At 44.7% G+C, this 57,671-nt stretch carries 42 protein-coding genes and 1 pseudogene (2 of these 43 running past the window's edge); 28 read left to right on the top strand and 15 right to left on the bottom strand.

What is annotated here, in order from left to right:
* The 3 genes from NQ518_RS13265 to NQ518_RS13255 form a co-directional block, all read right to left on the bottom strand.
* A protein-coding gene (locus NQ518_RS13265; RefSeq protein ID WP_374211150.1) for a glycoside hydrolase family 43 protein crosses the window boundary here: on the bottom strand, positions 1–265 show its 5' portion. 725 nt of this gene lie to the left of the window's left edge; 265 of the gene's 990 nt are visible here — the first part of the coding sequence; it begins with the start codon at positions 263–265; its stop codon lies beyond the left edge, outside the window.
* A gap of 63 nt (positions 266–328) precedes the next feature.
* Positions 329–1,885, bottom strand: a complete 1,557-nt coding sequence (locus NQ518_RS13260) for a RagB/SusD family nutrient uptake outer membrane protein (RefSeq protein WP_227207402.1) — start codon at positions 1,883–1,885, stop codon at positions 329–331.
* Between the two features lie 22 nt (positions 1,886–1,907).
* Positions 1,908–4,904: a SusC/RagA family TonB-linked outer membrane protein gene (locus NQ518_RS13255; protein ID WP_227207404.1), complete on the bottom strand. Its 2,997-nt coding sequence runs from the start codon at positions 4,902–4,904 to the stop codon at positions 1,908–1,910.
* A gap of 499 nt (positions 4,905–5,403) precedes the next feature.
* Between NQ518_RS13255 and NQ518_RS13250 the strand changes: the two genes are divergently transcribed.
* From NQ518_RS13250 to aspA, 17 genes are all read left to right on the top strand, one after another.
* Positions 5,404–6,609 (top strand): purple acid phosphatase family protein, encoded by a 1,206-nt coding sequence (locus tag NQ518_RS13250; RefSeq protein WP_227961483.1) that lies wholly within the window; start codon positions 5,404–5,406, stop codon positions 6,607–6,609.
* A 244-nt stretch (positions 6,610–6,853) separates the two neighbouring features.
* A complete protein-coding gene (locus NQ518_RS13245) occupies positions 6,854–7,981 on the top strand; it encodes a hypothetical protein (protein ID WP_227961485.1) in 1,128 nt (375 codons plus the stop codon).
* A gap of 977 nt (positions 7,982–8,958) precedes the next feature.
* Positions 8,959–11,571, top strand: coding sequence for an SLBB domain-containing protein (locus NQ518_RS13240; RefSeq protein ID WP_227961486.1), 2,613 nt, complete (start codon positions 8,959–8,961; stop codon positions 11,569–11,571).
* Positions 11,572–11,598: 27 nt separating this feature from the next.
* Positions 11,599–12,648 carry a chain-length determining protein gene (locus NQ518_RS13235; RefSeq protein WP_227961488.1) on the top strand — a complete coding sequence of 350 codons (1,050 nt, stop codon included), beginning with the start codon at positions 11,599–11,601 and terminating at the stop codon, positions 12,646–12,648.
* Positions 12,649–12,650: 2 nt separating this feature from the next.
* A complete protein-coding gene (locus NQ518_RS13230) occupies positions 12,651–14,201 on the top strand; it encodes a lipopolysaccharide biosynthesis protein (RefSeq protein WP_227961490.1) in 1,551 nt (516 codons plus the stop codon).
* A gap of 2 nt (positions 14,202–14,203) precedes the next feature.
* On the top strand, positions 14,204–15,265 hold the full coding sequence (locus NQ518_RS13225; protein ID WP_227961492.1) for an EpsG family protein: 1,062 nt from the start codon (positions 14,204–14,206) through the stop codon (positions 15,263–15,265).
* Between the two features lie 16 nt (positions 15,266–15,281).
* Positions 15,282–15,896, top strand: a complete 615-nt coding sequence (locus NQ518_RS13220) for an acyltransferase (protein WP_227961493.1) — start codon at positions 15,282–15,284, stop codon at positions 15,894–15,896.
* Between the two features lies 1 nt (position 15,897).
* The gene (locus tag NQ518_RS13215; protein WP_227961495.1) at positions 15,898–16,707 is read left to right on the top strand and encodes an O-fucosyltransferase family protein; all 810 of its coding nucleotides are present in this window, start codon (positions 15,898–15,900) and stop codon (positions 16,705–16,707) included.
* Between the two features lie 22 nt (positions 16,708–16,729).
* Positions 16,730–17,875, top strand: coding sequence for a glycosyltransferase WbsX family protein (locus tag NQ518_RS13210; protein WP_227961497.1), 1,146 nt, complete (start codon positions 16,730–16,732; stop codon positions 17,873–17,875).
* 217 nt (positions 17,876–18,092) lie between these two features.
* Positions 18,093–18,908, top strand: coding sequence for a glycosyltransferase family 2 protein (locus tag NQ518_RS13205; protein WP_227961499.1), 816 nt, complete (start codon positions 18,093–18,095; stop codon positions 18,906–18,908).
* A gap of 73 nt (positions 18,909–18,981) precedes the next feature.
* Positions 18,982–19,737 (top strand): glycosyltransferase family 2 protein, encoded by a 756-nt coding sequence (locus NQ518_RS13200; RefSeq protein ID WP_227961501.1) that lies wholly within the window; start codon positions 18,982–18,984, stop codon positions 19,735–19,737.
* A gap of 18 nt (positions 19,738–19,755) precedes the next feature.
* Positions 19,756–20,619, top strand: coding sequence for a LicD family protein (locus tag NQ518_RS13195; protein WP_227961502.1), 864 nt, complete (start codon positions 19,756–19,758; stop codon positions 20,617–20,619).
* A gap of 219 nt (positions 20,620–20,838) precedes the next feature.
* A complete protein-coding gene (locus NQ518_RS13190) occupies positions 20,839–21,504 on the top strand; it encodes a sugar transferase (RefSeq protein WP_227962342.1) in 666 nt (221 codons plus the stop codon).
* A 327-nt stretch (positions 21,505–21,831) separates the two neighbouring features.
* The gene (locus NQ518_RS13185) at positions 21,832–23,178 is read left to right on the top strand and encodes an anaerobic C4-dicarboxylate transporter family protein (RefSeq protein WP_227961504.1); all 1,347 of its coding nucleotides are present in this window, start codon (positions 21,832–21,834) and stop codon (positions 23,176–23,178) included.
* A gap of 32 nt (positions 23,179–23,210) precedes the next feature.
* On the top strand, positions 23,211–24,263 hold the full coding sequence (gene ansB / locus NQ518_RS13180) for an L-asparaginase 2 (RefSeq protein WP_004347353.1): 1,053 nt from the start codon (positions 23,211–23,213) through the stop codon (positions 24,261–24,263).
* A 36-nt stretch (positions 24,264–24,299) separates the two neighbouring features.
* Complete coding sequence (locus NQ518_RS13175; RefSeq protein WP_227961506.1) at positions 24,300–25,493, top strand: porin; 1,194 nt, start codon at positions 24,300–24,302, stop codon at positions 25,491–25,493.
* Positions 25,494–25,609: 116 nt separating this feature from the next.
* Positions 25,610–27,019 (top strand): aspartate ammonia-lyase, encoded by a 1,410-nt coding sequence (gene aspA, locus NQ518_RS13170; RefSeq protein ID WP_227961508.1) that lies wholly within the window; start codon positions 25,610–25,612, stop codon positions 27,017–27,019.
* Positions 27,020–27,709: 690 nt separating this feature from the next.
* Here aspA and NQ518_RS13165 read toward each other — a convergent pair.
* Positions 27,710–27,946 carry a hypothetical protein gene (locus NQ518_RS13165; RefSeq protein ID WP_227961510.1) on the bottom strand — a complete coding sequence of 79 codons (237 nt, stop codon included), beginning with the start codon at positions 27,944–27,946 and terminating at the stop codon, positions 27,710–27,712.
* A 2-nt stretch (positions 27,947–27,948) separates the two neighbouring features.
* The gene (locus NQ518_RS13160) at positions 27,949–29,637 is read right to left on the bottom strand and encodes a leucine-rich repeat protein (protein ID WP_227961512.1); all 1,689 of its coding nucleotides are present in this window, start codon (positions 29,635–29,637) and stop codon (positions 27,949–27,951) included.
* Between the two features lie 285 nt (positions 29,638–29,922).
* Here NQ518_RS13160 and NQ518_RS13155 point away from each other — a divergent pair, with 285 nt between their 5' ends.
* Positions 29,923–31,158 (top strand): transposase, encoded by a 1,236-nt coding sequence (locus tag NQ518_RS13155; RefSeq protein ID WP_459554050.1) that lies wholly within the window; start codon positions 29,923–29,925, stop codon positions 31,156–31,158.
* Here NQ518_RS13155 and NQ518_RS13150 read toward each other — a convergent pair.
* The 3 genes from NQ518_RS13150 to NQ518_RS13140 all read right to left on the bottom strand — a co-directional run bounded on the left by NQ518_RS13150 (position 31,145) and on the right by NQ518_RS13140 (position 34,286).
* Complete coding sequence (locus NQ518_RS13150; protein ID WP_227961514.1) at positions 31,145–31,789, bottom strand: leucine-rich repeat domain-containing protein; 645 nt, start codon at positions 31,787–31,789, stop codon at positions 31,145–31,147. The genes NQ518_RS13155 and NQ518_RS13150 overlap by 14 nt on opposite strands.
* 474 nt (positions 31,790–32,263) lie before the next feature.
* Positions 32,264–32,704: a lipocalin-like domain-containing protein gene (locus NQ518_RS13145; protein ID WP_227961515.1), complete on the bottom strand. Its 441-nt coding sequence runs from the start codon at positions 32,702–32,704 to the stop codon at positions 32,264–32,266.
* Positions 32,705–32,717: 13 nt separating this feature from the next.
* On the bottom strand, positions 32,718–34,286 hold the full coding sequence (locus NQ518_RS13140; RefSeq protein ID WP_227961517.1) for a capsule assembly Wzi family protein: 1,569 nt from the start codon (positions 34,284–34,286) through the stop codon (positions 32,718–32,720).
* 1,603 nt (positions 34,287–35,889) lie between these two features.
* On the opposite strand from NQ518_RS13140, the gene NQ518_RS13135 reads away from it, so the two are divergent.
* On the top strand, positions 35,890–37,182 hold the full coding sequence (locus tag NQ518_RS13135) for an ATP-binding protein (RefSeq protein WP_227961519.1): 1,293 nt from the start codon (positions 35,890–35,892) through the stop codon (positions 37,180–37,182).
* Between the two features lie 485 nt (positions 37,183–37,667).
* Positions 37,668–38,804 carry a hypothetical protein gene (locus NQ518_RS13130; protein WP_227962345.1) on the top strand — a complete coding sequence of 379 codons (1,137 nt, stop codon included), beginning with the start codon at positions 37,668–37,670 and terminating at the stop codon, positions 38,802–38,804.
* Positions 38,805–38,848: 44 nt separating this feature from the next.
* Here the strand turns inward: NQ518_RS13130 and NQ518_RS13125 are convergent, their stop codons facing one another.
* Positions 38,849–39,358, bottom strand: a complete 510-nt coding sequence (locus NQ518_RS13125; RefSeq protein WP_227961521.1) for a histidine phosphatase family protein — start codon at positions 39,356–39,358, stop codon at positions 38,849–38,851.
* Between the two features lie 86 nt (positions 39,359–39,444).
* On the opposite strand from NQ518_RS13125, the gene NQ518_RS13120 reads away from it, so the two are divergent.
* The 3 genes from NQ518_RS13120 to NQ518_RS13110 all read left to right on the top strand — a co-directional run bounded on the left by NQ518_RS13120 (position 39,445) and on the right by NQ518_RS13110 (position 42,711).
* Positions 39,445–40,155, top strand: coding sequence for an HdeD family acid-resistance protein (locus NQ518_RS13120; protein WP_227961523.1), 711 nt, complete (start codon positions 39,445–39,447; stop codon positions 40,153–40,155).
* Between the two features lie 62 nt (positions 40,156–40,217).
* A complete protein-coding gene (locus NQ518_RS13115; protein ID WP_227961525.1) occupies positions 40,218–41,537 on the top strand; it encodes an MFS transporter in 1,320 nt (439 codons plus the stop codon).
* A 175-nt stretch (positions 41,538–41,712) separates the two neighbouring features.
* Complete coding sequence (locus NQ518_RS13110; protein WP_227961527.1) at positions 41,713–42,711, top strand: glycoside hydrolase family 130 protein; 999 nt, start codon at positions 41,713–41,715, stop codon at positions 42,709–42,711.
* Between the two features lie 262 nt (positions 42,712–42,973).
* On the opposite strand, the gene NQ518_RS13105 is transcribed toward NQ518_RS13110, so the two are convergent.
* The gene (locus NQ518_RS13105) at positions 42,974–44,146 is read right to left on the bottom strand and encodes an IS4 family transposase (protein WP_227208630.1); all 1,173 of its coding nucleotides are present in this window, start codon (positions 44,144–44,146) and stop codon (positions 42,974–42,976) included.
* 146 nt (positions 44,147–44,292) lie between these two features.
* Between NQ518_RS13105 and NQ518_RS13100 the strand changes: the two are divergent.
* Positions 44,293–44,784: pseudogene (locus NQ518_RS13100) on the top strand (RNA polymerase sigma factor); the annotation flags it as partial.
* Positions 44,785–44,851: 67 nt separating this feature from the next.
* Positions 44,852–45,838, top strand: a complete 987-nt coding sequence (locus NQ518_RS13095) for a FecR family protein (RefSeq protein ID WP_227961528.1) — start codon at positions 44,852–44,854, stop codon at positions 45,836–45,838.
* 100 nt (positions 45,839–45,938) lie between these two features.
* Here the strand turns inward: NQ518_RS13095 and NQ518_RS13090 are convergent, their stop codons facing one another.
* The 5 genes from NQ518_RS13090 to NQ518_RS13070 all read right to left on the bottom strand — a co-directional run bounded on the left by NQ518_RS13090 (position 45,939) and on the right by NQ518_RS13070 (position 55,729).
* Positions 45,939–47,273, bottom strand: a complete 1,335-nt coding sequence (locus NQ518_RS13090; RefSeq protein WP_227961530.1) for an endo-1,4-beta-xylanase — start codon at positions 47,271–47,273, stop codon at positions 45,939–45,941.
* A gap of 186 nt (positions 47,274–47,459) precedes the next feature.
* A complete protein-coding gene (locus NQ518_RS13085) occupies positions 47,460–49,019 on the bottom strand; it encodes a RagB/SusD family nutrient uptake outer membrane protein (RefSeq protein ID WP_374211123.1) in 1,560 nt (519 codons plus the stop codon).
* Positions 49,020–49,037: 18 nt separating this feature from the next.
* Positions 49,038–52,478 (bottom strand): SusC/RagA family TonB-linked outer membrane protein, encoded by a 3,441-nt coding sequence (locus NQ518_RS13080; RefSeq protein ID WP_227961532.1) that lies wholly within the window; start codon positions 52,476–52,478, stop codon positions 49,038–49,040.
* Positions 52,479–52,502: 24 nt separating this feature from the next.
* The gene (locus NQ518_RS13075; protein ID WP_227961534.1) at positions 52,503–54,038 is read right to left on the bottom strand and encodes a Gfo/Idh/MocA family protein; all 1,536 of its coding nucleotides are present in this window, start codon (positions 54,036–54,038) and stop codon (positions 52,503–52,505) included.
* A gap of 605 nt (positions 54,039–54,643) precedes the next feature.
* Positions 54,644–55,729, bottom strand: a complete 1,086-nt coding sequence (locus tag NQ518_RS13070) for a TlpA disulfide reductase family protein (protein ID WP_227961536.1) — start codon at positions 55,727–55,729, stop codon at positions 54,644–54,646.
* A gap of 228 nt (positions 55,730–55,957) precedes the next feature.
* Between NQ518_RS13070 and NQ518_RS13065 the strand changes: the two genes are divergently transcribed.
* The 3 genes in view from NQ518_RS13065 to NQ518_RS13055 are tightly spaced (at most 22 nt apart) and all read left to right on the top strand, a layout consistent with a single transcriptional unit that may run on beyond the window.
* On the top strand, positions 55,958–56,647 hold the full coding sequence (locus NQ518_RS13065; protein ID WP_102697394.1) for a queuosine precursor transporter: 690 nt from the start codon (positions 55,958–55,960) through the stop codon (positions 56,645–56,647).
* A gap of 20 nt (positions 56,648–56,667) precedes the next feature.
* Complete coding sequence (queF, locus tag NQ518_RS13060; RefSeq protein WP_227207681.1) at positions 56,668–57,126, top strand: preQ(1) synthase; 459 nt, start codon at positions 56,668–56,670, stop codon at positions 57,124–57,126.
* A gap of 22 nt (positions 57,127–57,148) precedes the next feature.
* Positions 57,149–57,671 carry the 5' portion of a patatin-like phospholipase family protein gene (locus NQ518_RS13055; RefSeq protein WP_374211122.1) on the top strand. 1,700 nt of this gene lie beyond the right edge of the window, so 523 of the gene's 2,223 nt are visible here — the first part of the coding sequence; the start codon lies at positions 57,149–57,151; its stop codon lies beyond the right edge, outside the window.

Below are 57,671 nucleotides of genomic sequence, written 5' to 3'. Positions count from 1 at the left end.
TCCATTGCTTCAAATCAGCAGAGGTATACACCTCAATACCTTCATCCGCATGCGTTCCGTAGGCATAATATGTCCCATCATGCAACAATATATACGGATCGGCCAGTGGAACGATATCATTCTTTTGCATCGTTTCATGTTGTTGATTGTGCGAAGCATGGTTGACTGTAGGTGTATCAGGCTCTCCAGAACAACCTATAAAAGCAAAACATAATAAAAATATTGAAGCAAATCGATTGCTGTACTTCATAAAATCTCTTTTAATAGAAACAGAAAATCCTACCACAGATTTACTTTTTCACTGTGGTAGGATTCTATGTAAGGGGGATTAATACTTCGGATTCTGCGTCAACTGTCCGTTACTGTTGTCAATTTCATATTGTGGTATTGGCAAGCGGCGATGCTTTCCAAGCACAAAGTTATTGAAATCACGGTCACGAGACTTCAGTTTATCGATGCCTGCTTGGGTATCTAACAATCCCCAACGTTTCAAATCGGCCCATCTCCATCCTTCAAAACAGAGCTCTAAGGTGCGTTCAATCTGCAAACGTTTCATGAAAGCATCTTTAGACGACAGACAGTCTTTCCACTTGCTGTCAGCCAATTTTGACAATCCTGCACGCTGACGAACCTTATCTACATATTTAGCAGCCTCGGTAATCGAGCCACCTGTCTCGGCAATACACTCAGCATAATTGAGCAGTACGTCAGCATAACGGATGACACGGTAATTGTTTCGAGCAAAATAGTCTTCACGATCTCTATAATAAGAGGTGTTGTACTTCTTGATGTAGCAATCTTCCACATCATTTCCCCAACCTGAATTCCAGTCAGCATTATCAAAGTAATAGTACTTGGTTGGCTCTTCTGGGAAATCTTTTGAGAATCCCTTATACAAAATACTGTTGTACAGACGAGTGTCGTTCTTGCCATCTATGCGTTTTTCTTTCAAGAACTCGTCAACCAACCAGCGGCGCGCTTTACCATCACCCCATCCTATACCACTTGGTGCAAAGAACTGAGTGCGCTGGAAACCAAATGCCATGTCGGCAGAATTGCCTGTACCTCCCTTATTGAGGTCAGCAAACTGTATTTCAAAAACACCCTCTTCGTTGTTTTCATTCAAGTCGGTAAAGTTGTCTTGCCTGTTCTTCATCAAGCCATATATGGTACCTTCACGGTCAATAAGCCATTTGAGTTGATCTTTAGCTTCCTGATACTTGTGTTGCTGCATGTATGCCTTAGCCAAGAAAGCTTTTGCTGCTCCCTTGGTTACACGACCCTTATCATCGCCTTGCCATACTTCAGGCAGTCCCTCAATTGCTTTCTTGAAATCGCTTTCTATTTGTGCCCACATTTCCTGTTCAGAGGCATCTTTCGGTACAAAGTTTGCGTCCTCGGGTTGCAAAATAATAGCACCTTTATCCCAAAGCAGATTCACTTGCATAAACCACATGCCTCGAAGGAAGTAAGCTTGCGCTACCGTTTTGGTCTTTTCTGCCGCATCCATTTCTATTTTATCGGCCGCAGTAATGACTTGGTTACAACGGAAAATGCCACGATAGAAATTCTCCCAGTGGCCATTGTTTCCTTCATAAAAGTTGTAGTTGTTGTATACAAAGCGCGTCCAGTCACCCAATTCAATCCATGGTGACGAGCTCCAGCCCTCATCAGACGTCAGATCGTATCTGAAGGAGAGCCATCTCATCCACCCCGACTCTTTATACAAGTTGCTGTAGCAGCCGTTAACGCCCGCCTTTAGGTCATCGGGTGTTTTCCAGAATGTACTGTTCGTTGATTCATTGGGGTTGAGAATGTCAATGTCACATCCTGTCGTACTCAGTAAAAGAGCACCCGCAAACATTAAACTATATATCTTTTTCATCTTGTATTCTCGTATTAATCAATTAAAAAGTAACGTCCAATCCAAACAGCACGGAACGTGTGTTAGGATATTCAAAACCGTTCGTTCCGGGATTCCAGATGTTACCATTGGCAAAATCTGGATCGATTCCTCGATATGCTGTTATCGTCAAAAGGTTGTTTCCAGTGACATAGAAACGAAGTTTGTCTAAACCAAAGGTGTTCAACAGTTGAGAGTCAAAGGTATAACCCAATGACACCGTCTTCATGCGGAAGTAGGAACCGTTCTCCAAGAAACGATCTGCTGCCTTGTTATTGCGAGCGTCTCCATAGATGATACGCGGTGTATTCGACTTTGGATTAACCTGATAAGGTTCTTCACCTTTCTTGAAATTCAAATAGTTGGAGTTGTCTGAGAAGAGTCTACCCTGCCACTCAGAGATGTTATATATTTTATTTCCGAACTGTCCGTACCACATCATGCTGAAATCAAAGTTCTTCCAAGAAGCATTAAACAGCAATGAAGTTTGCAGTTTAGCCCACGGACTGCCCACCACTTGTTTATCTTCGTCGGTGATGTGGCCGTTATCATCGGTGTCGATATATCTCACATCACCGATTTGCGGGCGATTACCATCAATCTGAATAGGTGTTCCCTTTGACGTCACATAATTGTCAATGTCTTCTTGTGTGCGGAATAAGCCATCGGTTTTGAACAGATAGAACATTCCCAATGCACTTCCCGCTTCAGTATATCCTTCGCCATTGATGACACGAGGAGTTGCCAAAGGAAGTGAGATAACCTTGTTGCTCAAGGTCGTCAGGTTAAGGGACGCACTATATTTAAAATCATCTATCTGATCTCTCCACGAAGCAGTCAACTCAAAACCGGTATTTCTAAGACTGGCAGCATTGGCTCTTGGACGGCCACCATCATTACCGGTAGTCATCGGGATATTGATGGTAGCCAGTACGTCTTTTGTTTTTGAATAATAATATTCTGCTGACAAACCTAAACGATTGTTGAGCATGAAGGCATCAAAACCGATATTTGTCGTTTCCTTGGTTTCCCATTTCAGTCCTTCGTTGACGATACGAATCTGACTGGCACCTGGCACAATCTTGTTATTAAATACAGTTACCAAACTTTGGTTCACGGTTCCAAGATAATCCCAGTTACCAATGCTTGAGTTACCCAAACGTCCCCAGTTGGCTCTCAGCTTCAAATCATCAATCCAAGGCACATCAAAGAAGCGCTCTTTAGAGATACGCCAAGCAGCCGAGAATGATGGGAAAGTTCCCCAACGATAGTCCTTGTGCAACCGTGAGGTACCGTCATGACGGAAGGTTGCTGAGAAGTAATAAGTGTTATCGTAATTGTAATTCAAACGTCCCAGATAAGACATCATGGCACTTTCGCGAATGCTGTTGGCATTGGTCATATTGCTTTGCCCGGCATCTAACACCATCAAGTAATCTCCATTGACAAAAGGAAAGTTAAGACGAGAGCCTGACAGTCCTTGCCATTTATCATGCTGATAGGTCATACCCAAGACAGCATCCACATGATGCTTATCAAAATCTTTATTAAAATTCAAGGTATGCTCTATCAAGGTGTTGTAAGTATTGTCACGAGCCTTGCTTCCTTCTGGGTCGCGGTGCTCTTGATTCTGCGTCCAATTGCCTTCCCGGCGGAACCAAGTATGCTCCCAAAAGTAGAAATCGATACCAGCATTGAGCTTATAAGACAACCAAGATAGCGGTTTAAACTCTAACCAGATGGCCCCATTAGCTCTGCTTTGGCGATTTCTCCTATACTCTAAGTTTTCACGAGCGATAGGATTGACACCAAACGTGTTATATTTTGCAGCATCTCCATAGCCATAACCACCAGGATTATTCTCATCGTAAACAGGAATGGTAGGCAGCATGCGCAGCAAGTCATTATAAGTGTTGGTTTGGTTAGGATCTGCATTAAACATGGAAAGGGATAAATTCTCGCCAAAAGAGAACATACCTTTGCGTCCCTCAGTGTTTACACGAATGTTAAAACGTTCGAAAGTGTTGCCATAAGAAACACCATCATTATTGAGGTATCCACCTGAAACATAATAGCTTCCGCCTTCGCCTCCACCCGAGAGAGATACGTTGTAATCTTGTACCAGGGCAGTCTTCAACACTTCACGTTGCCAATCGGTATCAAAATCAGAATGCAGTTGCTTGGTTTTAACGGCTCCAATTTCGTTTTTGATGGCCTCCTCATAAGCAATGTCATTATAATATTTATAATTCTCTGCATTCATTAAATCATACTTTGGACTCCACTCAATGGTTTCTTTCACCGAAACATTGACTTTCATCGGGCCTTTTTTACCTTTCTTGGTGGTAACAATAATCACACCGTTGGCAGCTCGAGAACCATAGATGGCGGCTGCTGATGCATCTTTTAAAATCTGTATAGACTCGATGTCGGCAGGGTTGAAATCGTTAGACGGATTGGTAATCATGCCGTCTACCACCCAAAGCGGACTGTTATTGCTCAACGAACCGACACCACGAATCTGGATAATGGCATCGCCATCGGCACGACCGGTGTTCCGAACGTTTACACCTGTGGCCAATCCTTGCAATTGTCCAGTGAGTGTGTTTGAGCCACCTTTACCCATATCTTCTGATTTTACAACAGAAACAGCGCCTGTCAAGTCGGCTTTCTTCACCGTCTGATAACCAATGACTACCACGTCCTCAATCATCTTGGCATCATCTTCCAAAACCACCTTCAACGGTGTTCCGGTAAAAGTAACCTCCTTAGAGGTCATACCTATATAAGAAAACGAAAGCACAGAGCCCTCTTTTCCTTGTAAACTAAAATTGCCATCAAGGTCTGTTGATACTCCAGTTGTAGTACCTTTAATGACCACGCTAACACCGATAAGTGGTTCCTGATCCTGATCGACCACTTTACCGGTAATCGTTACATTTTGCGCACTCACCTGAAGGGATAAAAACGCAAAAAGCATTACCAATAGTTGCTTCATCATCTTTGTTCTAAAGTTAATTACTATTTATAGTTATTAAAAATTTCTGTATCTCTCTTAAGTAAAAGTTATTAGGTTTTTACGTTACGCATTATACCTTGTTCCGAAACATTTCTATTTCGAAACTCCTGTTTACCTTTATTTATGAAAAATTCACTTGTACATCTAAGGTTTTCAAGACAACATCAAGTCATCGGGCTAAGAACATAACAGCCATGTCATTAAACATGTCTTCTCCCAAAAAACCATGAGTTAATCATCTAGTTTAGTATCTTCAAACAGATATTATTCTTATCATGCGTGGTTGCAAAAATACGATTAATTCTCTACGCTACCAAACATTTTGGTCGTTTCCTTCCGAGTTCAACATAACTATTCCATTTAAGAATATTCTGAAGTTTCAGCCGTGCAGTTTAAAAAAATGTGACTGACGCTCACGTTTTTTACCTTTGATGCAGATGGATTGAGAAGGATTTTCTACCTTTGCAAAAAGTTCATTCAAATGAGAAATACAAACATCATCATGACAAAACATATCATTCATCCAGCCATCCTTTTCATGACACTCATGCTCTGTCCAACGCTTGGTTGGGCTGAAGGCATCAAACTCCTACATGGTCCCTATCTGGACATGGTGCAGGAAGACAACGCCACCATTGTTTGGGTGGCAGACAAACCCTCTGTAGGATGGGTAGAAGTGGCACCCGACGACGGCACTGACTTCTATTCGGTGGCACGTCCCAGGTTCCACGACACAAACATCGGCATCAAACGCACAAGTCTAATCCATTCTGTGAAGTTGACCAACCTAAAGCCAGGCACTCGATACCGCTACCGCGTATACGCCCAAGAAGTGCTGAGCCACAAGGGAGCGGAAGTACGATACGGCGATGTTGTGGCGACCGACGTGTTCAACAAGAAGCCGCTGTGCTTCCAGACCAACGACAGACGACAGACGGAAACATCGTTTTTGGTACTCAACGACATTCACGAACGCAACGACGTCTTGGAAAAATTGTTAAAAAACAGTTCGTATAAAGACAAAGACATGATTTTCTATGTGGGCGACATGATTTCGCACTTCACCCATGACACCACGGTCTTCAAGGGGTTCATGGACACGAGCATCAAACTTTTCGCGCAACAAAAGTCATGGTACTATGTACGCGGAAACCACGAAACGCGTGGCGAATGGGCCAACCGATTCCATGAATACTTCTGCACTCAACAACCGCATCTGTACTTCACCGTGCGTCAGGGGCCGATACTTTTCATCTGTTTGGACACAGGGGAGGATAAAGCTGATACTGATATCGAATATGCGGGCATCACCGATTATGACAATTATCGAACAGAACAAGCGAGATGGCTCAAAGAGATAGTGGCATCCAACGAGTTCAAGGAAGCGAAATACCGAGTGGTGATTGCCCACATGCCTCCCGCTGACACCCAGGACGCATGGCATGGGCAGCGAGAGGTAACGAAAAAGTTGTTGCCTCCTTTGAACAAGGCTGGCATCAACCTGATGATTTGCGGACACATGCACGAACACCAATACATTGAACCCAATGACAGCCACGACTACCCCATTCTCGTCAATTCAAACAACAGCAGCGTGACAGCCCAAACAAAGAATGGACAACTGGATGTCAAGGTTCTTGACTTGAACGGAAACACCACTTTCCACAAAACCTATTCAGCACGCTGAAATAGGTGGTTCCTGCGATGATGTCGTGACTTATTTCACATCATCACGGAATAAAGAATCACAAAGAAGGCAAGCATATTAAACCATACTATATTAAACCGCTTGTAGCGACCTGCTTCAAAACATACTTTTTGCCATTTTTGAACATCAACATTTTCACATTATAGTTTATATCAATATTTTCACTTATTAATTTTATTACATCATGATTTTAAAATTACGAACTTGGACATTGTTGTTTTTTATGTTATTTGCTCACATTACTTGGGCAGACGAGGTTGTCTTCGACCTTTCCAACTACCTGAGCTGTAAACTTTTTGGCTTTACTGAACCCTCAAGTAATTCTTCTCACGGTGGTGACATCACCGAGGAGAAGACAGCAAAGATAAACGATGTTTCTATCACGGTTCTACCCAATCTGAACAAAGATTTTCCAAACAAGATGTGGACCAACTCATTGAGACTTTTTGGTGGCAAGCTCATTGTAAAAGCCCCCAAACCCATCAAGGAGCTGGTTATGGAGTTGAATCATGACAAATGGGGGGATCGCAATACGGCTAACAACGGCAAATTGACCAGAGGACATTGGGTTGGCGATAACAAAACCGTAGAAATCAGCATCGCCTCTAACACAAGAATTCAGAAGCTCACGGTGAAATATGGCGACGTCGAAAACACACCTGGTGAACAAAAGGTTTATACCCTTCACGATTTGTGCCAAACTAAAGAAGAGCTGACTGATGTAGAGATTAAACTCACCGATGCGAAAGTGCTCTATTGTTTCTATACGAATGCTTGGATACGTCAAGGAGAAGATGCCATTATGTTGTACCTCACAGGAATAGACTATCAGACAAATGACGTGGTGAATGGCACATTCAGAGCCGATTTTCAAAACTACAAAGGTACTCCGGAAATCAAAGGAAACTTTATGACGACCAAGGCAGATAAGTTACAAATCGAACATAGTGAAGAGGCTGCACAGCCGATCAAGATAACCTTTGACGAATTGTTAACCAAAAAATACCTCTCTAATTTAGTTGAACTAAAAGACATGAACGTAGTAGTGGAAGATAACAATTTCTTCATCGTGAACAATGGTCGGCGAATACAGCTATACAACAAGCTGCAATTGGACATGGAGGCTATTGAGGATGGAACGTACACCGTGCGTGGAATCGTAACACTGCACGATTACAAAGTACAACTCTACCCCACAGAGTTAATACCTTCAACAACAAGTGGCATTTATGGCATGAAAGGCAACGATAAACAGACAAATCATTATCTATACAACTTAGCTGGTCAGCGAGTGGGTAAAGATTATAAGGGAATTGTTATCTCGAACGGAAAGACTATGGTGAAGCCATGAGCCATATAGACTGATTCTTATCATCCCAATGCTATTTCAGGATAGTGTTGGGATGTTTTTTATACAGGATGGTGCCAGCACTATCGAAGTCAAATTGAGCATCACCTTTCCTGTTACTGCTAACGATAACAGCACAAAGACATGAGCAAGCCAGCATGGGCGGAATAGGAACCACAAGACCTCATGCATCGCTACCTCGCTGCATGAATCTTACAACTCTGTTCTTACATTGAAGAAAGGTTGTTCGTTGTAAATGAAACTATCATATCCATCTATATTAACAACGAGCGTAATGAATGCAACTACCACTTACAACACGATGCATAAATCGTGTTGAATGACAACAACGTTATTAGAGCTTGTTAACAAACCTTTCATTTGTTAAATCGATTCGTTTTCTTTGACAAAATAAAATCGAGAAATAGACAAAACAGAGGGAATATTTTAGGTGTTCAAAGCCATCAAATCATCATCTTGTACGCAATTAACATGGAGTTAAGGTGCAATTAGCAAGCTTTTACAGTCCAATGTACATGCCTTTACCGCTCTATTTACATCATATTGAAGGTGATTTTGCACCAAAAAAGGGGATTTTCAGCCCCAAACACATTGTTTTTGATTTCTCCTTTCTCTTTAAAATCTCATAAGTCATTAATAAACAAACAGATAACAAACCCCTCTCATAACGAGCATATTTACGACGCATGAACAAGTTGGTTGAAAAAACGTCCAGCATTTGTGTTAAAAAGATGTTGCGACAGAAGATATTTCATTGAAAAATGTTCGGTTTGATCTACAACCGAAAAGCATCATTCTTAAACAAAAGATCCGTGTGCTTGCAACAACAAAGCAACAGCTGCATGGTAGATAAATAGTCGGAGAATATAACCATACAAAAATAAATATCGCTATCTTTGCAACAAATTAACGAAAAACGAGTTAATAAAAGAAAGAGAAAAAGAGATTTTACCCACAATATGAAAAAAGTCATTCTATATATTCTGCTACTCATGCTGTGCCCGCTGACCATCACGGCACAATCTTCCATGTCAGACGAACAGGTTCTTGAATTCGTCATGAAAGAGAATGCCGCAGGCACCTCACAGGCTCAAATTGTGACCAAGCTGATGCAGCGCGGCGTGAACATTCAACAAATCAGAAGAATAAGGGATAAATACGAACGACAGACCAAGCGCAAAGGACTGGGAAACATAGCCGACCAGACCGTAGACCAGACAGAAACACGCATGCGTCAGGCCAATGGCAATTCGAAAGAGGCAAGGGCGAAGTACAACACCATCAAGGAGCAAAAGAGAGACGCGAAGCAAGTTTCCACCAACAGACTGCAACCACAGATTCAGTGGCAGGACCAATATGATGAAGACAGCGAAGAGTTTAAGCTGATGCAACAAGAACTGAACTACCTCACGCCAACCGACTCCATTAAATGGCTCAAGCAGATACTCAAGAAGCAAGCTGAGGACAAAAAGAAAGTTTTCGGCAGGGACATCTTCAACAACAAGGATCTGACCTTTGAACCCAGCATGAACATCGCCACGCCGCAAAGCTATCGACTGGGACCGGGCGACGCCGTGTTTGTTGATATCTATGGCGCGTCACAAAAGTCCATCCAGTCGACGGTATCACCCGACGGTGACATCAATATCGAAGGCTTTGGCCCCATACAGGTGAGCGGCTTGACCATTGCACAAGCCAATCAACGACTACGAGCGCAATTGGGCGCACGATACAGCAGCAGCAAAGTACGCCTCACCCTGGGACAGAGCCGAACCATCACCGTCAACGTGATGGGCGAAGTGCGGGCACCTGGCACTTATACCATTTCTGCTTTCGCATCTGTTTTCCATGCCCTGTACATGGCTGGAGGAACCAACGACTTGGGAACGCTGCGCGAAATCAAGATTTATCGCAACAACCGCCTCATCTCTCAAGCCGATGTTTACGACTATATTCTTAACGGCAAGATGACAGGCAACGTGCGCCTGACAGATGGCGACGTAATTTATGTGGGACCGTACAACTGCCTGGTGAACATCACAGGTAAGGTGAAACGCCCCATGTTCTACGAGATGAAGAGCAATGAGAGCGTGGGTACACTGCTGAAATACGCAGGAGGCTTCACGGGCGACGCATACAAAAAGGCGGTACGCTTGGTGCGTAAGACCGGTCGTGAATTTGCGGTATTCAATGTTTCCGAATTCGACATGAACACCTTTCACATTGCCGACGGCGACTCGGTTTCGGTCGACTCGATTATCCAACGCTATAACAATACGGTAGAAATCAAAGGAGCCGTATTCCGTCCGGGCTTGTACCAACTGGGCAACGACATCAACAGCGTGCGCACCTTGGTACAACATGCCGAAGGATTGAAGGAAGAAGCCTTCACCTCCCGTGGTGTCATTCATCGCATGAAGGAAGATCGCACCCTGGAAGTGGTGGCGGTTGACGTGGCGGGCATCATGAACGGCACTGTGGCCGACATTCCCTTGAAGGAGAACGACGTGCTCTTCATCCCCACGAAACGTGAGATGATGCAGCAGCAAACCATCACCATCCATGGTGAGGTACAATATCCCGGCGTGTACAAATATGCAGACAACGAGACCTTGGAGGACTTCGTGTTGCAAGCGGGCGGACTTAAAGAAACTGCATCTACCGTAAAAGTGGATGTGGCACGTCGCATCGTCAACTCCAAAGCCCTCACCACCGACTCACTCATCGCGAAGACATATACCTTTGCCTTGAAAGACGGCTTTGTGATTGACGGCGAACCCGGCTTTGTGCTTAAACCCTACGACGAAGTGTATGTACGCAAGAGTCCAGGTTACAGCACTCAGAAGAATGTAAGCGTAGAGGGCGAGGTAATGTTTGGTGGCACCTACACCATGTCCAAGCGCAACATGCGGCTCACCGACCTACTGCAAGCTGCTGGTGGCGTGACCGACTTAGCATACATCAAGGGCGCACGGTTGGAGCGCGTACCCAATGCTATAGAAAGGTCAAGAATGGAGACTGCCCTGAAGATGCAGCAAGAAGAGATGCAACGCCAACTGTTGCAGATGGCTGCCAGCAGCAACAACGCTGGCGCCATACAGCAGTTGGGACAAAATACGTCGACTGCCCAATTGAAGAAATTTGAGATTCCCGCCACATTTCCCGTAGGTATCGAACTGGATAAAGCCATCGCCGATCCCAGTAGCGACGCGAACATTGTGTTGCGTGAAGGCGACCGCCTCATCCTGCCACAATACACCGCTACCGTCAAGATTAACGGAGCCGTGATGTATCCCAACACCGTGGCCTACAAAAAAGGAAAGAAAGCCAAGTATTACATCAATGCTGCCGGTGGATTTGCACAAAACGCTCGTAAGAGCAACGCCTACATCATCTACATGAACGGCATGGTAGGTAAAGTTAGCGAGGGTGCCAAAGTTAATCCTGGCTGCGAGATAGTGGTGCCCACCAAGCTGTCGCGCAAGATGAGCATCGCCGAGACCATAAGCTTAGGCAGCGGCATCACCAGCATCGCCGCCATGATAGCCACGATAGCGAATATGGTGAAATAAGGGGAGATAAACAAAACACATAGAAATATGACAGGAAACAATGAAAATATAAAACAAATTGACTTTAACAAGATTATAAAACAGATAAAACCGTACAAAAAGGAGTACATCGTTACACTACCTATTGTCTTTGTTCTGTCTTGCTTGTTGATCATTTGTATTCCACGCTATTATACCTCAACTGTCAAACTTGCACCTGAATTAGCAAGCCTAAATTCTAACTCATTATCTGATCTCGCATCTTCATTCGGTTTTGATATAGGAGGCTCAGCGAAAAACGGAGATGCTATATTTCCTGAACTTTATCCAGACGTGATAAGCTCTAACGATTTTATTGTCAATCTCTTTAACATTAAAGTAGTTACCAAAGAAGGGAATCTCAAAACCACATATTTTAATTATTTGTCTAAATATCAAAAAAGTGCATGGTGGAACAAAGCTTTATATAGCTTAAAAAGCATGTTTTCAAAGAAAGAGGCATCTGTCAATAAATCACAGAAAGTAAATCCTTTCATGTTAACTAAAAAAGAAGATTTGGTAGCAAAAGCTATCTCGGGAAAAGTAAAATGTAGTGTTGACAAAAAAAATTATGTCATTTCCATAACAGTGGAAGACCAAGACCCACTAATTGCCGCTACTATTGCAGATACAGTAAGAGTGCATTTACAAAATTTCATCACAGCCTATCGAACAAAAAAAGCTATTAACGATTATAACCATATCAAACAATTAGTAGAAGACGTTAAAAGTAAGTATGAACAAAAGAGACGTCAATACGGAGCTTACTCTGATGCCAATCAAGATGTTGTATTAGAAAGTTTTCGCCTCAAACAAAACGATCTTGAAAACGAAATGCAATTATATTACAACAATTACACTGCATTGCAAAACAAATTAGAAGTTGCAAGAGCTAAAGTCATGGAACAAACACCAGCTTTCACAACGCTCCAAAATGCTTCTGTACCTCTCAAGCCAGCAGGACCTAAACGCATGCTCTTTGTTTTAGGAATGACGTTTTTAGCTTTTGTCGTTATCACATTGTACGCTTTGCGCAGCATGATATTCACCGAAGAATAAATATGAAGATGGATTGTTTGATGAGCAACCAGACAAAGACTAAAAGAATAGCGTACAACAGCATTATTCTTTTTATTCGTATGCTCATCATCTCTCTCATTAATCTTTACGCTATAAGGTGGGTTTTGAAAAGTTTGGGGGTTGTAGACTATGGCATATTCAATGCTGTGGCAGGCATTGTTCTTTTAGGAGCAAGTGTTAGTGGGGTGTTAGCCATGACCACACAGAGGTTTTACTCGTTCGCATTGGGTGAGAAAAAAGAGGATAAGGTTGCTAAAATATTTTCTGTTTCGTTAAACCTTGTGCTGATTCTTTCCGTCCTCATCATTGTTGTTTTAGAACTTGTGGGACCTCATTTCATCTCCACGCAAATGACCATACCTACACATCGGCTAAATACTGCCTTGTGGGTTTTTCATTTTTCTATTCTCTCCTTTGTACTCAGTTTTGCGCAGATTCCTTTCATGGGTTTAGTGTATGCCCAAGAAGATATGTGGATTTATGCGCTTATATCCATGATAGAATGCGTGTTAAAACTGCTTCTTGCCATATTTGTAGGAAAAATGATGGCTGACCATTTACAGATGTATGGCATCGGCTTGTCTGCCATTACCTTTCTCTCGCTACTTCAATATCTTTTCTTCTCCCTCAAAAGATATAAAAACTGTCGCTATGTGCTTGTAAAAGAAAAAAACATCTACCGTGAGTTCGCTGTTTTCTCGGGCTGGACACTCTTTGGTACCATAGCAGGCGCAGCGGTTATACAAGGTAGTGCAATATTACTCAACACGTTCTTCTCTCCTCGCGTCAACTCCGATTATGCCATAGCCAACCAAATATATAATGCGTTGAACATGTTGGTTGCTACGGTGTTTATAGCTTTTCGCCCCGTCATGATAAAATCGTATGCGGAAGGTAACATACCATACTTAAATAAGATATTTTCATTAAGCAATAAGGTTATTTACTACATGTTATTACTTGTAGCCATACCTGTATTTTTTGAAATGAACACATTACTGACCTTTTGGTTAGGACAACAAGCCGTAACCCCGAACACAGTACTCTTCGCACGGCTTTATCTTGTTTATACGGTATGTATGTCTCTTCATAATCCCATTACGGCTATTGTGCATGCAACAGGAAATATTAAGCAATATTGCATCATCGTAGAAAGCACAATGTTATTATGCTTACCCCTATCATGGATATCTTATAAAATGGGTGCAGCTCCATACATGCTTTTCATAGCATTAACTATCCTTAGCATCGTTGGTCATGCTTTGCGTTTATGGGTTCTTAAAACAGTATACCACGCATTTGAGCTATCATCCTATTTGTGTTCGTTTCTCATTCCCGCTTGTTTCATTACAACAGGAAGTTATGTAGCAGCTTTATGCGTTCATCAAACAGTCGAACAGCCTTTTCTTAGATTATGCCTTGTCAGCTTAGGCTCTTTTATAGTTGTCAGTTTGCTGTTGTATTCTTTCGGATTAAACAATGAGGAGAAGCAACATCTTGCTCATCTGATTCTTAAGTATAAATCAAAATAGAGATGGCTTATATTGTTATTGTCATATACGTGATATGTTGCTTTTTTGCTTTATTCGAAGAACGAATAAAGCAATATAGAACTGCTATTTATATAAGTTTAGGCTTTTTATTAGTACTTGTTGCTGGACTCAGACCTGTGGGTATAGATCCCGATTCTCTTAATTATGAAAATACATTTCTGAATTACACCTCTCCTAATGCTTCTGATAACGTAGAATACTCATACATCCTTTTTTCACAAATCATCAACTTTTTTACCAATGATGTTCATGTGCTATTTTTATTCTATGCGCTTTTAGGAGTAGGAATAAAAATGTATGCATTTAGAAAATACTCTTCCACTTGGTTTCTTTTTTTGGCTCTATATATAAGTAATTATTATATCATGCATGAGTGTATGCAAATACGAACTGGCGTATTATCAGGACTCCTACTTGTTGCACTTACGAAAATAGGAGATGGAAACAGAAAAGTAGCCGCTGTGATTTTGCTAATTGGTTTTTTCTTTCATTATTCAGCCCTTATTCTTCTTCCCATTTTATTCTTATCAAATAAAGAGATGAACAAGAAACAAAGAACGAAATGGCTTACCCTTGTTTTTGCCTCATACCTTATATTCATCATGGGGCAGTCTTTTTTTGTTAATTTTGGTACAAATTTGCCATATATAGGTAACAAATTGGCATTATACCAAAAGGGAACGGAATTAGGAAAGATATCAGCTTCAACAAATGTTTTTGGACCAATTTATTTGTTTGGATTATTTCTGTATTTATACATTTTATACTTTTACGATACTATTAGTAAGCACAACAAATATCTACCACTACTGATAAAAGTTTTTTCTTTAGGTTTCTTCTTTTTTGCTTCATTTTCATTCCTTCCTGTTTTTGGACAAAGGGTCAGTATGTTATATAAAACCGTTAGTATTATTTTATTTGCCAACATTTATTACACCATACGCCCAAAATGGGTTGCTGTTAGTATTACAGCCATAATCGGTTTGTTGTATTTAAACTATTCACTTCCAGAAATCGGACTTACTTTATTTTGGAAAGTATAATTATTAAATGAAACAAATGAAAAAAACAATTATAAAAGTTTTAGATATGATAGGACAACTTCTATCACACATACCTTTTGCTATAAGTTTTATAAATGCATCATCCGTTCTCAACAGGATATACACAGGTTATATTAGACATAAATTCAAAAAAATAGGTAACTCAGTCATTTCTTATAAACCATTATTTTTATATGGTTGCAAAAATATAGAGATAGGAAATAATACGACACTCGAAAAAGACCTTCAACTAACATCATGGGGAGGAAGAATACATATAGGCAATAGATGTTTGATACGCAGAGGAGCCCACATTAGTGCTGCAAATAGTATCGTAATCGGAGATAATCTCTTAACTGGAACGAATATTTTAATTACAGACAATTCCCATGGAGACACGGATAATAAAACATTAAATATTCCTCCAGTAGAACGCCCCATTTTTAGTAAAGGACACGTTAAAATAGGTAATAATGTATGGCTGGGTAACAATGTATGCATACTGTCCAACGTTACAATTGGCGATTGTGTGGTAATTGGTGCCAATAGTGTGGTTACTCATAATATTCCAAGTTATGCAATAGCAGCAGGGATACCAGCGAGAATAATAAAAATAAATAAAACAACATAAAATGAACCAAGTACATCTTATTCCAACAGCAGGGCTATGCAATCGGATGCGCTCTATTGCATCTGCCATACACATAGCTAAGGAGCTAAATCGTCCCTTACGCATATTTTGGAATCAATATGAAGGGCTGAATGCAAAATTCTCCGATTTGTTCCAGCCCATACCTGTTGAAAATACTTTCGTTGAAGATACCCAAAAATGGAAGTACTGCATTAATTACAGGGAAGATTATCTGCTGCGGAGAATATTTCTCATGAACTATGCGCAGGTCTTGTACAACATCAGCGTACGAAATGAGGAAAACATTTTCAGCAAGATAAAAAACAAACGAGGAGACTTGCTGCTTATCTCTTGTTTTGACATGTCTGAAATGTATCCATTACGACAAATTTTCATACCAACACCCGAAATACAAGGTATGATTGACGAAATGACAAGACAATTTACAAGCCACACCGTCGGTATTCATATCAGACGAACAGATAACACGATGTCTATACGAGAATCACCTATAAGCAGTTTTGTCGAATTTATGGAAAGAGAAATTGAGAAAGATGCGAAAGCAACTTTTTACATCGCTTCGGATGACAACGAAGTAAAAGAGTTCATGCGAAACAAATTTTCTCATAGGGTGCTATTTTCAAACATAGAATTGTCTCGTTCTTCCTTATCAGGCATGAAAATGGCTGTTTCAGAACTTTTCGCACTGAGCAAAACATCTAAGATTTTGGGGAGTTATTATTCCTCATACTCACAAATAGCGGCGGAATTAGGTGGCATTCCTATTCAGTATGTATTGCAACAAAATTAAGAACAATAAAAATAAACAAACAATGAAAGCGAGAGTAATCGCATACTATCTTCCACAGTTTCATCCCATTCCCGAAAATGACAAGTATTGGGGAAAGGGGTTCACCGAGTGGACGAATGTGGCAAAGGCGAAACCACTGTTTAAGGGGCATTATCAACCACGCATACCAGCAGATTTAGGTTTTTATGACCTACGCCTGCCAGAGGTGCGAGAGCAACAAGCGCAAATGGCTCGCGAAGCCGGCATAGAGGGCTTTTGCTATTGGCACTACTGGTTTGGCAACGGCAAGAGACTGCTGCAGCGTCCTTTCAACGAAGTGTTGCAAAGCGGAAAACCCGACTTCCCCTTTTGCCTGGCATGGGCAAACCATTCATGGAAAACGTCTACATGGGAGAATGGAGGAAAAGACCGCATGATTGTGGAGCAGCGTTATCTTGGTGAAGAAGATTACACCCTGCACTTTCAAGAAGTATTGCCCGCCTTTAGGGATAAACGCTATATAACCATTGAAGGCAAACCGCTGTTTGCCATTTTCGACCCCTATAACTTTCGCGATGTGTCTAACTTTATCAAGACATGGCAGCGTTTGGCCAAAGAGAATGGGTTGAAGGGCATTTACTTCATCGCCATGAGCAACTCTACATCAACGTTACAGCGCAATGCAGACGGCACTCTAAAGCGTGTTGCCCCTAATTTGCAGTCAAGTGAAAGGGTGTATAAGGATTTACTCAACTTAGGGTTCGATGGCATCAATTCGTTCGGGAAGTCGCGTGCTGAAATGCTCTACATGGGAAAATACGCGCGCATCGCCAAAAAGCTGCTGCATCAGTACTTACCATTCCTGCCCACGCATCGCATCAATTACGAGAAGATAACGCAACACTTCTTCGCCCCGGAGGACAGCTGGCAAAACGTATATCCCTCAATATTCCCCCAATGGGACAGAACACCGCGCGCGGGCAACAGCGAGGGGGTATATGTGAACGCCACTCCCACCACCTTTAAAAAGCACGTTGAAGACGCACTGAACGTCATTGAAAATAAAGACATGGAACATCGAATACTCTTTCTTCGAGCATGGAACGAATGGGGAGAAGGCAACTATGTTGAACCCGACCTTAAGTATGGGCATGGCTTTTTAGATGCCATCAAAGAAACTATTGTGTAATTCGAAAGCTGGCTGCATGTATCTGTACAGCATATTAGAATAAATACTATCCATAATCAAAAAATTATAATTATCTTTGTAATAAGAAAAATATAATTAGCTAAACAGATAAAGTAAACAATAGCACGCAATAAACATTTGTCATAACTGATAGCGTTACAAAATTTAGAGGTGTACAAATAAAGACAACTCATTGGAATTATTAAATAAACCACTTATGAACACCGATTTAATATCTGTCATCATACCCACCTACAAACCAGCCAACTATATTTACAGATGCTTGGAGAGTGTTGCCAGACAGGATATTAGCAAGCAAAGATTCGAGGTCATTATAGTTCTTAATGGTTGCAACGAACCTTATTACACTGACATAAAGTTATTTTTGCAGCAAAAGTTTCAGGGTATCAAAACCCTGCTTTTGCAAACTGCCGTTGCAGGCGTATCTAATGCTCGCAACATAGGCTTGGACAATGCACAGGGAGAATACATCACTTTTATTGATGACGACGATTGGGTGTCGCATAATTATCTAAAAGGACTATTAGAAGTAGCAAATCCCGACTATATAATGATTTCTAACGTAATACAAATAGAAGAGAAGACCCAAAAGCAACTACCCTACTATCTTCATGCTACTTATCTAAATTTAAAAGACATCAACCATGTATCAAAATTTAAGGTGCGTAGTTTTTTGTCTACAGCTTGTGTAAAGTTGATACCAAAAGCAATTATTGAAAACAGACGATTTAATAATCAGCTTTCAATTGGAGAAGACGCTTTCTTTATGTTTCTTATTTCAGATAAGATTAATGGATTCTCCTTTGCAAAATCAGACGTTATCTATTATAGAGTAAAGCGTGATAATTCTGCAACCTATACGAAAAGGAATTTCAAACAACGATTAGAAATCGCAAGGAAATTAATAAGCGCATACCACCACGTTTATCTTCCTCATATAAGTAAATATAATCCATTGCTTTTTATCTCGCGTATCGTAGCAACCGTTATGAATTTGATTGGGATAATTTAAAAGTATACCGCAAACGAGTATTTATGATTGCCTGTGCAATGACAACCCGTTGGAATTATAGAATAAACCACTTATGAGCACCGATTTAGTTTCTGTCATCATCCCCTGTTATAACTCTGGTATTTACATAAAAGAGTGTGTAGATAGTATCTTACAACAAACGTATCAAAATTTTGAGATTTTGATTACAGATGATGGGTCTACTGATATATCAACAATTAAACTCTTACAACAAATAGAACAATGTGACAAACGTATCAACGTATTTTTTTTAGATGGAAACAAAGGTCCAGCTGCAGCACGCAATAACTCGATAAAACATGCTAAAGGACGATACATCGCCTTTTGTGACAGTGATGACAAATGGCTTCCCAACAAGCTAACCGATCAAATACCATTATTTGATAACAAACATGTAGCTATCGTATATTCTGATTATGAAAAAATGGATGCACAAGGCAAACGAAACAACAGGATTGTACATGCGCCTCAAAGCCTTACGTACGCCAAGTACCTTAAAGGGAACACAATAGGAAATCTTACAGGCATTTACGACACTCAAAAGGTGGGAAAAGTGATGCAGAAGAACATTCACCATGAAGACTATGTGTTATGGCTGGATATTTTAAGACATGGTTGGACAGCTCTCAATACAAATACTGTAACTGCTGCCTACCGCATACATTCTAATTCTATAACAGCCAATAAGTTAAAACTATGTACATGGCAATGGTATATATACAGACACCATGAACAATTAGGCTTAATTTCTTCAATGTATTATTATATACATTACGCATATAGAGCATTCGTTAAGTTTCTAATCTAATTTTTAATATATTTAAGTATGGATTCTCAATTAAACAATAGCTTACTTACCCTTTTCAAGGCGTTTATAGCTTTTTGTCATGAACATCACCTTACTTATTATGCCGCATACGGTACGGCACTGGGAGCCGTAAGACATCAAGGTATGATACCTTGGGATGATGATATAGACGTATGGATGCCACGAAAGGATTACGATAAACTGTTATCTCTTAGAAGCCATTTAAATGGAACAAACTATGAAATAATAGATATTAAAGATAAGGGATATTACTTATACTTTGCCAAATTTTGCGACCGCAACTCTACTATCATAGAGCGTGAGGGCGAGGCATTAATGGGATTATATTTAGATATTTTCCCTTTGGATAATTACGATAACCATAAAGGAAAGTTTCTGAAAAGAATAAATTGGATATATAGGATACTGTGGCTTGTGTATGGGCGGAGTTACAGAACCTATTCTTCAATCGAGATACGCACACATCTTAAGAAAGGTGAAATTAGCTTTTTGCCAAAGTTGCTGTTTTACAACATTCTTAAACCGTTTAGGGGTATTGCCAAGATGGGTATTAAGAAGATACAAGGTGTTTTGCTTTCTATTCCAGAAACAAATAGGATATGGACTTATGACGTAAAAAGCAGTCTGAGTGTGGTATTTTCTAAAGACTGGTTCGGAGATGGAATAATATTACCTTTTGAGAATTTGGAAATAACTGTACCCTCAAACTATGACAACGTTTTGAAAACATATTATGGTGACTACATGACTCCTCCGCCAGCCACACAGCGCCAATCACAACACTACCGATATTTTATAGATTTAGACAAAAGATACTCTCGAAAGGAGATTATAGACAAGATGTTTGGCAAAAGAATGTAACGAAAAGGAAACAAAAATACGCTCGATAGGGGTTTGTTTGAAAGAACGCAACTTGTCTGCCGAAAGAAATAAGATGAAGTATCAGTAGCTTGTTAGCTGATTGAATGTCATTACAGTTTCATCGTAGTACGTTTACTTGTTGGAATTCACCTCATTCAAAAATATGAAGCATCGCACATAATAAGCCAAGCAAAGCTGCGTTATATGATAAAAGTGCACATGGTGAAGACAATCCCGCCCTACATCAAATACAATGACGACATCAAGAACCCTCGGTTCATTCCCGACGGTATGAACGAGTTGGAGCGTAACATCAAGCGAACTGCCGATTTCTTGATAGCCACCCTTGCACTGATAGTTTTCTCACCCTTGTTTCTGCTTTGCTACTGCTTGGTGAAGCGTGAAGACGGCGGACCCGTAATCTTCAAACAGGAACGAATCGGACGCTTCGGCCGACCTTTCACCATTTACAAATTTCGCAGCATGTGCATCGATGCGGAGAAAGATGGACCGCAACTTTACAGACACCAACACGACAAGCGCATGACCAAAATAGGCAGATACCTGCGCACACACCACTTGGACGAACTGCCACAACTGTGGAATGTGATCAAAGGGGACATGGCCTTCATCGGACCACGACCGGAACGAAAGTTCTACATCGACCAAATCATGCAACGGGATTCCAGGTACGCCTATCTTTACCAAATCCGTCCTGGTGTCACCTCGTATGCGACCTTGTACAATGGTTACACAGATACCATGGAGAAGATGCTGAAACGACTGGATCTCGACTTGTATTACCTGGAACATCGGTCATGGTGGTTCGATATGAAAATACTAACCAAGACTTTCATTAACATCGCATTCGGTAAAATTTTCTAACCTTAACCCATTCAAACCTTTCACATAGAGAGAACAGGCTTCCCAATCTAAAGTCTAACTACCCAGACAACATCCACCACCATATTATACCATGCTTGATGGCAAAGGATGATACGATTGTTGATATCGAATTTATTCTTGTTGATAGCAGATGGCATACGGACATTTCACGAACGCAACACAACGGGAGTAACAAAAAGAAACATCACGTCCTCTACGCGAGTTAATTAGTGTTAACAGTTACATTAATTAACGTAAAAACTAACAAAAATCAGGGTAGATTCCTTTACTTTGCGGTCGCATTTTAAAAACTGTAAGTAAAAACAAATGGCTACTACACTCATCATCTTACAATTACTCATTGTATTTGGGTTCATCTTCATTGGTGCCCGCGTAGGCGGCATCGGCATGGGTATCTACGGTATGGTAGGTACTTTCTTATTGGTCTTTGTCTTCGGTCTGGCACCGGGAAAAGCACCCATTGATGTGATGATGATCATTGTTTCGGTTATTGTAGCAGCCGCATCCCTACAAGCCACTGGCGGTTTAGACTATCTGGTGGGTGTCACGGGCAAGTTCCTGCGCAAGCATCCCAGTCAAATCACCTATTACGGTCCGTTGGCATGCTGGATGTTTTGCCTGTTGGCAGGAACGGCGCACACCTGTTATTCACTGCTCCCCATCATTTCTGAGATAGCCCAGGCAAACAAAATTAGACCCGAAAGACCATTAAGCGTCAGTGTCATTGCTGCGTCGCTGGGCATCACCGGTAGTCCCGTGAGTGCCGCTACGGCAGCCATCATCAGTACTGATATCCTGGGCATGAAAGGCATCGACCTGGCCGATGTAATGATTGTGTGCATTCCGGCCTCTTTCGTAGCCATCCTCGTGGCAGCGTTTGTACAGAACCGGATAGGTAAAGAGTTGGAAGACGACCCCATCTACCAAGCCAAGGTGGCGTCGGGTGAAATCAATCCGGAAGAAGAACAGAAACGCATGCAGCAAATAAACGCCAACCCCAACCCACGCGCAAAATACTCCGTGTACGCCTTCTTGCTGGGCGTTGCGCTGGTGGTAACATTTGGTCTGTTCCCTCAACTGAAGCCCCATCACATGGTTGACGGCGTGATGACGCCAATAGCCACCTCCGAGATGATCGAGATTGTGATGATGTCAGCGGCTGCGTTGATTCTCCTTGTGGGCAAGGGCAATGTGGCCACAGCTGCCAAGGGAACTGTCTTCGCTGCCGGCATGAACGCCATGGTGAGCATCTTCGGTATTGCCTGGATGGGCGACACCTTCTTCAATGGCAACAAAGACTTCTTCGTCACTCACCTGGCCGATTGGGTACAAGCGGCTCCCTTCTTGTTCGCCGTCATTCTCTTCATCATGAGCATCATGCTGTTCTCACAGGCAGCCACCGTGCGCACCATCTATCCACTGGGTGTGTTGCTGGGCATCAACCCGCTGTACCTGCTGGCGATGTTCCCCGCCTGCAACGGTTATTTCTTCATGCCCAACTACCCCACCGAGGTGGCAGCCATCAATTTTGACCGAACCGGCACCACACGAATCGGTCGGTACGTCATCAACCACAGTTTCCAGTTGTCAGGATTCATCACGACCATCGTGTCCATCGGACTGGCTTTCTTGATCACGCAAATATTTTATTGATATCATATTTAATCACTTAAAAACAATTTATTATGAAACATTTACGTATCAACATCCTGGTGATTGTTGCATTGTTCGTTACCGTTGGTCTATGTGCCAAACCTAAGGTTCGCATCTTGGCAACAGGTGGCACCATTGCTGGTGTATCCACAAGTTCTACCTCATCGGCTTACAATGCCGGCCAACTGGGTGTAGAAACCTTGATTGCTGCCGTTCCGCAGATTAAAGACATCGCTGATGTATCGGGTGAGCAAATTTGCAACATCGGTAGTCAGGACATGAACGACCAAGTGTGGCTGAAACTGGCCAAACGAATCAACCAGCTGCTCAACCAAGAAGGTTACGACGGCGTGCTGATCACTCATGGAACCGACACCATGGAAGAGACTGCTTACTTCTTGAGCCTCACCGTACACAGCAACAAGCCTGTCATCTTGGTAGGTGCCATGCGTTCGGCCACAGCCATCTCTGCTGACGGACCCGCCAACCTGTACAATGCAGTGGCTGCCATTGCTACACCCGAATCGCGCGACAAGGGCGTGATGGTTTGCATGAACGACCAACTGTTTGACGCCAAATCGGTCATCAAGACACACACCACCGACTGCGGTACGTTCAAGGGTGGCATCTATGGTCAAATTGGTAACGTGTTCAATGGCAAGGCTTACTATCTGCAAACACCAGCCTACAAGCGCGGAACAGAATCAGTATTCAACGTGGACAACCTCGACAAGTTGCCACAGGTGGGCATCATCTACGGTTACTCCAACTGCTCTGACCTTCCTATCAAGGCATTCGTTGATGCCAAGTACGATGGCATTGTATTGGCAGGTGTTGGCGACGGCAACTTCTACAAAGACGTTTTCGACGTGGCTATCAAAGCACAGAACAGCGGCATCCAAATCGTTCGTTCAAGCCGTGTTCCCACAGGTCCTACCAACTTGAATGCTGAGGTAGATGACAACAAATATCATTTCGTGGCATCTCTCAACCTCAATCCTCAGAAAGCACGCGTATTGTTGATGCTGGCTTTGACGAAAACACACGACTGGCAGCAAATTCAGAAATACTACCAAGAATATTAATTCCTATCATTGATAACAGGAATAAACATAATGAACATGAAAAAAATAATGATGATTTGCGCTATGATGTCTTTGGCACTGGGCGCAAGCGCACAAGGTAACAATACAGGCATGGGTGGCGAAGATGGCAATTACGAGTCATTAGCAAGTCGTCTGTCCAAATTGGAGAAGAAAAGCGACGCATTCAATGTATACTTCAACTATGCGTCTTCCTTCCAAGAGGCCTACGATGGCAACGACTGGGGTTCGTCCTTCAAGAACAAGCAAGCCCGATTGGAAATCAAAGGTTCCTTCGGCAAACTCTCTTACCGTTTCCGTCACCGCTTGAATAAAGCCAATGGTGCGCAGGGCGAGGACAACTTTGCTAAGGCTACCGACATTCTTTCGGTTGGTTATCAGGTCACCGACAAGCTCGGTATCACGGGTGGTAAGATGTGTCAAAACTGGGGTGGATTCGAATTTGACGAAAACCCCATGTACATCTACCAATACTCTGACATGGTTGACAACATGGATAACTTCATGGCCGGCGTAAACTTCGCATTCAAACCCGTGGAATCTCAGGAGTTCAACCTGAACATCACCAATGCTTACAACAACAAGTTGACTCAAGAATACGGGGCTGACCTCAAGGTGATGAAAGAGAATGGAAAGACTGAAGCTGTGGAAGCTGCCAAACATCCATTGACCTATATCTTCTTGTGGAATGGTAATTTCTTTGGCGATAAGCTACAAACGCGTTGGTCAGTGGGCACACAGACACAGGCCAAGGATCAGAGCAGCCAGATGGTGATGCTCGGTCAAAAGCTCAACTTGCCCACCTTCCAGTGGTATTTCGACTACATGGGGGCCTTTGACGACGTAGACCGTCTGGGCATTGCCACCAGCGACTTGTCTGCATTCCGCGGAAAAGGCAACGTGCGCTACGGCAAGGTGAACTACAACTCGTTCATAACCAAAGTTAATTGGCAGTTCGTTCCACAGTGGAACCTGATGCTCAAAGGCATGTACGAGACGGCAAGTGTCAGCAAGATCGAAGAACTCAAGAACTATCGTAAGTCCTTTGGTTACTTTGCCAGCTTGGAATATTATCCTGTCAAGTCACAAGACTGCCGCGTATTCTTGTCATACATCGGCCGCAACTACAAGTTCACCGATAAGAGCAAACTGGCTGACTACAACACCAGTCGCATCGAATTGGGCTTCATGTACAGAATCAAGGCATTCTAACAACAGCCCTTTAACAGCAAGATGAACGTGAGACACCCCTCGTGTCCACGTTCGTCTGTTATGACGAACCATGATAAACACTAAAAAAACAACTACAAAAATAAATAGTAAATACAATGGAAACAAACGAAAAATACAGAGTAGAGTCTGATCTCTTGGGCGAATTACAAGTGCCAGCAGACGCTTATTATGGTGTTCAAACGCAGCGCGCCATCAACAATTATCGCATTTCCAACACCAAGATGTGCGATTATCCCCAGTTTATCATGGCCATCGCCTACGTCAAGAAGGCCGCTGCCGCAGCCAACGCTGAGCTGGGTGCCCTTGACAAAAACATTGCAGATCACATCTGTCAAGCTGCCGATGATATCATCGGAGGTAAGCTGTGGGACAACTTCTGCATTGACATGATGCAAGGTGGAGCCGGCACATCCGTGAACATGAACGCCAACGAGGTGATTGCCAACCGCGCACTGGAGTTGATGGGATTTGAGAAAGGTGACTATGTGCACTGCTACCCCAACGACCATGTCAACTGCGGACAGTCTACCAACGACGCTTACCCTACAGCTTTACGCTATGCGGCCTACCGCATGAACAAAGACTTGTTGAAGAGCCTGAAAGCACTCGTAGACTGCTTGCGCACCAAGGCCGACGAGTTTAAAGACGCAGTGAAGATGGGTCGCACCCAATTGCAAGACGCTGTGCCCATGACATCGGGACAAGAGTTCGCCGCTTTTGCCAACACATTGGAAGATGAGCTGGAGTACATCGAATACAATGCGAAGAAAATGCTCACCATCAACATGGGTGCCACAGCCATTGGCACAGGTCTGAACGCAGTTCCAGGCTATGCTGATTTGGTGACCGAGTATCTCACCAAGTTCACCGGCGACAAGTTTGTGAAGGCCAAAGACATGATTGCGGCCACACCAGACACCAGCGATTATGTAAGCTACTCAGGAGCATTGAAGCGATTGGCGGTCAAGTTATCCAAGATTTGCAACGACCTCCGTCTCATGGCTTCAGGTCCTCGTTGCGGCTTGTACGAAATCAATCTGCCAGCTATGGCGCCGGGGTCTTCCATCATGCCGGGTAAGGTGAACCCCGTCATACCCGAGGTGACCAACCAAGTGTGCTTCAAAGTCATCGGTAACGACATGACCATCACCATGGCTGCCGAAGCCGGACAGCTGCAACTCAACGTCATGGAGCCTGTCATCGTAGAGTGCATGTTTGAAAGCATCACCTGGATGACCAACGTCATGAACACCTTCAGGGAGAAATGCGTGAGCGGCATTACCTTGAACGAGAAGCACAACCTCGACATGGTGAAACATTCCATCGGCATTGTCACGGCGCTGAACCCATACATTGGGTACAAAAACAGCACCAAGGTAGCCAAGGAAGCACTGGAGACCGGTAAGAGCCTACACGAGATTGTGGTGGAGAAGAAGCTCATGAGTGCCGAAGAGGTTGACAAGATTCTCGACCCAAAGGCCATGTTGCAATCACACAACCTATAGGCATAGGGCGAAAGCCCTGATAACATGATAAGGGGATGCATCATCATTTTGATGCACCCCCTTTTCTTTTTGTTTTAACAACGAATCGAACCAATGCAACGAATCGCATGGCAGGCGGTGTTAGGTGCAACGGAATGGCACGGAACGACACGGCTCTTTTATTGTAGGGAACTATTGTTGAACAACGAATGAAACCAATGAAACGAATCAAGTAAACAAGACCATGAACGCAAGCGTTCTGCGAATGGAACAAATCTAACGACAGCAACACGTCCATAACTGTGCTAAATTCGTTTCATTTGGCGAACGCTGGCGTTCATTGATTCCAACAATCGAATTTGTGTTATTCGTTAAATTCGTTGTTAAAACAAAAGAAAATGATTAATGTTGAACTACAAATTAAACAAATGATACGAATCAACTAAACAGGACCATGAATAATTCATTGATTTCCAACAATCGAATTTGTTTAATTGGTTCAATTCGTTGTTAAAACAAAAAAATGATTGTTGTTGGCAACATACTTTCTATATGAAAGAGTTGTTCCACACCACCAGCAGGATGATGTTGGAGGTTACAACCTGGTGAGCGGCTATCAAACACGAAGTGGGAGAGAAACCATTGGTTCCCTCCCACTCTATTCCATGTCATCACTGGTAGCATGGCTATTCTCGGCACGCATGCCGAGGGTTACCACCCGCTTCCCCAGTTGTTTTCATTGTTGCCATCCTCTTCGTCCCATGAGTCCAAGTCGTCGCCCTGCCACTGCTTTCCATTGGCATCAGTGGCACCGGGAGTGTCTATTGGTATTTCGAGACTTTCCGCTAAGGGGTTAGTTGTTTCCATTTTGATGATTTGGACGCATGGCGACAAGTAGGTGCGCCTGTCGCCAGCTGTGCTGTTTATATTTTTATCTTTAGTGTTCATCTTTATTTCGTCTTTAATGTTTTCTTACCCTTCATGATATACATGCCCGATGGCAGACTGTCGAAGTTGGTGCCAACATAGCGTCCGTCAATGGTGTAAATGCGCTGTGCGCCTTGCTGTGCGTCGGCATTTTCTGTCACACTGCTAATGCCCGTCGTCTCCCCTTCCGAGAGTACCATGAATTGCTTGGCGCTTGAAGCACCCGGCAAAAGATTTACAAAACCACGGAATGGCGGTATGCTGGGATTTTGTATATTTGATCCCTTATTTTCATATTTCATTTGCCTCCACACATCGATTTCCTTATTTAGTCCTTCAATGGTATGCTTCTTCACTATGTTCAGCACATAAGGCCTATCATGACCATAAGCCTCAGCAGGAATCTTTTCGGTACTGCCTTGGAAGCTGTAAGACTGCTCAGACGACGTGGCGGGGAAGCCAACGGGCTTTAAGCGTCCTCCATCGACTATGCCAAACTTTTCAGGTGACTTAGCTATTTCCACATTGTTGGCCGTAAATTTCTCGGAGGTGTGATTGTTTCCATCAGTGATACGCAGGAGATATGGCCTGCTCGCCTCGAGCGTGCTGCCGTCAGGTATTGAATTGAAGACATAGAATTGTGTTTCACCTAATGGATAACCGTTAGGGTATTGAGGAAACTCATCATCTTTAATACCATCTGTGAAATACTCTTTCTTGTTCTTATATCTCAACTCGTATGCGCGTATGCCTTCTGGCAATGTCACGGCGTACGGTAAAAAGATAGTGAAACAGTGCTTGCCATCAGCAAACTTAGAAAATTCGCGGTAGGAGGTTAGAGAATTATCTCCTTCATAATGAGCAACTTCTAATGGGGTGTTGTAACCACGATCTATGGTTGTCTTGTTAATGGTCATGTTGCATCTGTTGTAAACTGCTTGATTGGCTTTGATGTCACAAAGAAACTCGTATTCCATGCCATCCTGCAAGCTCAGCTTGGTACATGTACCGTCGCTCTTGACAAAGTTCACGTCCTGACCATCCGCAATGGTGATGTCCGTTGCTTCCGGAAGAAACACGAGAGTGTGGGTAGGCAAACCTGATGTGATTGTATGCGAATTAAATTCGCGCGACAAATTCTTCAGGTTCTTTTTAAAATCTTCATTTTTTACATTGCGCAAGTCTACAAATTCCAAGTTGGGGCAACCTTCAAGAATTTCTACACCAATCTTGCAGTTAGCACTACCCTTCAAGATAAATGCTTCCAATTTGGTATTTCCCGCAAAGGCACCATCGCCTACTTCCTCAACTTGGTCTCCAATTACAAAATCACCTGACATAACGCCATTTTCGAAAGCCCTTGCACCAATCCTCTTTACTTCAGACAAGGCGTTGAAACTAAGAATACCAGCATTTGAGAAAGCTCTTTCGTCTATGGAATTCACCACAGAAAAGGGAATGAGAAAATGAGATAAGTTGGTAAAGGCTTTTTCAAACATGCCTGTAGGGATGGTTGTTGGACCTTCAGCCAAACTTACACTGCCGCTGAATTCCGCAAAGGATTCCACGCCCGACCGCTGGTCAGTGCCTGCGGGCAGGTTGTTATACATCGCCTTAATTTTGTTATCTTCGGGCAGTTCGCCAATCTTCGCTGTTGCAGGGATGGCTGTTGTTATATCAATTTTGGCACCCTTGAAAGCCTGATACCCCACGAATGTTATATTCGGGCACTTAAACTTTGACGTTGAAAAGCTTCCCTCAAAGGCTTGGGGACCTATGGCAGTTGAGCCTGGAATATCAACCGCTGTACCAGGTTTTCTCTCCCATGTCCCTTCTTTGGCGGGGTTTCTACCTTTATATTCTTTAAGGTCAATACTCTGTTAATAATCACATAATTGTTTGAAAATGAGCGAGTTGATTAACAAAACATAACTAAATAAATTTGGCTAAGTGTCTGATTTTCAGTACCTTTATAGTTGATACAAGACTTTAAAAGTATGATGATTTCAGAGCCACTTAGCCAATATGAGGAGATCCTCAAGGATGCAATCCGTACATCAATAAAAGAATCTGGTGCAAAGTTAGCAAAAACTTTCCAGACTCTGCTCATCGAGATACTAACTTTATATATGATTCTACCCAGAAAGATAAACTTCACACAGATGGCTCGCTACGGCAAGCATGGCGAGCAGACCTATCGTCAGAATTTCAACCGCAAGAAGAAAGACTGCATCGATTGGCTTCTGTTGAACCTGTCTCTTGCAAGGCGTGTGTTGGACATGGATGGCTTACTTGCCATTGCCATAGACCCATGCTATATCAGCAAGGCTGGGAAGAAGACTCCTCATATCGGACGGTTCTGGTCGGGATGTGCAGGGGCGGTGAAGCACGGACTTGAAATCATGGGCGTCGGCTTGCTGGATGTTGCCAACAACAAGTGCATGATGCTGCGTGCCCATCAGACAATAGGGAACTCCGCGCTGAAGATGAGGAACAAGACACTCGTTGAATATTACATCAGTGTTATGAAGCGGTATTCAAAGAAACTGCTGAGTATCACTGATATAGTAGTGGCTGACGCATTCTTCTCCACATCCACGTTCGAGAAGGGCATATCGGAGCTTGGCTTCTATCTGGTCAGCCGCTTCCGTGACAACGCTTGCCTGCATTACATTCCCAAGAGGGAAAAGAGGCGTGGACGACCAAGAGTCAAGGGAGACAAGATTGACTTGGCAAACCTCAACCTCTCATGCATGGAAGAACTGCACATTGATGGACTGGACGGAAAGGCGTACACCCTCGAGGCTTATGCCAAGGCTCTGAAGAAGAGGGTGCGACTTGTCATCTGGCGAATGCCCGGTGGAAAGTGCAAGTTGTTCTTCTCGACAAAACTCTCAATGACGGGTGAGGAAGTATTGAAGACATACCGCACTCGTTTCCAGATAGAGTTCTGCTATCGCGACAGCAAGCAATTTACGGGACTTATGGATTGTCAGGCAAGACACAAGAGCCAGCTGGACTTTGCGTTCAACGCATCGTTCGCCTCACTGAATGCCGCCAAGGTCTTCATAAAAGACAATGGCATGGACAATTCCATGGCAAAAGTTAAGTCGTTGATGTTCAATGCGAACTATACGAAATTAATTTTCGACATGTCCCGATGCCGACCGAACCGAACTTTAATTAGTAAGATTGTCAAAGAACTCATTGGCTGGCAGCCTAAGGCTGCGTAGCCATATACTCAAATTTTAACGAACTATTGTTAAGGTAGAAAGGTGCCAAATTGCTCTTATAGAAGGCGCGCCAGCCTATGTACTTCAGATTTTTCGGAAAATTCAACAATGTGACACTGCATTGATAAAAGGCAGCATCTTCAATGGCTTCTATCGTTTTAGGAAGTTCTATTTTTCTGATTCTTCTTTCATTGATGAATGCATAGGAGCCGATGGCTGTGACTGTCCAGTCCTTGCCATTATAGTTGACCTTATCTGGAATAGTAATGGTGTAAATCTGTCCAGTAGCCAATTCATACGCAAGTTCGTCTTCCATTGTTTCAACTTTTTTGCCATTCTTGTCCACTGCATTTGTCTTCAGCGTACCGCTGTAGCCTTTCCACTGGTCAGGGATGTTTGTAGTTTCATCAATTAACTCCTGCTGCCTTGCTTCTGGCTTTGTCGCATCTGTGTTTGCGTATGTCACTTTCACGGTATGGTTCGTGGCATCCACCACCTCATAATACAGTTGTCCGACTTGGAACTTTTCGCCCGCGGTCTGTGCGGTGATAGGCAGAGCCGTTATCATCAGCAACACAAGCGCTAACCATGCGCTGCGAAGCTTTGTCTTGTTGTTGTAATTTTCTTTCATAAATTCAAAATGATATTTAATTGTTGTTTTATGTCGTTGGACTGTTACTCCTGAAAAGAATTGATGAATACCTCATTCATAAAATTCCGTAATTCGATGCAAAGATACACAAAAGCATTGGTTGTAAAAAATACAACGCATGTTTTTTACACACATTTAACGAAAATGTTATAGTAACAACGGAATGGCACGGAGCAACACGGCTCTTTTATTGAAGGGAAATATTGTTAACAACAAATTTAACAAATTACACGAATTCACTAAGCAAGACCATGAACGCAAGCGTTCTGCGAATGGAACAAATCTAACGACAGCAACACGTCCATATCTGTGCTAAATTCGTTTCATTTGGCGAACGCTGGCGTTCATTGATTCCAACAATCGGATTCGTTAAATTCGTTAAATTCGTTGTTAAAACAAAAAATAAGGTTGACGACAAACCAACTTTTGTTGTGAAAGAGCCATCCGATGCTCTTAAAATTTGGTGAACACCAATCGAAGCTGCTCACTGCGCAATATCATACGCGAACCATCTAACCGTTCCACCTCAAACTGCTCGTCCAGCCGCCGAATGCCGTATGGATAGAGAATCTTCACATCGTCTATCACGGGGTCGCCCTTCGTTCTCTCAGAAAGCAATGGCCTGTGCAACGTCAGACGCTGGTCACGGTGTTCAAACTCCATCACACACTCGGGATAGCGGTAATCCAAATCGTTGAGCATGAGAATCTTGCCTTGAACCGACCAAAACAATCGTTGCGCAGAGAGGTCGGTCGTTCCCTTGGTTTGCAAGGTGTCTACTTGTTGCAAACGCCAATAACCGTCTAAGGCCCCATTGTTAGATGTTTCCAGCTCGCACGAGGTCCATGTTGCGAGCATCAGGAGAATGAGGAAGATATAAGATACTTTTTTCATTTCAATAATCCGTTTACAGGTTGAACAATCCATGTTTGCCGATGGTGAGCTGTACGCCTTGGTTGTTGCCCAAAATATCTCCGAAATCGCCCCCATAACTTCCTCGGACATTCCAGCCATGTTTGAGGCGACAGCCAACTTCCAGCATCACACTTACGTTGTGCTGTTTGGCTGCGAAGGGCATTTTATAGGTTCCCAATCCCTCCTGCCAAGTGGTCAACAAACGATAGCTCACGCCGTTCCATGGCTCGCCCGACACGCCCAGGTGGAAGGCCTTGAATCGATTGTTCTGAACGTTGATACGGCCATCCTCGTTGTAGAGTGGCGAGCGATACAGCGGGTTGCCCATCACTTCACCCCAATGCTGCCACCCGGTGTAAATGTAGTGATTGTAAAAATCGTCGATGCCCGAGATATGGTGACTCATGTTCTGCGTGTGGTCGTGATACACGGGACCACTCTGATACTTGGTGTACAGATATTCAAACACCACGTTGCGCACCAGGTCGTTGTATTTCAGATTGAGTTCTACGCCCAGCATCATGTCCTTAAAGTCGTAGACAAAGAACTTTCTTTTCTTCTTGACGTTCCATTCATCACCCGTTCCGTACCCGTCGTAATCGAGTTGGAACATGGACGAGTGGTCCTCGAAAAACTTTTCACCATACAGACCTATGCGCCAGGTGTCCGCATCATAGTTCATCCGTATGAGCCAGCTGCCCAGTTGGTCGCCTTCCACATTCTGATAAACGATGTCCTCCTCAGGTGCGTCGTAGCCACCAGGCATGAAAGCATTCCAAAAAGCCCTGAACCCCGTTTGACTGCGAATCACGTTGACCGTTCCATCAGACTTGGGTTGATAGCCCGTTCCACCAAAAAGCGTGGCCATCTCCAACCCCATTTCGATTGAAAACAGACAGAAGCGGTCTTCATTGCCTATCTTCAGATAGCCGGCCTTGCTGTGAAACAGCACATTGTCGGCATACTTAGACTGGCGCTGGGTAAAGCTGTGCTGCCAGTTGTCGTCCGTCATCTTGCCGTAGGCGATGTGTCCTTTCACGTGCAACCACCTGTTGCCAAAGGGCAACATCCAGTAATCGGGCAAGGCCAAACGCACCTGGGGAACGGGTCGGGCATTGATACCTAACGTTTGAGAACCGCTGCTCAACTGGTTATTCTTCAGCTCCATGGGGTATTCCTTACTCCCTACAGAGAGCGCGCCATGCAACCACCGCAGCTCAACAAAGGCCTGTTGAACCATCATCTTACTGGTATGATTGACACCCGCCGCCACATCCAGGCCATAGCCAATCCCCCATTTGCGTGCCGAGTCGGTACGCAAGGGTCTGATTAAGGCCGCACGCAGATAACCGTTGTTCTTTTCCAACGAACTCAAGCCATGCCGGTTGGAATGGAGCCACAAGGGCGTTTTGCCGTCAGCGAACGAACTTTGCAACTCTACCTGATAATGAGTGTTCTCACCGATGTTCCACGACGATGCGTTTACTGCATCGAAATCGGCCTGGGCATGCCCCACTCCAGTTGCGACCAGTAGAACAGACAGTAATATATGACGTTTCATGCTTTATAGAATCGTGCTTTTTAACGATAAGTTACTATGCTGCGGAAATAAACACTTGTTCACTTTCCGCTGCTATCTAACAAATATGATTTCCCTTTTGCAACAATAAATATACTGAATCTCTTGGCACACAGTCTGTTTGTGGGTTACGCCCCGTAGGGGCAAAAGCGTTTAGCCCGGGGTAACACCCTGGGATGGCATACGGTGAGGGATAACGCCCTGTAAGGGCAAAAGCATCTTTCATCCTATTCGCCATACTTGCTTTTGCCCTTTCAGGGCGTCGCATTCTCTGCACACCTTCCCCAGGGCATTGCCCTGGGCTATATGCTTTTGGGCTTTCAGCCCGATTTAGAGTAATTAGTACCATTCGATTTCAATTGCAGGATGGTTGTTACTTTGATAACGAGAAATGTTAAACATTATTATATATCATGGTTGATGACCACGCCTCCATGACAGAAAAAGAGTGTTTGTAGACGAAAAATCTTTCTCGTATGTTATAACAAAATCATCTTAACGGGAATGATGTTCAAAGTGTTTACGGGCTGAAAGCCCAAAAGAACACAACAAAGCCATCTAACGAAAATGAAGTTCAAGGTAATTACGGGCTGAAAGCCCAAAAGCACATAGCCCAGGGCATCGCCCTGGGTATGCGCATGAGTAGGCGTACGCCCTGTAAGGGCAAAAGCCATTAATTAATACTGTGCCACATTTGCTTTTGCCCCTTCGGGGCGTCATTACCTTGCGTTGACATTTACCCAGGGCGATGCCCTGGGCTATAAGCTATTGCCCCTGCGGGGCGTACAACCTCGTTGCGCAGCATTCCAAACGGAACCAACCGGATTTACACGGCTCATCCGTGTGCCTCCGTGTAAATCCGTTGCCATGAAATAAAAGGGGCATAGACGTGGACGAAATGAGAAGCATTAGGAACATTAGCTGTGAATTTTCTTGACAACAAGGTGCATCATATTTGGCTTATTCGCCAACAAAGAGACCAATCGTCGCAAATTCGCCCAAAATAAGACAGTTTTCATATACAACTGATTATTAATTCTTTATGTACACAACTTTGCATCAAGAACCTGCTTTTCGAGCCTTTTTGAGCCAAAAGCATTGTTATAAAAGTGAAATCTGTATGCCTTTGCATGCTTAACCCATGTAAATTGCCCATCAAAACGATGCTTCTACAACGAGAAAAGTCGATGTTTTCTTGGTAAAACTCGAGTTTTCGGGTTCAAAAACCTCCTGCTTGCTCCCTGTTTGCCTATTGATTTTTTCCAGATTGCACATTTTCAAGTGCCGTTTTAGGGGCATCAAACGGATAAAATATTGAACAAATTTCCAACTGCAAAGCAGCGTTTTTCAACAACGAAAAACGCGAAAGCAACAAAAAACATCAAATGATTTACCACAAAAGTTTATGATGAAATGCCACAAAAGCTGATGATGAAACACCACAAAAGATTATGACAAAACACCACAAAAGCTTATGATGAAACAGCGCAATTCATCGTTTTATGCATCCAAAAATATTAGTTTTTTCTTGCAAATATAACTGAATATCAATAACTTTGCATACATCATCAATTACGGTTACAATATGAGTTATTCACATAGAATTGCAGACCTTCAACTGGCAGAGCATCTTGAGGCTTTTGGGGCAGTACTAATAGAGGGTCCTAAGTGGTGCGGGAAGACAACAACTGCAGAACAAATGAGTAAAAGCGTCGTAAAAATGCAGGATCCGGAGATGCAGGAAGAATACGCTGCAACTGCCGCTTCAAAACCATCCTTGCTGTTGTTGGGTGAAACACCTCGCCTTATAGATGAGTGGCAGGACGCTCCTATACTTTGGGATGCTGTGCGCACAATGGTGGACGAGCGTCAGGTTCCAGGACAGTTTATTCTTACCGGATCTACCATTGTTGACAGAAGTAAGATTCATCATTCTGGTACGGGTAGGATATCACGAATGAAGATGTTGCCAATGAGTCTATGGGAATCGGGAGAGTCGAACGGAAAAATCTCTCTTAAAGAATTGTTCGACAATCAAGACTTGGACATAGATGGCATTACTTCTGGCATGAAGATAGAAGACCTTATTTACGCTGCGTGTCGTGGCGGATGGCCTGCATTTCTTAATATGAAGAGTGATAAGGCGAAATTGCTGATTGCACGCAACTATGTGGATGCTATCTGTAGAGACGATATCTCAAGAGTGGACGGCGTACAAAGAGACGAACGGACTACTCGTGCCATATTACGTTCATACGCTCGTAACATATCTACATTGGCAAAAAACACTGCTTTATTAGCTGATGTAACGTCTTCTGGGGAAGTGTCACTCACGATGAGTACGTTCTTAGATTATGTAGCATCCCTGAATAAATTGTTTGTTATTGACGACATTGATGCGTGGTGCCCTGCCGTTAGGAGCAAGACAGCAATTCGAAGTGGTATCAAGCGGGCTTTCGTAGACCCTTCCATTACAATTGCAGCTTTAGGACTTTCTCCTGAAGCATTAATGACTCAGCTCAAAACTTTTGGTTTCATCTTTGAACAGATGTGTGCGAGAGATCTTCGGGCTTACACACCAGGCTTTGGCAATCATTTGTCATACTATCGTGACCGCTACGGACTGGAAGCCGACCTTGTGCTTCATCTCGACGATGGACGCTATGCGCTGATAGAATGTAAGCTTGGCAGCCGTGAAATAGAAGAAGGAGCCAAACATCTTTTGGAAATAAAACGTCTCGTTCAAGCGTATAATAAAACAGAAAAACAGGTGCCGTTGCGCGAACCCGACTTGATGATTATCATGACAGGTGGCAGTATGGCTTACACACGCCCAGACGGAGTAAAAGTAATACCGCTTGCTTGTTTGAAAGATTAAAGGGCGGTTCTATAAATTAGCTTTGACAGATTGTGAGACTATTTTTGGTGGTCAATTTGTTTGTGAGTGAAAGAGTATAGCGAGCTATACGACTGAACGAACAAGCGAATTGAACCAAAAAAAGACCACAAGATGACAAAACGTAAACCGTCAAACATAAATAAAACTTTACGGTGGTAATTTATAGAACCGCCCTAAAGGGCGGTTCATGAATGATATAAGCAAAGACATGGGTTATCAGGAATTGCTTGCAGGGATAAAAGAACTGCCAAAGGGTTCTTAAACAGATTCGTGAGAGAGCAGTGATAGGGATTTTCCCCTCACGGTTTAGGGAAAAACCTTTTTATGCATGCGTGATAATCGTTACATTTGCGATGTGATGAAGAACAAGAAACGGATGAATGGAAACAACGCATCGTTGCTGGTCTGTTATCCACAAGGACATCACAAGGACGTATATATTCACAATATTAAAATATTTCATGATGAAAAAGCTGATTATTTCCCTGATTTCACTGCTTGCTCTCACGGTGTCAGCCAACGCCATGAGTTACAACCAAGCGCGTCGGCAGGCCCTGTTCCTGACGGACAAGATGGCTTACGAGCTGAACCTCACCGATGACCAATATGAGGCTGCATACGAGATTAACCTCGACTACCTGATGAGCATCGACAACTATGACGACCTGTTCGGACTCTACTGGGAGCGCCGCAATCTGGACTTGAGTTACATTCTGCTTGATTGGCAGTACCGCATGTACCGCGATGCCACCTATTTCTATCGCCCGCTTTATTGGAATGCAGGCTATTGGCACTTCGGTGTGTACGCCCGCTATCCATACCGTGACTACTTCTATTTCGGTACACCTCACTTTTACGCCGTGTACCGTGGAGGCCACAGCTGGCACCGCAACGGCAACCGATCGTGGTATTATGGTCGCGACTACGGTCCCAGACGAGGTTATGATGGGATAGGCATGCGTGATGGATACAATCGTGGGTATTATAACAACGGCAGCCGCTCGTTCGGCAACGGCCCCCGTCGCATCATCTCCACCTACGACAATTCGTCAAGAAGCTACGGCTCGAGTGGTAGTCGCCGCTACAACGCTGCACCCAACCGCAGCAGTAGCAGCTTTGGCAACCGACAGAGCAGCACGCGTACCACCGTTACCCAACCGGGTTCGTTCGGTAACGGCAGCCGAAGCGGGGGCAGCTTTGGCCGTGACGAGTCGACAGGCGTTAGGTCGACCGTACCGAACCGTACGTTCACACCCGACCCTTCCTCGCCATCCAGAAGTTCCTCACCAAGCCGTTCCTATAGCTCACCATCCAGAAGCTATAGTCCACCGTCAAGGAGTTCTTCCCCCAGCCGATCATACAGTTCACCATCCAGGAGCTCTTCACCAAGCCGTTCGTATAGTTCGCCATCGAGAAGCTATAGTTCACCATCCAGGAGCTATTCGGCACCCAGCCGCTCTTACAGCTCACCATCAAGGAGCTATTCGGCACCCAGCAGGTCTTACAGCTCGCCATCCAGAAGCTATAGTTCGCCATCAAGATCAGGCGGCAATTCGAGGGGAACACAAGGTGGCGGCAGAAGTTTTGGAGGCCGTAGGTGATTATTTCTTTTCCATAAGGGCGTGATTATTCGCTGGGCTCTTACTTATTGAAGGTTCAGCACTCTCACCTCAGCGTTTTCCATTTTCTTGATTTCACTCATGGGTTGATGATGGAACGCGCTCTGTATCGCCTTGTTGATGATGCCATGTCCCACGGCCAACACCGTTTGATGGGGGTAACGGCTGCTCATCTCTTCGAGAAACTGTCGGGCGCGATGCTTCATCTCTTCCAACGACTCTACATTCTCGGGAAAGGGTAAGTCTTTCAAATCGGGAATGTATCTTCCCGTAAAGTCGCCCCAGTCACGCTCGCGCAGCAGCGGTGTTGTCTGCACCTTGATGCCGTGCGGTGCGGCTATCACCTCACATGTCTCGAGAGCCCGATATAAATCACTGGACACAAACGCATCAACGTGCAGCTGGCGGAACCGTTCGCGCAGTTGTTCAGCCTGTCTGAGGCCAACCGCATTGAGTCTGCCCTGCGTCTGTCCCTGCATGAGGTGGGCGGCATTGTCCACCGTTTCACCATGTCTGACCAAATATAATGTTGTCATAGAATGGAATATTAGGATACAAAAATACGAAAAGTATTGCATTTATGGGAGATAGTTCGTACATTTGTAAACATATTACAAATCGTATGAAAACAGTACAAAACACATTCATCCGTGCGCTGGTGTCCATTATCATTGGCGCGTTACTTATCCGTTACCGCGAAGAAACCGTTACATGGATCACCATTCTCATTGGTGTGCTATTCTTCATCACCGGACTCATATCGTGCATCACCTACCTCATCGACCGCAAGCACCGCGATGATACCGTGGTGTTTGACGCCAATGGTCGGCAAATATCCGGCTTCCGCCCCACCTTCCCCATTGTGGGCATCGGCAGTATGGTGCTGGGTGCTGTACTGGCTCTGATGCCTACCGTCTTTACAACCGGACTGGTGTACATCATCGCCGCCGTACTGATTCTGGGTGCCATCAATCAGTTTGTGGTGTTGGCCGCCATCAACCGCATCATCCGCGTGCACATCATCTTCTGGCTGCTGCCCTGCGTGGTGCTTTTCATCGGTGGCATCGCCATCATAAAACCCCAATGGATAGCACAAGCACCGCTCTTCGTCATTGGCTGGACGCTCGTGTTGTATGGTGTCATCGAGTGCATCGATGCCTTTAAGGTGATGTCGGTGAACCGAAAATACAAACAAGCACCCACAAACTCCACAGCGACAGATGCTGTTGACACAACGGTCGAGCCTGTAGAATCTGGTGAATCTGTTGATGAAACAGCCGCCTCCATGGACAAACCAGCATTGCCAACCGATGCTGAACAAACAAACTTATAAGGCATCCATTATACGAGTACACCTGCTGTTGTATTAAAAAGCACATGTTGTTGTATTAAAAAATGAAAGAAAAACCAAACTACCATCACCCGAGAAAGACAAGTCCCATTGCATGGGTGCCTACACTTTATTTCGCCATGGGGATGCCCTTTGTGGTACTTAACATGGTGACGTCGCTGATGTACAAAGGCATGGGTATCTCTGACACGCAAATCACCTTTTGGACAGGATTGATTATGTTGCCGTGGACGTTGAAGCCTATCTGGAGTCCGTTCCTTGAAATCTACAAGACCAAGAAGTTTTTTGTGGTGCTTACCCAGCTGCTTTGCGGCGTGATGTTTGCCTTATTGGCATTCGCCTTGAACCTCTCCGACTTCTTTGCCATCACCATTGGCATCTTAGCCGTGATTGCCATGAGCGGTGCCACACACGACATCGCCGCCGACGGAACGTATATGTCGGTACTTTCTACCGAAGAGCAAGCACGCTGGATAGGCTGGCAAGGTGCCTTCTACAACGTGGCGAAGATATTTGCCACGGGCGGACTGGTGTACCTGGCGGGAATATTCATCAAGAGCTATGGCGTGACCAAGGCGTGGATGTTCATCATGCTCATCGTCGGCGTGACCATGCTGGCTTTGGGATGCTATCACTTTTTCATTCTTCCAACCGACGGCAAAGCAGCCCAGCACAAGAAGAGTGCCCGTGAAGTATGGACGGAGCTGTGGGCGGTGTTCGCGGAGTTCTTCCAAAAGAAACATATTACCTATTATATATGCTTCATCATCCTCTATCGGTTTGCCGAAGGGTTTGTGATGAAGATTGTGCCGCTCTTCCTCAAAGCACCGGTTTCGGAGCAAGGATTAGGCATGACAGAACAACAGATTGGCCTGTGCTATGGCACCGTGGGTGCTGCCGCCTTCGTGATTGGTTCTATCTTGGGCGGCTACTATATCGCTCATCGTGGTTTGAAGAAGAGTCTGTTTTCATTGGCCTTGGTGTTCAACGTACCGTTTGTGGCATATAACCTGTTGGCCATTTACCAACCACAAGACCTTGTCTTCATAGGCAGTGCCATTGGACTGGAATACTTTGGTTATGGCTTTGGATTCGTGGGACTGACGCTCTTCATGATGCAACAAATCGCGCCAGGCAAGCATAAGATGTCACACTATGCCTTTGCTAGTGGCATTATGAACCTTGGCGTGATGCTGCCAGGCATGATGAGTGGTGCCGTGAGCGACGCATTGGGCTACCGACACTTCTTTGTATTCGTGTTGCTATGCACCATTCCCGCCTTACTCATCACTTGGTTTGTGCCGTTTGGAGCCGAGCAAACAACGGCCTCTCCCCCTACCCCTCCCCAAAAGGGAGGGGAGTAGATAGACTTTTTTAGTTCACAAGTTTTTAGTTTACAAGTTCACGAGTTGATAGCTTGTCTAAACATAAAGTTCAATATTCAAAGTTCAAACCTCAAAGTACTCAACTCTTCACTTCCCCTCCCTTTTGGCTTCTCCCCTCCTTTGGAGGGGCCGGGGGAGGCTAAATTATCAACCTATGTCCAAATTAATCATTCAAGGGCAACCTTTGCCCAACATGCCGTGGGAAGACCGTGCGGCAGATTGTAAAGAAGTCATGTGGCGTTGCTCGGCGAATCCCATTATTCCAAGGAATTTGCTACCCACCTCCAACAGTATTTTCAATAGTGCCGTTGTACCTTTCAAAGATGGGTACGCTGGTGTGTTCCGCTGCGACGACACCAACCGCAGAATGGTATTGCACGTCGGTTTCAGCGATGACGGTGTGAAATGGAACATCAACGAACAGCCGCTACGCTTTGAATGTGACAACGAGGAGATTGGTGAATGGGTGTACGGTTACGACCCACGCGTGTGCTTTATCGACGACCGCTACTATGTCACCTGGTGTAACGGCTATCATGGACCTACCATTGGCGTGGCATACACGTTTGATTTCAAGACTTTCCACCAATTAGAAAATGCTTTCTTGCCCTACAACCGCAACGGTGTGATGTTCCCCAAGAAGATTAATGGCAATTTCGCCATGCTCAGTCGCCCAAGCGACACGGGACATACCCCCTTCGGAGACATCTTCTATAGTGAATCGCCTGACTTGGTATATTGGGGCAAGCATCGCCATGTGATGTCGCCTGCCGCCTTTGAAGTAAGCGCATGGCAGTGCATGAAGATAGGCGCCGGCCCCATCCCCATTGAGACATCTGAGGGTTGGCTGATGTTCTATCATGGCGTGTTGCGTTCGTGCAACGGCTACGTGTATAGCTTTGGTTCTGCCCTACTCGACTTAGAACAGCCATGGAAGCCCATCTATCGTTCGGGACCATATCTCATCTCGCCACAAATGCAGTATGAACTGACTGGCGACGTGCCTAACGTTTGCTTCCCCTGTGCCGAGGTACATGACCCCGCCACGGGTCGCGTAGCCGTTTACTATGGTTGTGCCGACACCGTTACGGGCTTGGCTTTCGGCTATATCCCTGAGATTATCGAGTTCACCAAGCGTACCAGCATTATTTAGAACCCAACGATACACATATAGCGACAACCGGTGCTGGTCCCAATAAATCGAATCAGCACCGGCTGTTGAGTTTACAACTTTATCCTATTACCAAAATGAAATAAAACACCATCGTTCGTGTCACATGAAAGCAATCTCGACAAAGGAAGAGGCTCTGATTAGATTGCTCAAGCAAGATTCCCAGTGGGCATTCAATCACCTTTATCAATTCACTACTGTCCACGAAAACCCTTTAACATTTCAAAAAGTAACAAATTGATAGTTACCCATCAAAATTGAGGCAGAGCTGCAGGTTTTTTCCTTCAGTAAATTCTTCCTCTTTCTGTTCAATGAGCAAGTCACACAATGGCATTTTTGTCAACAATGCCGTGCTTAAAATTCTTAGAACATCATAGGTTTGAAGCTTTAGCCCCATACATTCTTGTACGATAACGACAAGACAATATGCAATGATAGCTGCATAGATTTGTATTTTTACAGCATTCTCCGAGGTTCCATAAAACTCTTTGATGCGCAGATGTTGCTTCAGCCATTTGAAGAACAGTTCTACTCTCCATCTGTATTTGTAAAGCATAGCAACCTGTTCCGCTGTAATTTCAAAATTGTTCGTGTAAAATACAAATGTCCTATTACCATCATAGTCATAGAATACCACTCGTCGAAGTTTATTTGGATATTGCTTCTTAGTCTTGTATCCCTTGAAACGTATAATTTGGTCAGCCATAATTCCAGATGAAGGGTTGTTGTATTCTTTATCCTCTATGACCTCAAACGGCATTTTATGCTTCTCTCTCACGACAAAGTAAGCTTCTGCTCCTTCTATTATATAAAGTTTCCTAGTTGCCATATACGCTCTGTCAAATATATAGAAACTCTCTTTCTCATAGGGAATTAGCTCCATCACTTGAGAATCGTGAACTGAAGCGTCTGTAATGACAGAAAATGTCGGAATGTCTGTCTTCACGTCATACAGTTCATGCAATTTCACTCCTCCTTTCCCATGATGCAGTTTAGTCCACCAGTATACAGAAAGGCACAATGATATTGTTGAGGAGTCAAACGCATAGACATTGTTCGATATGAAGAAGTCCTTGACGACTCCTCGTTTCTCTCTTGCTATGGAAACCATCTTGTCTGCAAACTCTTGGAATATCTTGACTTCGCGTATTTCATTGGCCTTGCTCAAATTGCTTCTACTGACATTCTTTCCAAAACCAAGATGGTGGAACGCTGACTTGAACGGAGTGATGGTTACAATAAGGTCTCGTAATCCCTCACGATTAGACAACTGACCAAATAGAAGAACCATCAGATGATTCCAACAAGTGAAACTCTTCACATATTTATTACCTTCATACTTTTTTATCAACCATTTGAAATGGTCTGTCGGCAGAAAGTCGCACAGCTGTGAAAATACGTATCGACCTTTGTTCATAAGTATCTGCTTTCAAATTGTAATTTGTGGCAAAGATACTCTTTTCAAAAGTAGGGAGTCTATTTTATCTCCTACAAGCTTGTATTTATAGGCGTTTCAAGAGATTATTAAAAGATTTTCGTGGACAGTAGTGTTATCAATTATATGCGCACAGGCTTCTGGCCTTTGCCATGGAATATTGTCACCAACACGAAACAGCAGAAGAGATTGTGCAAGACACTTTTATCTGGATATGGAACCACCGACACGACATCAAACAGGAAAAGACACTGTTCAACCTTATATTTATCAAAACCCGACATCTGCTCATTAATGCCTATAGGGCAACGGTAAACAGTCCTCGATTTGAAGATTATGTGGAATACAGCAACCGCCTTGGCACTGAACATGTAGACTCACAACTGGAGTACGACGAATTTGTACGAATCATAGAACAGGGACTGAAACAACTGCCACCTACCCAGCAACGGGTCATCAGACTGTCGCGCTTAGAACAAAAAAGCATCAAGGAGATTGCGGCGTCGCTGAACATGAAGGAACAAAGCGTACGAAACCAACTGTCACTGGGACTGAAACAGCTGATGAGCCTAATCAGCAGGTCGGGCTACAGTGTACTGCTCGCATTGCTGATTCCTTAACGAATCGTAAAATGTAGTATATTTCAGCATTTTCTGTGTCTTTACAAGTAGAAGAGGATATTAGGTTATGAACAATATAGTAGAAAAATACAGGCAATTAAAACTGACAAAGGAAGAATTGCAACAACTCCGCATGCAAGTAAACTTGGCTTCGGATGACGAGGTGGCGACAGAGATGCATGCACACTGGCAGGAGGAAATTGATATTTCAGGAGTTCAGGACAAGGCTATTGATGCAATTAGGAATAACGTTCATGCGCACATTGCACAAACACATGCACCAACACTACAGAGAAGGATATGGAAACGTCTACAACAAGCTTCAGTAATACTGTTGCCCATCTGCCTGATAGCCTTAGGCTATCTGGGTTACCGCCAGTATAGGACCTATAATAACACACTGGTCTTCTCGACTGGTCTTGGCGAACAAGTAAACATTTGTCTGCCTGACGGCACGCAGGCACATTTGAATGAATCTTCAAAACTTTCCTATCAGCCCAACAGCTTCTCCAACCAGCATCGGGAAATAGATTTCAAAGGAGAAGCCTATTTTGAAGTACATCATGACCAACGACACGCTTTTACGATTCATGGAACGGACATCAATGTAACGGTGACTGGAACCAAGTTTCATCTGAGCAGTTATCCTGAAGCGCCCACCGTCACACTCTGCCTACTTGAAGGAGCGGTGACGATATGTTCTGCCAAGACTTCAGAACAAATAAAAGTAAGACCTTATGAACTTTGCTCGTTTGACAAGGCATCCAGTCGTTTTAAGATAAAACCAATTAGTGAGGAGGACACAGCTTACTACACAGCCTTGCACCATCGCGAAATGGTATTCCATAGTACGCCTTTAAAGCAAGTAATTGACAGAATCAGTGTCATCTATGACATTGATATCCAACTGCAAAACATCGATGAAAACGACCGCTTTACCGGAACCTTGCCAACCTCGGACTTAACACAGTGTATGATTGTCTTGTCCAAATTATACAACTGCCAAGTAAACACCAACGAGCATGGCGTAACCCTCACTAAAAAGTCACGCTGACAGGAAACGCCAAAGGCAAGGCAATTACGGGTGACCACTAACGGCATCGCACCCATCCTCTACCTAGGCGTCAACGTTTTTCACAGCCCTACAGATTTGCTCATTCAAGATTGAACTCCCTGTGCCGCTCCCTACCCTGACGCTCTTTCCAGGTCAAAAGATACTTTCCTCGAAAGCCTCGGAACGTTAGGGTTCTGTCTTTACCCAGGCGTGTAGCGAACGATGTCTTCCATTCTTTGTTAATCAGTTCGTCCAGAACAGCATAGACGGGTTTTTCATTCATGTTTCTGTCATAGATACCCGAATAAGATGGTTCGCCCAATGCGCCACCACCGTCAACCACATTCCACCAAGTAATACCCTCTACTGTAGGATAACCAAACCAAAATCTGTAAAGGTTGCGGGCTATCACAGCCTGAACCAGCTTACCATTTTCCGTTGTGTCGGGAGCGCAAACCGTCACCTCACTAACATGAATAGGAAGATCGGTAGTCTTCAGACAGTCTAACTTGTCTTGCAGCAGAGCTGGAGAGATGTAGGGATCCTTTCCCTGTGCAATGTCGGCAGCCTCCATGGGGTCGAATATATGCATCTCAATGCCGATGTGGTCAATCTTTGCCCCTCGGTAAAGCAGGTTACGGGTCAGTTCTGCATAGCGTCTGTGGAGATCCACACCACTGTGCAGGTCAACATCGTTGATGTTCAACTGTACGGAAGACGGGAAGTAATGGCGTGCCCACTGGAAGCATTTGAAGGTGTAGTCATCTGGCATAAGTCCCCTGTTAGCTTGGTCAATGGGTTCGTTCACCACATCCCAAAGCTTTACTTTGTCACTATAGCGCAGTGCCAGCGTGCGGATATGTGCCTGGAACAGGCTGTCCATCACATCCCGGTTCTCGGGCATCCACACAGGATGACCATGTAACCGCAAGCCATAGATAATGGCATGTCCCTTGGTCATGATGCCCTTTTGTTGGCAGAAATCAACAATAGGGTCGGTGGGTGGACGACGGAAAACATACGGACTGCTTGCCTCGAAGCGTGGCTTCCCCTGTTCGGGTTCGAGAGTTTTCCAATAAAATGGAATGGTTGCCGCATTGAACAGCGTGCCGAAAGTCTGCTCGTATCTTCGGTTCATCTCGGGCGTAGACAACTGGCCGTAGACAAAGATGTTGCCACCAAAGATGAACGAGTGGGTCTGCTGCTCCACGCGAATCATGGTTCCGGGTTTGACATTGGGCAGCTTGATGGTTGCGTTGGCTTTCCTGTATCGGTCAATGTTGTGGTCAATGGCCTCCTGAAGAGAGTCGTTCCACATGTCCCAGTAGGCATCTGCCATCACATGACGCACGTCAGCCGCTTTCCGATGAGGCACCTGCGCCCAGGAAAAGCAATTGGAAAAACAGAAAAGCAAAATCAATATTGTGTGTCTCATCGATGTAAAATTTTAAGAATGTGTAACCTGCGATATTTTATCTTGACAGAAGAGTGTAAAATCCACCTATGCATGAGAGCATTACCAGATGAAGGTAATAGTCATGCCGTCATCTGGTAATCATCAAAATATTTGTGTGTGTGTAGATGGGACACCAGCGTAAGGCGACCCATCACACATTTTTCCTTAATCATAACCAGCATTCTGGATCACTACGCCCTTGCCGTCAATAATCACGCTCTTAGGTAGCGGATACAGCTCTTTCGTCTTGTCGGCATAAGGAGACCCATTGATGGTCTTGGCATATTCCACGAACTTGTCCAGCCGAATGAGATCGGCACGATACTGTCCATTCTCGCACCAAAACTCATGACACCGTTCCTTGAGCAACGCCGCCACGAACTTCGCGTCCGTGTCAATGGCCGATGCATCCAGCGCAGTAATACCCGCACGTTCACGGACGGCATTGATATACCGCAAAGCCTCTTGTTTGTCGGAAGCCGAAGAACCTGGCTTTCGATACAGTGCCTCAGCCAAGGACAGATAAACGTCAGCATAGCGATAGATTATCGGATCGATCATACTGCGACCGCTGTTTTTGAACAGATCGGCATCGTAACCAAACTTCATGGGAATAGGACCGATATCAAGATTAGGATACTCACCACGCTTGACAAGTTTGCCGGTCTTTTTACTGGTATATTCAGCCAAAAGATAGGTACGGCGCACGTCATTAGGCTCAAAGCTGTCGTAGAAATGCCATGTGCTTGTCAAGCATTTATAGCCACCACTCATTCCCTTGCTGCCAAAATCAGCTGGCAACACAAACATATGCCAATTATTCCAGCTCACCATCTCGGTATTGACAGGTATGGCAAAGATGATTTCCTTATTTGGCTTGCCTTGTCCTCCCAACTCAAACATCTTGGTGTAGCTCGGCTGCAACTGATAACCGTTGGCTGGCTGCATCAATTCGCGAGCCAGTTTCTCTACCTTATCATAATAGCTTTTGTCTATCTTTGTCTCATGCAGATAAAGTCGTATAAGCAGCATTTTGGCCAGTCCGCTACTGAATCGTCCATACTCAGCCGCAGTGGGCGATGGTAGGTTCTCGACGGCATAGAGCAAGTCGCTTTCAATGAACTTCACCATCTCCTCACGTGACATGCGTGCCAGTGGCTTGTCATTTTGCGGATTCTCCAGCAAGTCCTGGGGTGCCACAACCAGCGGGCCAAACATATCATAAAGCGTGTAGGAGACAAAGGCGCGAGCACACCGCACCTCTGCCATCAATTTCTTCTTCACCCCATCACTCAATGTGGCGGCTTTCTCGATGTAAGCCAAGTTAGACGTACAGCGACTGATGTCATTGGCAAATCCGTCACGGAAGCCATCTTTATCCGTATAATAAAATCCCACCAGATAATCGTCAGTAGAGTTCCAGTTCAGGTCATGCAGATTCTTGAACGAATGGACACGGTGGGTCAGAATCTCGGTCGTTGCATCATTAATGGCCATACAACCCCTTTCATCCATAGAAAACAGACCATCGAACCAGTTTGCGCGAATCGAGCGGTAACATTCGTTGACCAGCGCACCATAGTCACTTTCTGTCTTCGGAAACAGATTGCTGTTCATTTCCGAGTAGTCTACAGGATCCAAGTCGGAACAGCCTGTCAATGCGGTGACACACGCAACTAAGGTCACAATGCTCACCTTATATTTGAATTGATTGAAACGTTTCATAGACTTTTATTGTTAGAATTAAAAGGATATATTCACACCAAAGCTGTAAGTCCTTGCGTTAGGATAAGCTGCCACGTAAGCGTCAGTCTCTGGATCCAAACCGTCGTATGGAGTTATGACGAACAGGTTGTTGGCCGAAGCATGCAGACGTAAACCGCTGATGAACCCAATCTTGGACAACCATGCTTGCGGTAGCTGATAGCTCAGCGACACGTTTTGCAGACGGATGAACCATGCGTCTTGATAGAAAAAGTCGCCCCAGGTATAATAATTGCCACGACCCATACTAAAGAACGCACTGGGATACTTGGTCGAAGGATTGGTCGGTGTCCAGCGCTCTAAATTGGTTCTTAAGCCATTCCCACCTCCTATCGCGCCACTACAATTGATACCATAAGCTGCCATCGTCGGATTCTCTATCTTGCGGTCAAACATACCATTGAACATGAAAGACAACTCAAACCCTTTATACCTAAACACGTTGTTCAGGCCGGCTAACCAACCTGGGTCAAGCGATCCAATGAGCTTGGTATCGGCGTCATCAATCTTGCCATCTGGCGCACCGGTCAACATGAAGCGTCCATCAGCATCGGTCACTGGATTGCCAGCGGCATCACGCTGGTAGCCGTCAACATCCTTGATGACAATCTGACCGGGCCGCAAGTCGGGCTGTGCTGCTGGAACAGGCTCTCCTGCCTGGAGAATATGATCGTACAAGCGCGAATAGATGGGCCGGATGGGGTCGTCTACACGTTCATAAATAGCAGGTTTCCAGTCAGGCGTACGCTCTTTCCAGCGGTCTTTATACTTGGTGAAAGTAAAGTCGGTAGACCAACTGAAATCCTTCGTCTGGATATTCCGAGTGTTGAGTGCGAACTCGATACCACGGCCTTGCGTCTTGCCAACGTTCGACATTACCTTTGGAAGTTCCTGGTAGGAATTCAACAAACGGTAGTTGAGCAGGTCAGAGATGGTACGCTGGTAGATGTCGACAGAGCCACTGATACGCCCTTTCAGGAAGCCAAAATCAAGACCAAAGTTCCATTCTGTGGTTGTTTCCCATTTAAGGTCAGGGTTCTCTATCTTTCCCTTTCTCACGCCAACCTCAGTTTTGTAGTCACTGTTGACGTAAGCATTCTCAGCCATGAAACTGGCGAAAGCGTTCGTACCGATGTCCGCATTGCCCGTTTGTCCCCAGCTAAGGCGTAACTTCAAATTGGAGAGCCATGTAGTTTGCTTCAAGAATTGTTCCTCACTGATCAGCCAGCCAACGGAAGCTGAGGGGAAATAGCCCCACTTTTTGTTCTTGGCAAACACACTGGCACCGTCGGCACGCATGGTTCCGGTAAAGAGATAGCGATCCATGAGTACATAGGAGGCACGCATGAAGTAAGACTCCATCTTGTTCTTTGTGGCATTCGACTTGACTATCTTCGTTCCCGTTCCGGCATCCAGATTGTTGTAAAGGAAGGCATCGGTAAGGAAGTTGTTGTTGCCAAGCTCCGAAATGTCATGATTAAACTCCTCGTATGAGGCACCTACCATGAAGTTGACGTTGTGGATATCGGCCAAGGTTTTGTGGTAGGTAGCCGTGGCTTCGGCTAAATATTGGTCGTTGTTGGTGTTGTAGATATAGGCCACGCCACCATTAGCATTGCCATTCACCGTGGTTCGTGGTTGATAGGTTTTGCGGTCTAACTGCGCATGATCCACACCCAATGCACCGCGAAGCAGCAGTCCGTCCAAGGGACGGGCCTCGAGATACACGTTTCCTATCAGGCGGTTAGTTCGCCCACGGTCGGTGTTGGTAAGCAATGAGTATGGGTTGGGTAGTTTCGGCAATAAAGGATTGACGGGATAAGTGCCTGTCTTGGCATCGTATGCCTTAACCTCTGGACTCATTTGAATGGCCGACCGGATGATACCAGAGTTCTCAAACTCGGCAGCCCCCAACTGCGTGTTGTCATTCTCAATACGGGTGAGTGTCAGGTTCAGGCCCGTCTTGAAGATATTCAAGAAGCTCTGGTCGATATTGGATTTCAGCGTATAGCGCGTCAGTCCTGAATTTCGCACAATACCTTTCTGGTCGAAATAGTTGAACGACAGCATATACTGTGTCTTGTCACTACCGCCCTGCAGGTTGACATTGTGCTCATTGATGCAGCCGTTGCGCGTGATAAGTCCCAGCCAATCAGTACCCTCACCAGCTGTCGCAATCTGACTGGCCGTGTACGGATAGGCCAGTTTCACACCGTTGTAGGGATTGGCATCTGCCTCGGCCATGGTTTTCTTGCCATAAGGTGTCACCTGGTTGTTCCACATATAGAGTTCCAACGTCATATCGTTGCGCACCTGCATCCATTCTCTCAATGAGAGGATGTCATAGATGTCGGCATATTTCTGGTACGAGAAGTCGTAAGAATAAGACACCTTGGCACTGCCAGTCTTTCCTCGCTTGGTCGTGATGATGACCACGCCATTGGCTGCCCGCGCTCCATAGATGGAGGTGGCAGAGGCATCTTTTAACACCTCGATTGACTCGATGTCGTTCGGATTAAGGAAGTTGAGAATGCTCTGTGTGCCAGGATCCATCTTTTTATCACCACCATTGGGCTGGTCGAGTTTGGCAATGGGGAATCCGTCAACAATGTAGAGCGGATCGTTGCCCGCATTGACGCTACCAGCGCCACGCACTAGAATATCGATGCCACCACCAGGCTGGGCACTGTTTTGACGAACATACAGACCGGCCGCCTTGCCACCCAACGCTTGCGATACCGATGACACGCCGTCAAACTTCAGATCATCGCCATTCAGTCGGGCAATAGAACCCGTCAAGTCGCGCTTGCGTTGCGTACCATAGCCTACAACCACCACCTCGTCGAGCGACTCTAAATCATCTTTCAACGTAATGCTCATGTTGCTTCTGGCACGGGTACGAACCGTTTGATAACCTATATAGCTGATCTCCAGCTGATCGTTTTCATCCACAGTCAGCATGAATCTGCCATACAAATCGGTTGTTGTACCAACGTTCTTGCCCGGCACTTGCACCGTAGCACCAATCACTGGGTTACCTTGCGTGTCGACAACCACACCAGTTACCTTCGATTCTTTCCTATTTTTCTGCCGCACTGTCACCTTGGCAGAAACAATAATTGTTGAGGGTTGAACCCACTTGTACTCCAACCCTCGCGCACCGAGAATCTCAGACAGCAAGGCTGCCACGGTCACATCCTTCTTCTGAATTGTGACCGGCTCGCAGCCATCCAACGTCACATCACGGTAACTGAATTTGTACTGAGTTCTCTTTTCAATCTCACTTAATGTCTTCTTCAAGCTTGCTTGGTTGAGCTTGAGCGACACTTTCTGCTGTTGGGCGGTCATCTGCAGCGGCACTCCCAATAAAGCACCGGCAAATACACAAGCCAACATTTTTGAGTTAATGAATCCACACATAGTATATTTAGGTTAGGTTTTCATTTATTTGTCTTTTTTCTCCCAATAGCGCTTGCCTTTTTCCTTCAATTTGGCAGTGAACGCTTTAGCCTGAGCTTCGTTGGCGGCCTCATCCTCTGGTGTTGCAAAGGCATGTGAGTAGCCTTTGATCGTATTCCAACCACCTCTTGTGAAGTCTGGCACTTCAACCGGAAGATTACCATTGTCCATGGCAATGGCGCCCAACTCTGCCAAACAGCACCATTCCGCCAAATCGTATACATCAATATCCATTGGTAGGCCATTTTGTAGGCAATAAACCAAGCGGCAGTCCATGATAAAATCCATGCCGCCATGGCCGCCAACCTCTTTGGCTACTTTACCATATTTCGTCACAATAGGATTTGTGTAAACCTTCTCCACGGCTTCCTTGTCCTCCTTGGAAAGATATTCATGCGCAGTGAGGTTATCACTAGATGGAATCACGCCTCCTTGTCTCATGTTCTTCGAGGACAGGGCATAGCCCTCGGTGGGATATTTGTTGGCAAACCCCTCGGTACCCGTTAGCTGGTACATTCTGTTGTAAGGCTGCGGTGTCATCACGTTGTGATGAATCTCTATGACCTTTCCTTTCTCAGTGCTAATCAAAGTTGTGGTATGATCGCCATTGGCAAACTGGTTACAAGGCTCGCCGCTTATTTGCTCAACATTCTTTTTCCCATTAAACGACTTGGTATCCATTGCTACCAGGGTCTTCATTCTGTCACCGCGATGGATGTTCATTACTTGCGCAATAGGTCCCAGTCCATGGGTCGGATATACGTCGCCACGGTATTTCATGTTGTAGTCCAGTCGCCAGCCCAGTTTATTGCTCTTGTCCTTTTTCCAATACTGATCCCAGTACGAGAACAAGTAATGTCTATATGCTCCCTGTGCGTAAATCACCTCCCCAAACAATCCTTTCTGTGCCATGTTCAGTGAGTTCAGCTCAAAGAAATCGTAACAGCAGTTCTCCAACATCACACAGTGCAGCCTGTACTTTTCGGACATGTCGATGAGCTGCCATATCTCATGCAGGTTCATGGCCGACGGTACCTCGATAGCCACATGCTTTCCGTTCTCCATAGCGCACTTGGCCACGGGGAAGTGATGTATCCAGTCGGTGGCGATGTAAACAAGGTCAATATCCTTGCGTTTACATATTTCCTTGTATCCATACTCTCCGAAATAGACATCAGCAGCTGGCATCGAGGCCTTCTTCAGGAATTTTTGGCAATTCTCTGCCTTTTCTTTCACATAATCACAAAGTGCCATGACCTGTATGCCGGGGATGTGTGTCCAGCGCTCTACGGCAAAGGTGCCACGCGCACCCAGCCCCACAAATGCCACGCGCACGGCCTTGATTTTTGGTGTTCGCATCAACAGAGCCGACTGTTGGCCTGCAGGTCGCTGAGGTACTTCAGTGACAATCTTTCCATTTTCGATGTTGTACTTCCAGTTGAACTGTGCTGACATAGAGTCAGGCAAGAGCATTAGGCATCCAAGAACAATGGTTGCAATCATAGTGTTTAGATGTTTCATGTCATTAAACTTGTTTTTCGTTAAATAATGTAAGTATTATTAATACTAAAATTAGGCTAGTTGTTTTCAGATCAAATGGTTATAGCTTTGCTTCACGGTATCGGATATCCATCGTTACACGACATCATGCGTGTACGAATGATTGTATTCATTGCCTAAATGGTTAGACAATGAAAAACTTATTTTATAACCAAGATATTTAGAAATGCCCTGATTTTGTGTCACACGGAGGCGGGCAACATCCGATTCACTCAATCCTACACGGTCATCACCATCCGTTTCACGTACTTGCTGTAGCTATCAACGACCTTGTATTTCTCACTTGCTTACAAAATCCTCACATCGGCAAGACGCTTGGTAGGCAAAGGCATGAAAGCTTGGATGATGACTCTGGTTTAGCACACTGCATGGACTGTTTCCAGCAGACCGCTGCACTTTATATAAAAAATAGGTGAACAGCTCAATGGCCTTGACCTCACTTAACAGGCACACCTACCTGATAAGCTGTTCCCAGTCGAATGCGTCTGGGTGGTCAAAGCCAATGACAGCAGGAAATCTCTGCTGCCAATTGGCTTTGAGTCTGTCCCGAGTGTGTTTGAAAGAACTTAATATCCGAAGATTTCCTTCAGCTTGTCGGCCAGCTTGGAACCGCGCAAGTCGTGTGCAACAATTTGTCCAGACGGGTCTACCAGGATGTTTGAAGGAATGGAATTGATACCATAAACCTGGGCGGCAGCACACTTCCAGCCTTTCAAGTCAGAAATGTTGTGCCAAGGCAATTGCAAGTCAGCGATGCCTTTCTTCCACGCATCAGCCTTTGAATCGAACGACACGCCCACCACGTCAAATCCCTTTGCCGCATGATAGCGCTTGTAGGCATCCACCACGTTGGGCATCTCTTGTCGGCATGGGCCACACCAGCTGGCCCAAAAGTCAACCAACACATAGTTACCCTTGCCCACCCATTGGCTCAGTTTGGCAGGTTTGCCCTGTGTATCGTGCATAGCCAGGTCGGTATACTGCAAGCCCGGCCGACGCTTACCCAGCGAAACGAGCTGTCGTTTAGCGCCTTCCATCATGGGATGGTTGTAATAAGCACAGGTATTGTCGAGTACAGATACCAGGTCGTTGTACGACAGCGAATAAAACATCTGTCCCAAGAAGTATGCCGGAGTCACACTGGTTTTGTGCGTATTGGTAAATTTCAAGATGTCTTGCACCTGTTGTTCCTGCAATTGTTCCATCTGTTTCTCAAGCGTAGCCTTCTTGGTCTGTCCTTCAATGGTCATGTCTGCTGCTATCTCTTGATATTTCTTGTAGATGTCCATCATTTTCTCATCCTGTTTGCTCTGTTGCTTTTGCAAGGCAACAAACTGCACATTCTGTGCCGATCCAGTGACGCCCTGGTTGTTCAAGTTTACCGTGATGGGCGTGCGGTCGTTGATAACGGTGATGCTATGGCTTGCATCGGTTGCCACAGTGATGAAGGTGTTCAGCGGTTTTATTCCATTGAGTTGAAATTTACCGTTGTTGACTGTTGCGCTGTCAGTTTTCCTGAACTGTCCATTGTCGTAATAATAAACCATCTTTGCGTTTGCCGGAGCAGTTCCGGTAATGACATATTCCGCATTTTGGGCTTGCATGGCAGTGGCTAACAGAGCAACTGCTGCTGTGAATAAATACTTTTTCATTGTGTTTTATACTATTGTTTATTTGAGGCAAAAATAATCGTTTTTTCTTTAAAAACGGCTCGATATCGGTAAAATTATGTAACTTTGCAGAAATTCAACAACAATTCAGTGTTTCCAAATGAACCAGATGATGGTCTGATAAAGGACGATTTGGGCGCTCAAGACATTTGGACATTACATTTTTATTCATCATAGAGTGCTTGACAAACCTCTTAAAAAACAAGAACAATGGAACAAAAAACTCAGCACGTTAGTGTGCTATTCATGCTTTTCAGCATCCTTTTTTGTGTTTGCCTGATTACGGCAAACGTGTTGGAAACCAAGCAAATCGCCGTGGGTCCCATCTCGTTGACCGGCGGCCTCATCGTTTTTCCCATCTCGTACATCATCAACGATTGCGTATGTGAGGTATGGGGTTATCGCAAAGCTCGCTTACTCATCTGGACAGGGTTTGCCATGAACTTCTTCTTTGTGATGATGGCAGCATTGTGCGACTTGATTCCCGGAGCCAGCTATTGGACGTTAGGACAGAGCTTCCACGACATTTTCGGACTGGCTCCGCGCATTGCTTTTGCCTCATTCATAGCCTTCTTGTGCGGTTCGTTCGTCAATGCTTACGTCATGAGCAAGATGAAAATCTCGTCAAAGGGTAAGAATTTCTCTGCCCGCGCCATCCTAAGCACGGTCTTTGGTGAGAGTGTCGACTCGCTCATCTTTTTCCCCTTGGCCTTTTTCGGGGTGATACCTACTGCGGCAATCTTACCCTTGATGTTCTGGCAAGTATTGTTCAAGACTGCTTACGAGATTCTGGTATTGCCCGTCACCATCCGCGTTGTCCACAAATTGAAGGCCCACGAGGGCGAGGACGTATACGATGAGGGCATAGACTACAATGTGCTGCGCATCTTCAACATATAATATAAATAAGGTATAGGCTTATGGAAAGTACAAGAACAGAGGATGGCTTAAAGGCTTTGGGAGCGAAAACCAAGTATCAAATGGATTACGCACCCGAGGTGTTGGAAACCTTTCAGAACAAGCATCCCATGAACGATTATTGGGTACAGTTCAACTGTCCCGAGTTTACATCGCTGTGTCCCATCACCGGGCAGCCCGACTTTGCCGAGATACGCATCGCTTACATCCCCGGCGAGCGCATGGTGGAGAGCAAGAGTCTGAAGCTGTATCTATTCTCTTTTCGCAACCATGGCGACTTTCATGAAGACTGCGTGAACATCATCATGAAGGATCTCATCAAACTGATGCAACCCAAATACATAGAGGTAACCGGCCTCTTCACGCCTCGTGGCGGCATCAGCATCTATCCCTACGCCAACTATGGCCAACCAGGAACCAAGTACGAAGCCCTGGCCGAGCAACGCTTTGCGAACCATTAAATAACACCAAAAACATACAGCTATGAGGAAAACACTAATTCTCTGTATGCTGCTCTTCTTCGGTCTGGTAGCACAGGCCCAGCCCCACCACACCCGCAAGAAGGTGGCTGTGGTGCTGAGTGGCGGCGGAGCCAAAGGCATGGCGCACATCGGGGCCCTGAAAGTGATAGAAGAAGCAGGCATCCCAGTGGACATTGTGACGGGAACATCCATGGGAAGCATCATCGGTGGGCTGTACTGCATAGGCTACGATGCACATTGCATGGACTCTATCGTCAGGCTGCAAGACTGGTCACTCGTGCTGTCGGACAAGGTTGACGTGAGAAACCTCAACCTGAACAAAAGGAAAAAAGAAAATACTTATATGCTGAGCCGTGACATCCGGCTTGGCAAGAACAGGCGCACACGTCAGGGAGGTCTGATACAAGGGAAGAATCTTTCAAAGCTGTTTGCCCGGCTGGCCTTCAACTACCGCGACTCCATTGATTTTAACGACCTGCCCATTCCCTTTGCCTGCGTTGCCACGAACATCATAGACAACACCG

It is taken from the genome of Hoylesella buccalis ATCC 35310 (assembly GCF_025151385.1).
GTDB classification, from domain to species: domain Bacteria; phylum Bacteroidota; class Bacteroidia; order Bacteroidales; family Bacteroidaceae; genus Prevotella; species Prevotella buccalis.
This window is presented reverse-complemented; position numbering and strand designations above follow the sequence as displayed.

Coding starts and splice junctions, on each gene's coding strand:
- NQ518_RS13260 (WP_227207402.1), bottom strand. CDS start 1,885: ATGAAAAAGATATATAGTTTAATGTTTGCGGGTGCTCTTTTACTGAGT.
- NQ518_RS13255 (WP_227207404.1), bottom strand. CDS start 4,904: ATGATGAAGCAACTATTGGTAATGCTTTTTGCGTTTTTATCCCTTCAG.
- NQ518_RS13250 (WP_227961483.1), top strand. CDS start 5,404: ATGAGAAATACAAACATCATCATGACAAAACATATCATTCATCCAGCC.
- NQ518_RS13245 (WP_227961485.1), top strand. CDS start 6,854: ATGTTATTTGCTCACATTACTTGGGCAGACGAGGTTGTCTTCGACCTT.
- NQ518_RS13240 (WP_227961486.1), top strand. CDS start 8,959: ATGAAAAAAGTCATTCTATATATTCTGCTACTCATGCTGTGCCCGCTG.
- NQ518_RS13235 (WP_227961488.1), top strand. CDS start 11,599: ATGACAGGAAACAATGAAAATATAAAACAAATTGACTTTAACAAGATT.
- NQ518_RS13230 (WP_227961490.1), top strand. CDS start 12,651: ATGAAGATGGATTGTTTGATGAGCAACCAGACAAAGACTAAAAGAATA.
- NQ518_RS13225 (WP_227961492.1), top strand. CDS start 14,204: ATGGCTTATATTGTTATTGTCATATACGTGATATGTTGCTTTTTTGCT.
- NQ518_RS13220 (WP_227961493.1), top strand. CDS start 15,282: ATGAAAAAAACAATTATAAAAGTTTTAGATATGATAGGACAACTTCTA.
- NQ518_RS13215 (WP_227961495.1), top strand. CDS start 15,898: ATGAACCAAGTACATCTTATTCCAACAGCAGGGCTATGCAATCGGATG.
- NQ518_RS13210 (WP_227961497.1), top strand. CDS start 16,730: ATGAAAGCGAGAGTAATCGCATACTATCTTCCACAGTTTCATCCCATT.
- NQ518_RS13205 (WP_227961499.1), top strand. CDS start 18,093: ATGAACACCGATTTAATATCTGTCATCATACCCACCTACAAACCAGCC.
- NQ518_RS13200 (WP_227961501.1), top strand. CDS start 18,982: ATGAGCACCGATTTAGTTTCTGTCATCATCCCCTGTTATAACTCTGGT.
- NQ518_RS13195 (WP_227961502.1), top strand. CDS start 19,756: ATGGATTCTCAATTAAACAATAGCTTACTTACCCTTTTCAAGGCGTTT.
- NQ518_RS13190 (WP_227962342.1), top strand. CDS start 20,839: ATGGTGAAGACAATCCCGCCCTACATCAAATACAATGACGACATCAAG.
- NQ518_RS13185 (WP_227961504.1), top strand. CDS start 21,832: ATGGCTACTACACTCATCATCTTACAATTACTCATTGTATTTGGGTTC.
- ansB (WP_004347353.1), top strand. CDS start 23,211: ATGAAACATTTACGTATCAACATCCTGGTGATTGTTGCATTGTTCGTT.
- NQ518_RS13175 (WP_227961506.1), top strand. CDS start 24,300: ATGAAAAAAATAATGATGATTTGCGCTATGATGTCTTTGGCACTGGGC.
- aspA (WP_227961508.1), top strand. CDS start 25,610: ATGGAAACAAACGAAAAATACAGAGTAGAGTCTGATCTCTTGGGCGAA.
- NQ518_RS13165 (WP_227961510.1), bottom strand. CDS start 27,946: ATGAACACTAAAGATAAAAATATAAACAGCACAGCTGGCGACAGGCGC.
- NQ518_RS13155 (WP_459554050.1), top strand. CDS start 29,923: ATGATGATTTCAGAGCCACTTAGCCAATATGAGGAGATCCTCAAGGAT.
- NQ518_RS13150 (WP_227961514.1), bottom strand. CDS start 31,789: ATGAAAGAAAATTACAACAACAAGACAAAGCTTCGCAGCGCATGGTTA.
- NQ518_RS13145 (WP_227961515.1), bottom strand. CDS start 32,704: ATGAAAAAAGTATCTTATATCTTCCTCATTCTCCTGATGCTCGCAACA.
- NQ518_RS13140 (WP_227961517.1), bottom strand. CDS start 34,286: ATGAAACGTCATATATTACTGTCTGTTCTACTGGTCGCAACTGGAGTG.
- NQ518_RS13135 (WP_227961519.1), top strand. CDS start 35,890: ATGAGTTATTCACATAGAATTGCAGACCTTCAACTGGCAGAGCATCTT.
- NQ518_RS13130 (WP_227962345.1), top strand. CDS start 37,668: ATGAAAAAGCTGATTATTTCCCTGATTTCACTGCTTGCTCTCACGGTG.
- NQ518_RS13125 (WP_227961521.1), bottom strand. CDS start 39,358: ATGACAACATTATATTTGGTCAGACATGGTGAAACGGTGGACAATGCC.
- NQ518_RS13120 (WP_227961523.1), top strand. CDS start 39,445: ATGAAAACAGTACAAAACACATTCATCCGTGCGCTGGTGTCCATTATC.
- NQ518_RS13115 (WP_227961525.1), top strand. CDS start 40,218: ATGAAAGAAAAACCAAACTACCATCACCCGAGAAAGACAAGTCCCATT.
- NQ518_RS13110 (WP_227961527.1), top strand. CDS start 41,713: ATGTCCAAATTAATCATTCAAGGGCAACCTTTGCCCAACATGCCGTGG.
- NQ518_RS13105 (WP_227208630.1), bottom strand. CDS start 44,146: ATGAACAAAGGTCGATACGTATTTTCACAGCTGTGCGACTTTCTGCCG.
- NQ518_RS13095 (WP_227961528.1), top strand. CDS start 44,852: ATGAACAATATAGTAGAAAAATACAGGCAATTAAAACTGACAAAGGAA.
- NQ518_RS13090 (WP_227961530.1), bottom strand. CDS start 47,273: ATGAGACACACAATATTGATTTTGCTTTTCTGTTTTTCCAATTGCTTT.
- NQ518_RS13085 (WP_374211123.1), bottom strand. CDS start 49,019: ATGAAACGTTTCAATCAATTCAAATATAAGGTGAGCATTGTGACCTTA.
- NQ518_RS13080 (WP_227961532.1), bottom strand. CDS start 52,478: ATGTGTGGATTCATTAACTCAAAAATGTTGGCTTGTGTATTTGCCGGT.
- NQ518_RS13075 (WP_227961534.1), bottom strand. CDS start 54,038: ATGAAACATCTAAACACTATGATTGCAACCATTGTTCTTGGATGCCTA.
- NQ518_RS13070 (WP_227961536.1), bottom strand. CDS start 55,729: ATGAAAAAGTATTTATTCACAGCAGCAGTTGCTCTGTTAGCCACTGCC.
- NQ518_RS13065 (WP_102697394.1), top strand. CDS start 55,958: ATGGAACAAAAAACTCAGCACGTTAGTGTGCTATTCATGCTTTTCAGC.
- queF (WP_227207681.1), top strand. CDS start 56,668: ATGGAAAGTACAAGAACAGAGGATGGCTTAAAGGCTTTGGGAGCGAAA.